Origin of the sequence: Paenibacillus sp. FSL R5-0928 (assembly GCF_037970385.1) — a bacterium.
Classification (GTDB): Bacteria; Bacillota; Bacilli; order Paenibacillales; family Paenibacillaceae; genus Paenibacillus_AQ; species Paenibacillus_AQ odorifer.
In genome coordinates, this window is sequence record NZ_CP150225.1 from 6,338,823 (window position 1) to 6,396,493 (window position 57,671).

General features: G+C 41.6%; 51 protein-coding genes and 1 riboswitch (2 of these 52 cut by a window edge). Of the genes, 6 read left to right on the forward strand and 45 right to left on the reverse strand.

Annotated elements, in window-relative coordinates:
* On the forward strand, positions 1-1,055 hold the 3' portion of the coding sequence (locus tag MKZ16_RS28620) for an oxalate decarboxylase family bicupin (RefSeq protein ID WP_076104176.1). Its footprint begins 130 nt before the window's first position; the window shows 1,055 of its 1,185 coding nt (coding positions 131-1,185); the start codon falls outside the window, past its left edge; its stop codon occupies positions 1,053-1,055.
* 18 nt (positions 1,056-1,073) lie between these two features.
* On the opposite strand, the gene arsC is transcribed toward MKZ16_RS28620, so the two are convergent.
* The 9 genes from arsC to MKZ16_RS28665 all read right to left on the reverse strand — a co-directional run bounded on the left by arsC (position 1,074) and on the right by MKZ16_RS28665 (position 8,811).
* Positions 1,074-1,493 (reverse strand): arsenate reductase (thioredoxin), encoded by a 420-nt coding sequence (gene arsC / locus MKZ16_RS28625; protein WP_076104175.1) that lies wholly within the window; start codon positions 1,491-1,493, stop codon positions 1,074-1,076.
* A 21-nt stretch (positions 1,494-1,514) separates the two neighbouring features.
* Positions 1,515-2,804 carry an arsenic transporter gene (locus MKZ16_RS28630; protein WP_036680316.1) on the reverse strand — a complete coding sequence of 430 codons (1,290 nt, stop codon included), beginning with the start codon at positions 2,802-2,804 and terminating at the stop codon, positions 1,515-1,517.
* Between the two features lie 128 nt (positions 2,805-2,932).
* Positions 2,933-3,259, reverse strand: a complete 327-nt coding sequence (locus MKZ16_RS28635) for a metalloregulator ArsR/SmtB family transcription factor (RefSeq protein WP_076099962.1) — start codon at positions 3,257-3,259, stop codon at positions 2,933-2,935.
* Positions 3,260-3,340: 81 nt separating this feature from the next.
* Entirely contained in the window at positions 3,341-3,886 is a 546-nt protein-coding gene (locus MKZ16_RS28640) for a GNAT family protein (protein WP_305953525.1), read from the reverse strand.
* A 36-nt stretch (positions 3,887-3,922) separates the two neighbouring features.
* Positions 3,923-5,266 carry a HAMP domain-containing sensor histidine kinase gene (locus MKZ16_RS28645; RefSeq protein WP_081393342.1) on the reverse strand — a complete coding sequence of 448 codons (1,344 nt, stop codon included), beginning with the start codon at positions 5,264-5,266 and terminating at the stop codon, positions 3,923-3,925.
* Positions 5,267-5,935, reverse strand: coding sequence for a response regulator transcription factor (locus MKZ16_RS28650; RefSeq protein ID WP_038573388.1), 669 nt, complete (start codon positions 5,933-5,935; stop codon positions 5,267-5,269).
* A gap of 28 nt (positions 5,936-5,963) precedes the next feature.
* Complete coding sequence (locus MKZ16_RS28655) at positions 5,964-7,925, reverse strand: ABC transporter ATP-binding protein/permease (RefSeq protein WP_076104174.1); 1,962 nt, start codon at positions 7,923-7,925, stop codon at positions 5,964-5,966.
* Between the two features lie 207 nt (positions 7,926-8,132).
* Complete coding sequence (locus MKZ16_RS28660) at positions 8,133-8,276, reverse strand: hypothetical protein (RefSeq protein WP_162636847.1); 144 nt, start codon at positions 8,274-8,276, stop codon at positions 8,133-8,135.
* 16 nt (positions 8,277-8,292) lie between these two features.
* Positions 8,293-8,811 (reverse strand): DinB family protein, encoded by a 519-nt coding sequence (locus tag MKZ16_RS28665; RefSeq protein WP_038574881.1) that lies wholly within the window; start codon positions 8,809-8,811, stop codon positions 8,293-8,295.
* A 122-nt stretch (positions 8,812-8,933) separates the two neighbouring features.
* On the opposite strand from MKZ16_RS28665, the gene MKZ16_RS28670 reads away from it, so the two are divergent.
* Entirely contained in the window at positions 8,934-9,299 is a 366-nt protein-coding gene (locus MKZ16_RS28670) for a hypothetical protein (RefSeq protein WP_076099965.1), read from the forward strand.
* Here the strand turns inward: MKZ16_RS28670 and MKZ16_RS28675 are convergent.
* The 3 genes from MKZ16_RS28675 to MKZ16_RS28685 form a co-directional block, all read right to left on the reverse strand.
* Entirely contained in the window at positions 9,280-9,936 is a 657-nt protein-coding gene (locus tag MKZ16_RS28675) for a response regulator transcription factor (protein ID WP_038573390.1), read from the reverse strand. The two genes, MKZ16_RS28670 and MKZ16_RS28675, sit on opposite strands and share 20 nt — an antisense overlap.
* Positions 9,914-12,295 (reverse strand): ATP-binding protein, encoded by a 2,382-nt coding sequence (locus MKZ16_RS28680; protein WP_076099967.1) that lies wholly within the window; start codon positions 12,293-12,295, stop codon positions 9,914-9,916. The genes MKZ16_RS28675 and MKZ16_RS28680 overlap by 23 nt, the downstream gene beginning before the upstream one ends.
* 137 nt (positions 12,296-12,432) lie before the next feature.
* Complete coding sequence (locus MKZ16_RS28685; RefSeq protein ID WP_051491120.1) at positions 12,433-13,233, reverse strand: CPBP family intramembrane glutamic endopeptidase; 801 nt, start codon at positions 13,231-13,233, stop codon at positions 12,433-12,435.
* 477 nt (positions 13,234-13,710) lie between these two features.
* On the opposite strand from MKZ16_RS28685, the gene MKZ16_RS28690 reads away from it, so the two are divergent.
* Complete coding sequence (locus tag MKZ16_RS28690) at positions 13,711-13,923, forward strand: hypothetical protein (RefSeq protein ID WP_249267771.1); 213 nt, start codon at positions 13,711-13,713, stop codon at positions 13,921-13,923.
* An 80-nt stretch (positions 13,924-14,003) separates the two neighbouring features.
* Here MKZ16_RS28690 and MKZ16_RS28695 read toward each other — a convergent pair whose 3' ends face one another.
* The 3 genes from MKZ16_RS28695 to MKZ16_RS28705 all read right to left on the reverse strand — a co-directional run bounded on the left by MKZ16_RS28695 (position 14,004) and on the right by MKZ16_RS28705 (position 16,346).
* A complete protein-coding gene (locus tag MKZ16_RS28695) occupies positions 14,004-15,236 on the reverse strand; it encodes a glycosyl hydrolase family 8 (RefSeq protein ID WP_256715445.1) in 1,233 nt (410 codons plus the stop codon).
* Positions 15,237-15,469: 233 nt separating this feature from the next.
* Positions 15,470-16,006, reverse strand: a complete 537-nt coding sequence (locus MKZ16_RS28700) for a DUF2812 domain-containing protein (protein WP_036681393.1) — start codon at positions 16,004-16,006, stop codon at positions 15,470-15,472.
* Positions 16,007-16,022: 16 nt separating this feature from the next.
* Positions 16,023-16,346, reverse strand: a complete 324-nt coding sequence (locus MKZ16_RS28705; protein WP_036681391.1) for a PadR family transcriptional regulator — start codon at positions 16,344-16,346, stop codon at positions 16,023-16,025.
* A 137-nt stretch (positions 16,347-16,483) separates the two neighbouring features.
* On the opposite strand from MKZ16_RS28705, the gene MKZ16_RS28710 reads away from it, so the two are divergent.
* The gene (locus MKZ16_RS28710) at positions 16,484-16,654 is read left to right on the forward strand and encodes a hypothetical protein (RefSeq protein ID WP_155288200.1); all 171 of its coding nucleotides are present in this window, start codon (positions 16,484-16,486) and stop codon (positions 16,652-16,654) included.
* 85 nt (positions 16,655-16,739) lie between these two features.
* On the opposite strand, the gene MKZ16_RS28715 is transcribed toward MKZ16_RS28710, so the two are convergent.
* The 14 genes from MKZ16_RS28715 to MKZ16_RS28780 all read right to left on the reverse strand — a co-directional run bounded on the left by MKZ16_RS28715 (position 16,740) and on the right by MKZ16_RS28780 (position 41,353).
* A complete protein-coding gene (locus MKZ16_RS28715; RefSeq protein ID WP_305953526.1) occupies positions 16,740-17,783 on the reverse strand; it encodes a globin-coupled sensor protein in 1,044 nt (347 codons plus the stop codon).
* A gap of 175 nt (positions 17,784-17,958) precedes the next feature.
* Positions 17,959-18,288 carry a four-helix bundle copper-binding protein gene (locus tag MKZ16_RS28720; protein WP_076099969.1) on the reverse strand — a complete coding sequence of 110 codons (330 nt, stop codon included), beginning with the start codon at positions 18,286-18,288 and terminating at the stop codon, positions 17,959-17,961.
* A 106-nt stretch (positions 18,289-18,394) separates the two neighbouring features.
* Positions 18,395-18,715, reverse strand: a complete 321-nt coding sequence (locus tag MKZ16_RS28725) for a metal-sensitive transcriptional regulator (protein WP_036681383.1) — start codon at positions 18,713-18,715, stop codon at positions 18,395-18,397.
* Between the two features lie 74 nt (positions 18,716-18,789).
* Positions 18,790-19,821, reverse strand: a complete 1,032-nt coding sequence (locus tag MKZ16_RS28730) for a cation diffusion facilitator family transporter (RefSeq protein ID WP_305953527.1) — start codon at positions 19,819-19,821, stop codon at positions 18,790-18,792.
* Between the two features lie 230 nt (positions 19,822-20,051).
* Positions 20,052-26,864 carry an S-layer homology domain-containing protein gene (locus tag MKZ16_RS28735; RefSeq protein WP_339815055.1) on the reverse strand — a complete coding sequence of 2,271 codons (6,813 nt, stop codon included), beginning with the start codon at positions 26,862-26,864 and terminating at the stop codon, positions 20,052-20,054.
* Between the two features lie 301 nt (positions 26,865-27,165).
* Positions 27,166-27,882: a purine-nucleoside phosphorylase gene (gene deoD, locus MKZ16_RS28740; protein ID WP_036681380.1), complete on the reverse strand. Its 717-nt coding sequence runs from the start codon at positions 27,880-27,882 to the stop codon at positions 27,166-27,168.
* Positions 27,883-27,998: 116 nt separating this feature from the next.
* Positions 27,999-28,820 carry a methyl-accepting chemotaxis protein gene (locus MKZ16_RS28745; RefSeq protein WP_076099899.1) on the reverse strand — a complete coding sequence of 274 codons (822 nt, stop codon included), beginning with the start codon at positions 28,818-28,820 and terminating at the stop codon, positions 27,999-28,001.
* 267 nt (positions 28,821-29,087) lie between these two features.
* The gene (ahpF, locus tag MKZ16_RS28750; protein ID WP_036681374.1) at positions 29,088-30,617 is read right to left on the reverse strand and encodes an alkyl hydroperoxide reductase subunit F; all 1,530 of its coding nucleotides are present in this window, start codon (positions 30,615-30,617) and stop codon (positions 29,088-29,090) included.
* Between the two features lie 14 nt (positions 30,618-30,631).
* Positions 30,632-31,195 (reverse strand): alkyl hydroperoxide reductase subunit C, encoded by a 564-nt coding sequence (gene ahpC, locus MKZ16_RS28755; protein ID WP_036681373.1) that lies wholly within the window; start codon positions 31,193-31,195, stop codon positions 30,632-30,634.
* A 249-nt stretch (positions 31,196-31,444) separates the two neighbouring features.
* Complete coding sequence (locus MKZ16_RS28760; RefSeq protein WP_076099897.1) at positions 31,445-32,323, reverse strand: aminoglycoside phosphotransferase family protein; 879 nt, start codon at positions 32,321-32,323, stop codon at positions 31,445-31,447.
* A 93-nt stretch (positions 32,324-32,416) separates the two neighbouring features.
* Positions 32,417-35,950, reverse strand: coding sequence for an alpha-amylase family glycosyl hydrolase (locus MKZ16_RS28765; protein ID WP_094902388.1), 3,534 nt, complete (start codon positions 35,948-35,950; stop codon positions 32,417-32,419).
* Between the two features lie 253 nt (positions 35,951-36,203).
* Complete coding sequence (locus MKZ16_RS28770) at positions 36,204-37,190, reverse strand: phosphotransferase (RefSeq protein WP_076105567.1); 987 nt, start codon at positions 37,188-37,190, stop codon at positions 36,204-36,206.
* Positions 37,191-37,275: 85 nt separating this feature from the next.
* Positions 37,276-39,018, reverse strand: coding sequence for a phosphomethylpyrimidine synthase ThiC (gene thiC / locus MKZ16_RS28775; RefSeq protein WP_076105566.1), 1,743 nt, complete (start codon positions 39,016-39,018; stop codon positions 37,276-37,278).
* Between the two features lie 102 nt (positions 39,019-39,120).
* A riboswitch (TPP riboswitch) is annotated at positions 39,121-39,230 on the reverse strand.
* Between the two features lie 71 nt (positions 39,231-39,301).
* The gene (locus MKZ16_RS28780) at positions 39,302-41,353 is read right to left on the reverse strand and encodes a beta-galactosidase (RefSeq protein ID WP_076105565.1); all 2,052 of its coding nucleotides are present in this window, start codon (positions 41,351-41,353) and stop codon (positions 39,302-39,304) included.
* A 170-nt stretch (positions 41,354-41,523) separates the two neighbouring features.
* On the opposite strand from MKZ16_RS28780, the gene MKZ16_RS28785 reads away from it, so the two are divergent.
* Positions 41,524-42,357, forward strand: coding sequence for an AraC family transcriptional regulator (locus MKZ16_RS28785; protein WP_052097339.1), 834 nt, complete (start codon positions 41,524-41,526; stop codon positions 42,355-42,357).
* A gap of 55 nt (positions 42,358-42,412) precedes the next feature.
* On the opposite strand, the gene MKZ16_RS28790 is transcribed toward MKZ16_RS28785, so the two are convergent.
* From MKZ16_RS28790 to MKZ16_RS28845, 12 genes are all read right to left on the reverse strand, one after another.
* Positions 42,413-42,937, reverse strand: a complete 525-nt coding sequence (locus tag MKZ16_RS28790) for a hypothetical protein (protein WP_038573400.1) — start codon at positions 42,935-42,937, stop codon at positions 42,413-42,415.
* A 30-nt stretch (positions 42,938-42,967) separates the two neighbouring features.
* Positions 42,968-43,468 (reverse strand): hypothetical protein, encoded by a 501-nt coding sequence (locus MKZ16_RS28795; RefSeq protein ID WP_052097341.1) that lies wholly within the window; start codon positions 43,466-43,468, stop codon positions 42,968-42,970.
* A 40-nt stretch (positions 43,469-43,508) separates the two neighbouring features.
* Positions 43,509-44,372 (reverse strand): hypothetical protein, encoded by an 864-nt coding sequence (locus MKZ16_RS28800; protein ID WP_076105564.1) that lies wholly within the window; start codon positions 44,370-44,372, stop codon positions 43,509-43,511.
* Between the two features lie 24 nt (positions 44,373-44,396).
* Positions 44,397-44,960: an AAA family ATPase gene (locus MKZ16_RS28805; RefSeq protein ID WP_256715511.1), complete on the reverse strand. Its 564-nt coding sequence runs from the start codon at positions 44,958-44,960 to the stop codon at positions 44,397-44,399.
* A 60-nt stretch (positions 44,961-45,020) separates the two neighbouring features.
* On the reverse strand, positions 45,021-45,473 hold the full coding sequence (locus MKZ16_RS28810) for a hypothetical protein (RefSeq protein WP_038573403.1): 453 nt from the start codon (positions 45,471-45,473) through the stop codon (positions 45,021-45,023).
* Complete coding sequence (locus tag MKZ16_RS28815) at positions 45,445-46,425, reverse strand: phosphotransferase (RefSeq protein WP_036681357.1); 981 nt, start codon at positions 46,423-46,425, stop codon at positions 45,445-45,447. The genes MKZ16_RS28810 and MKZ16_RS28815 overlap by 29 nt, the downstream gene beginning before the upstream one ends.
* A gap of 249 nt (positions 46,426-46,674) precedes the next feature.
* Positions 46,675-47,046: an iron chaperone gene (locus MKZ16_RS28820; RefSeq protein ID WP_036681355.1), complete on the reverse strand. Its 372-nt coding sequence runs from the start codon at positions 47,044-47,046 to the stop codon at positions 46,675-46,677.
* 58 nt (positions 47,047-47,104) lie between these two features.
* Positions 47,105-47,539 carry a hypothetical protein gene (locus MKZ16_RS28825; RefSeq protein WP_076105562.1) on the reverse strand — a complete coding sequence of 145 codons (435 nt, stop codon included), beginning with the start codon at positions 47,537-47,539 and terminating at the stop codon, positions 47,105-47,107.
* Positions 47,523-47,741, reverse strand: coding sequence for a helix-turn-helix transcriptional regulator (locus tag MKZ16_RS28830; RefSeq protein ID WP_038573407.1), 219 nt, complete (start codon positions 47,739-47,741; stop codon positions 47,523-47,525). Before MKZ16_RS28830 ends, MKZ16_RS28825 begins: the two co-directional genes overlap by 17 nt.
* Before the next feature lie 574 nt (positions 47,742-48,315).
* Positions 48,316-48,804, reverse strand: a complete 489-nt coding sequence (locus MKZ16_RS28835; RefSeq protein WP_038573408.1) for a DUF2199 domain-containing protein — start codon at positions 48,802-48,804, stop codon at positions 48,316-48,318.
* A gap of 192 nt (positions 48,805-48,996) precedes the next feature.
* Positions 48,997-49,374: a GNAT family N-acetyltransferase gene (locus MKZ16_RS28840; protein WP_076099892.1), complete on the reverse strand. Its 378-nt coding sequence runs from the start codon at positions 49,372-49,374 to the stop codon at positions 48,997-48,999.
* A 458-nt stretch (positions 49,375-49,832) separates the two neighbouring features.
* Positions 49,833-50,627, reverse strand: a complete 795-nt coding sequence (locus MKZ16_RS28845; protein WP_076099891.1) for a MerR family transcriptional regulator — start codon at positions 50,625-50,627, stop codon at positions 49,833-49,835.
* A gap of 256 nt (positions 50,628-50,883) precedes the next feature.
* Here MKZ16_RS28845 and MKZ16_RS28850 point away from each other — a divergent pair, with 256 nt between their 5' ends.
* Positions 50,884-51,558 (forward strand): DUF4097 family beta strand repeat-containing protein, encoded by a 675-nt coding sequence (locus tag MKZ16_RS28850; RefSeq protein ID WP_038573411.1) that lies wholly within the window; start codon positions 50,884-50,886, stop codon positions 51,556-51,558.
* Positions 51,559-52,036: 478 nt separating this feature from the next.
* Here the strand turns inward: MKZ16_RS28850 and glmS are convergent, their stop codons facing one another.
* From glmS to cdaA, 4 genes are all read right to left on the reverse strand, one after another.
* Entirely contained in the window at positions 52,037-53,869 is a 1,833-nt protein-coding gene (glmS, locus tag MKZ16_RS28855) for a glutamine--fructose-6-phosphate transaminase (isomerizing) (RefSeq protein ID WP_036681297.1), read from the reverse strand.
* 640 nt (positions 53,870-54,509) lie between these two features.
* Positions 54,510-55,850, reverse strand: coding sequence for a phosphoglucosamine mutase (gene glmM / locus MKZ16_RS28860; RefSeq protein ID WP_036681292.1), 1,341 nt, complete (start codon positions 55,848-55,850; stop codon positions 54,510-54,512).
* Positions 55,851-55,938: 88 nt separating this feature from the next.
* Complete coding sequence (locus MKZ16_RS28865; RefSeq protein WP_081393430.1) at positions 55,939-57,399, reverse strand: CdaR family protein; 1,461 nt, start codon at positions 57,397-57,399, stop codon at positions 55,939-55,941.
* On the reverse strand, positions 57,392-57,671 hold the end of the coding sequence (gene cdaA, locus MKZ16_RS28870; RefSeq protein ID WP_036681290.1) for a diadenylate cyclase CdaA. Its footprint extends 551 nt past the window's final position; 280 of the gene's 831 nt are visible here — the last part of the coding sequence; its start codon lies off the right edge, out of view — the gene reads right to left on this strand; the stop codon is at positions 57,392-57,394. Before cdaA ends, MKZ16_RS28865 begins: the two co-directional genes overlap by 8 nt.

Below are 57,671 nucleotides of genomic sequence, written 5' to 3' on the forward strand. Positions count from 1 at the left end.
TTCCTCCGGTGACTGATGCGGGCCTGGTTCCCAATTTGAAATTTTCTTTCTCCGATGCGCATATGCAGCTTAATCATGGTGGCTGGTCCAGAGAAGTAACCGTCAGAGAACTCCCTATCGCAACTACACTGGCAGGTGTGAATATGAGCCTGACCCCCGGTGGAGTACGAGAGCTTCACTGGCATCAGCAAGCGGAATGGTCTTATATGCTGTTAGGCCGCGCTCGGATTACTGCTGTGGACCAGAATGGGCGGAACTTTATAGCAGATGTAGGACCTGGTGATCTATGGTATTTTCCGCCGGGTATTCCTCACTCTATACAAGGTCTTGAAGAAGGCTGTGAATTTCTCCTTGTCTTCGACGACGGAAGCTTCTCTGATCTGAATACCTTGTCTATTTCCGATTGGTTCGCCCATACGCCCAAAGAGGTTCTTTCAGCTAACTTTGGAATACCTGCCGAGACCTTTGACTCCATCCCCACTGAACAGGTTTACATTTATCAGGATCAAGTTCCCGGCTCATTACAAAGACAAAAGGTGCAGTCGCCTTACGGAGAAATTCCACAGAGTTTCAAACATTCGCTATTGGCACAGCCTCCATTGAAGACTCCTGGCGGGAGCGTCAGAATCGTTGATTCCAGCAACTTTCCGATCTCCAAGACCGTGGCTGCTGCACTGGTAGAGATTGAACCTGGAGGAATGAGAGAACTCCACTGGCACCCCAACAACGATGAGTGGCAATATTATCTTACCGGAAAAGGACGGATGACTGTGTTTGCCGGAAACGGTGCGGCACGTACCTTTAATTACAGGGCTGGCGATGTTGGGTATGTTCCTTTTGCATTTGGACATTATATTCAGAACACAGGAGAAGAATCGTTGTGGTTCCTCGAAATGTTCAAAAGTGATCGTTTTGCCGACGTCTCTCTGAACCAATGGATGGCTCTCACTCCCCATGAATTGGTTCAAAGTAATTTGAACGTTGGACCCGAAGTGACCGATGCCTTACGGAAAGTGAAATGGCCAGTGGTGAAATACCCTAAGTTAAAAGAATAGGTTACTTCCTCCCTTTGCTTATTCACCAGTCTCCGCAAAATGTTTGATTCTATCTCCAATCTGGTCACGCACACGCTGGAACACTGCCCACTTCTCTTCATCCGTCCCTTGCGCTTTTGCCGGATCATCGAAGCCCCAGTGTTCCCGTTTGACCTTCGGAGGGGTCATTGGACATTTATCCGCAGCATCTCCACATAAGGTAATGACCAGATCCGCGTTGTTCAGCAGATTAGCATCAATAATATCCGAGGTCTGGCCCGTGATATCTATACCTACTTCGCTCATGGCTTGTACAGCTTTTGGATTTAGACCGTGAGCTTCAATACCGGCACTGTACACGCTCCATCCTTCTCCTAGATATTGCTTAGCCCAGCCTTCAGCCATCTGACTTCTGCAGGAATTCCCTGTACATAAAAAATAAATCGTTCTCTTGTTCATCTTGATCTTCCCCTATTCAAATTAGTTAATTAACAACCACATATAAAGACCTAAAAGCGTAATAAATAACGTTGGAATGGTTAAAATAATACCTGTCTTAAAATACGTTCCCCAAGAAATCTTCACGCCTTTAGCCGAAAGTACATGTAGCCACAGCAGTGTGGCGAGTGAGCCAATCGGAGTGATCTTCGGTCCTAAGTCCGAACCTATAACATTCGCATATATTAAAGCCTCTCTAATGATTCCAGTGGTATGCGTCGCATCAATGGCAAGCGCGTCAATCAGAACGGTAGGCAGATTATTCATCAGCGATGAGATCAATGCAGCTATGAAGCCCATACCCATCGTTGCGGCAAATAAGCCCTGATCAGCAATAGACCCAATCATCTTAGCAAGTAAATCCGTCAGCCCAACATTTCGAAGTCCATATACTACGACATACATTCCAATGGAAAAGAACACAATCGCCCAAGGCGCTCCTGTAATCACTTCTTTCACCTTGACGTAAGGGCTTCTTCTCGCGAGAAGCAGGAACAAAATAGCTATGATCCCCGCAACCACAGATACCGGAATACCCAAAAATTCGCTGACAAAATACCCTACCAAAAGAACAACCAATACAATCCATGACAGCTGGAACATTTTTTTGTCTTTAATCGCCTCATGCGGATCTTTTAGCTGTGAATCGTTAAAGTGCTTGGGAATACTTTTGCGAAAAAAGAAATAGAGCACCACGATGCTCGCCACAAGTGAAAACAGCGTAGGTATAATCATCTTGCCTGCATACTCCATAAACGTAATCCCGAAAAAATCCGCCGATACGATATTGACCAGATTGCTGACCACGAGCGGCAGTGAGGTGGTATCGGCAATAAAACCGCTGGCGATAATAAACGGAAATACTTTTTTCTCATCAAAATGCAGCGCCCTTACCATCGCAAGCACAATAGGCGTAAGAATCAGAGCCGCTCCATCATTCGCAAAAAATGCAGACACTAACGCGCCAAGAACAATGACATACACAAACATTCGTCTGCCATTCCCGCGGGCAGCCCGTGCCATATGTAAAGCAGCCCATTCAAAAAATCCGATTCGATCCAGAATTAAAGAAATCAGAATAATAGCCACAAACGCTAAAGTAGCATTCCACACGATCTGCGTTACATCCAGAACATCATTAAAGCTGACTACCCCAGCTAGCAAAGCTATGATCGCGCCACCGCAGGCTGACCATCCAATCGATAAATTCCGGGGCTGCCAGATTACAAGGATTAAAGTTACTAAAAATATAAGGATAGCTACAATAGCCAAAGTGCCATCCCCCTTTTACTGCCAATCCACATCTTTTTCAACACTCCTATATAAGCATGTGACTTCAATCCAACATCATTATATAACTATATGGTTATATTTAAATCAAAAAAATCCTTACCTGAAATTTAGTCGCAGCATGGCTCTTTAGCCTCTTTATTCAGTTCAGCCAATATCGATTTGGTACTAGGCATCTGTTGAAGAACAGCCTTAAGATGTGGTTTATCCTCGACATTTAACGAATAATGTACCCACTGTCCCCGCTTGCTTTCCCTAACGATTCCTCTACTTTTCAATTTCCGTAAATGCTGGCTAATCGCCGGCTGGGAAATGTCAAAGATATCAACGAATTCACACACGCACCATTCCCGCTCTTTCAGAAGAGAAAGCATTGCCAATCGGGTCTTATCTCCGAATAGCTTCAAGTCTTCAGCAATTTCCGTTATTGTCTGCATTCCTTCTCTCCTCCTTTCGAAAGTATATAAGCTAATACTTATATTCTAGTGAACTTACCAGTGGGAAGCAAGAGTTAATTTTTAGCGGGCTACCGTCCACTCATGCTCCAACATACTGAACATCAAAGAATCCCGCCACCCATCTTTAATAAGTAAAGCATCCCTTAATCTTCCTTCATAGGTCATACCTATCTTGGTGAGCACCTTGGATGATCCACTATTCCTAGGGTCACAGGTCGCGTATATTCGATGTAGTTGCAGTTCTTCAAAACCGAACTTTAACATCCGTTTGGCCGCTGCTGTAGCGACTCCCTGTCCCCAGGCATCAGGATGGACAATATAGCCGATTTCACCGCTTCTGTCCGTATGGCTTCTAATGTTTAATTCAATCATGCCGATCAAATGTTCAGTTCCTACTGCAACTATGGCTTGCGCGAACCGAGTTCTGGGAACTTTTTGAGAGTCTTCTAGTGCTTGGTTCACAAATGAATGAGTTTGATCAGCAGTATTTGGACCCCAAGCTTGAAAACGACACACCCGCTCCTGTGAACAATACGCATGGACATCATTCCAGTCCGTAAACTTCAATTCGCGTAAATAGATAGGACTTCGCTCTAGCATCATCATCCCCCTCAAAGTTTGCCTTAAGCTTCAGCTCATTAACTATTCATAGGGTTGAGAGATAGGGATCGAGACGATAAACTGGGTTCCTACCCCAACCCTGCTCTCCACTTCTATTTTACAATCATGCATTTTTAGAATTTTTAATACAATGGATAATCCAAGTCCATTCCCTTTATGAACGCTGCTCCGCGCTTTATCCACCATATAAAAACGATCAAAAATGCGGGGCAATGCTGCCTCTGGTATGCCTTGACCAGAATCTTTAATAGAAACCTTCACAAACGCTATAGAACGCTCGATTTCGACATGAATGATACCCTCTTGGCTTGTATATTTTATAGCATTATTGATTAGGTTTTGCCAGACTTGATCAAACAAATCTTTATCCACCGTAATTTCGCAGGGCAATAAATCTAATTCTATCTGAATGTTTTTCTGTGCCCATTGGGGTTCCGCCAGAACGATCGCTCTTCTTAACTGTTCATCCAGCTGAAAAGTGGTGAGATTAACCGGATGATGTTCTGAATCCAGCGAGGCTAATCTAAGCAGATTGTCACTTAGGCGGGATAAGCGCAGCGTTTCCTGATAAATAATATCCAGATGCTCTTTTTGCTCTTCTACTGGAACGACACCATCTTGCAGCGCTCTAGTAAACCCTCTAATCGACGTAAGTGGAGACTGCATTTCATGAGAGACATTGCTGACAAAATCATCACGAACTGAATCTATCTTTTGCAGCTCACTAGCCATATGATTAAAGCTTTCCATCAGTTCCCCGAACTCATCTTGATTTTTATGCGTCAATCGTACAGATAAATCGCCTGATGCCATTTTCTTAGCAGCTTCCGTCAGACGTTTGATAGGCTTCACAATGAAACCGGACATCAAGAGAATCAGTAAACTTCCGATGACTAAAACCGTTAGAAGTGTAAAAAATACGTTACGTCTGAATGTGATCAAGCTCGACGAAAAATCAATTTTAATGATGAGCGCAGCTTTCTCCTTATCTACGATGGGAATGCCAACAATAGCAACACCAGACTTATCACTAAGCATCACCGCGTCTGAGGAATCTGGCTTAAATAGAGCGGCAACCTTCTCCTTATCCACTGTAAAATCAGCATCACTCCACTCATTCACTCTCACTTTCGCAATATCGACACCATATTTATTGAGTAGTTTAGTAAATGCCTGTGCTTTTTCCGGATCATCGATTAGGTTAAGCACTTTTGCTACGTCTCCAGCTACTCTAATGAAGATATGGTTTGGGGTCACATTATTTTCGGAAAACCGTACATTTAGCAAAAAAGAGATCATTAAGCTGACGATCACAATCCCAATGAACGTAATGACAATACGCAGACGCAGGCTTTTTTTCAACATTTAGGCCAACTCCAGACGGTATCCAAGTCCTCTTACCGTAGAAATAATTAGCTCGGGAATCGATTCAAGTCTTTCTCTCAGACGTTTGATATGCACATCTACCGTACGCTCGTCGCCTTCATAATCGACACCCCAAATATTTTCTATGAGCTGAGAACGCGTGAATATTTGCCCTGGCGAACCCGCCAGAGCAAATAACAACTCACATTCCTTTTTCTTCAACTCCACCGTTCTCTGAGCCGCAACAACGGTCAAATTCCCCAGATCAATCATCACTGCGCCTAATTGAATCACACTCGAGGAGGTTAAATGATATCTTTTTAATAGTGATTTTACCCGCAGGACCAATTCTATGGGATCAAACGGTTTGACTAAATAATCATCTGATCCGGCATTAAATCCTCTGACTTTGTCCTTAGATTCTCCTCTAGCTGTAACCATCAGAATTGGAATATCGATATAAGATCGGATATCTTCGGTCAATTCAATACCATCTACATTCGGCATCATTACATCTACAATCGCCAAATCGATCTTTGTATGCGCTAGAATGTCTAATGCCTCTTGACCGTCTGCTGCTTCCACTACGGAAAATTGGTTTTTTTCAAGATATAATCGTATTAATCTACGGATATGAGAATCATCATCCGCCACTAGAATCGTGTTCATCTCTCAATTATCCTCTCCGCTAACCTATTTATTCATATCGTAGAGATTCCATTGGATCCAGTTTGGCAGCCTTAGAGGATGGCATCAAACCGGCGATAATACTAATCAGGGTACTCACAACGATCCCAAATAACACATAATAACCGGATAGATTAATAAGTTTCACTCCAAAAGCATTGTCCAAGAAAATATTTAACACATAACTAATGACAATGGCAAAGAGTACCGCAAAGATACCGCTGAATACACCTAATAAAGCTGATTCAGAAAAGAATATACGCTTAATATCTTTTTTCCTTGCGCCAATTGCCCGAAGAATCCCGATTTCCTTAGTCCGTTCCACTACACTGATATATAGCACAACCAATATCATGATCCCTGATACGAGAAGTGAAATCCCGGCAATACCAGAGAGAATTATAGTAGCCATATTCACATAAGTTGTGATTCGCTCCATGATTTTTGCCGATTGAGAACCTGAGAACCCAGCATCAACAGCGGCTGCATTAATATCATTCACATATTTCATATCGGTTGCAAAAGCATTAACTTGAATTGGACCTATTGTAATCCCCTTGTCAGCATACATTTGCTCCAAAGTCTGCGCTGGAAGATAACCCGTGGGTTGCATTTGCGCTCTTGGATCAGTGCTTTCATAAATACCAGAGATAGTCACTTCTTGTTCCAATGTGACCGGTTTATGCTTAGCATCCATTTCATTAATATATAGATGAATCGACTTCCCTACCAAAGACTCTGGACTGTCGTTTCCGCTTAATTTACTTGCCGTTTTCACGGGTAATAATATCTCTTTGTCCTCTGGAAAAGCCCCTGCGGTAATCGTCTCTTTATCAAAAGCATCCGTTAAGGTAGTTAATTGTGTAAGACTAACCGTCTGATCTGCATAAACCATAGTAGATTTGCCCGAAATGGAAGTGATGGTTTCTACATAATCAACATTTGGAATATTTCGAATGGTATCAATATCGGCAGCCGTAAACGTTTCGCCCGGCAACATCATTGCCTCTGGACCTTGCATGCCTTTAGCTTCTTCACTGGGTTTAGTTATATCCACGAGTAAAGGATCCATACTTGAATTAATTTCGTCATTCATATAGTTCGTAATTCCATTCCCTAAGGAAAGCATCAACAGTACGCTTAAAATACCAATAGACCCACCCAAAGCTACCAATACATTACGTTTGGCGTTGAGCTTCATATTCTGCAGAGCCATTTTAAAAGATGCAAATAAACTGAGATTTCGGGATGACCCCTCTCCTCCATCGTAACTAATCAAGGAGCGGTCCTTTAACTGAATATCATCTTTAATCCGTCCTTCTTCAACCTTTACGATACGGGTACCAGAGTCGGCTACTTTCTGTGAGTGGGTCACGGTAATGACCAATATCCCTCTTTTGGCTATGCTGTCCAATAAGGCTAAAATTTGATCGCCGGTATCCTTGTCCAAGGCCCCTGTAGGTTCATCTGCCAAAATAATATCAGGATTATTCGCTAGCGCGCGGGCAATGGACACTCTTTGCTTCTGTCCACCGGACAGCTGATTGGGACGTTTTTTCAGGTGCTCTTTCAAGCCTACCTCAGTCAAAATATCTATAGCACGTTTATTACGATCCTTCTCACTGGTATCCGTCATCTGCATCGCCACTGTAACATTCTCCAAAACTGACAGATGCGGGATCAGATTGAAATTTTGAAAAACGAAGCCAATATTGTTCTTGCGATAATCATCCATTTCCTTTTCGGTCATCGTACTTAAATTCTTTCCGCGAACAAGGACCTCGCCTTCATAATCGGAGTCCATTCCCCCAATGATGTTCATCAGTGTGGACTTTCCGCAGCCAGACTCACCTAGAATAGAGACGAATTCACCTGTATCAAAGCTTAGATTCACATCATGGAGTACTGGCACCTTTTCTTTACCGTACAAAGTATATGATTTCTTTACATGTTTAACTTCTAATATTTTCATTTGTTTCTCTTCCTCTCCTGGTCATGCTCTATATCTCTTTTGATGTTTCATATCCTAACAAATTTGTGTGAACTGATAATGAACTGGATAGCCACATGGAAGAGTCAGAGCTACAGCAGATATTTAGGTTAGGCAATATAAAAAGGCGAATTCACACTCAAAATGAGTGGAACTCGCCTTTTCTATTCGGCTTATTTTCAAAAGAAATTAGTGCATGAGGTAATAAGCTAATCCTCCAACTTGTTTGCCGGCGTAATAAACGATGTCTATAATCACCACTGTTAATACAAATTTCGAGAGCAGCGGATATTTCTTAAATAAAGGCTTTATATTTTTCTCTATGTACTCCATTCGCGCGCCTCCTTTCTTAAGCTAGTGCTCTTTTTCGGATCAGCCTAATCTGGCCTCTATGATTGATTTCATCCTCAAAAACGTGAAACCACATAAAATAGTAGTTCGCAGGTTTGTTATGCCAGAATTCCTCTTCAGTATATAACCAATTATCATCGACGGTTGCGAATAATTCATAAGTCTTTTGTCTAACTTCATTTAGGCGATCTAAATAATAGCTTAGGTCATTCCCCTTAATATTGGCTCGTCCTTCGTCGCCTAAATTTAATGCTGGTCCCCATCTTGTTAGCTCTTCTTCAGACAAATCTCTTTGCTCAAACGTTGCCACTTGATATGCATATTCTACAGCAGCGTAGTGCAATAATAACGCTCCAATAGAGTTACTCTGAGCATCCAATAAATAATCCAGTTGTTCCACAGTTAGACCCTTAACGGCTTCTAATGTTGTATATCTTGCATAGTTCATCATGGATAAAAGTCGGCTGATTTGCGGCGAGTAACCTGGGATATCTGTAATCAAAAATAGTTGGTTCATGTCAATCATATGGATGTTCCTCCTTGATTTTTTCAGAATAATACATCTAAATACCAGAATGGTTCAGAATTATGAATTACAGGTAATGACGATCAAGATGTCAAAGTGAGGTGCTTAACACCATGAATAAAACTAACAAAACTATGTATTGGGTTGTATGGGCCATTGCTCTAATAGGGATTAATTGTTATGCCCTTCCACTAGCGATGTGGTCCACATTTGCTGGAACAGAGGAAGCTAAATGGCTGTGGATAGCGATTGCCGTTGTTATTTATGTTCTATTAAATGTAGGGATCATTCAGATGTATGTTGCGATCAAGCAAGGAAAATACCGATTTTTTCAGATCGGATTGATCGTCGCCGTTATTCAATTTATTGCAATGATGATCTTAGGTGGCCAATTTGAAGGAGACATATTTCTTCTACTGGGAACCCTCGCTGTCTCCATCACTCTTATGATTGTTCAACTTAGAAAGTCTCCATCCTAACAAGACCTAGTCGTTTACCCTCAACAATAGCCTCGGATCTGGAATGTACACTAAGCTTCTCAAAGATTCTCGTCAGGTTATACTCCACAGTCCTTTGTGACATTAAAAGCTTGCTGGCTATGTCTTTATTGCTTTTTCCACTAGCTACTTCTTGGAGTATTTCCTGTTCTCTTTGATTAATGGACACTTCTTCAAGCAGCCGATTATCCCGGTGATTAGAAATCTTGATATCATTTCTTCGTAGCTGTTTAAGTAAAGACACCGGAATGACCGCCTCATTCCTCAGTGCACAACGAATGGTATTTAACAACTGTTCTCGGGAAGCTGTCTTAGAGATAAATCCTGTGACCCCTGACTCCATCAAAAGATTATAATGAGCACTGATCTCATATCCGGTATAAATCACCACTTTAGATTCAGGATCACGTTGAACGGCTCTTTTGGCGAATTCAAGTCCGCTGATCGTAGGCATGTTGAGATCGCATAAGATCACATCAAATTCTTGTTGCTCCAGCCTATCCAAAGCTTCCATCGCTGACAAAACAAAAGTAACCTCCATATCCGCGTCCTGCTCAATCATAGTTTTGGTTCCTTCTCCGACTGAAGGATGATCATCAACCAACAAGATACGTATCATCGTCATCGCCTCCTCTGTGCTTTTCTTCTACAAAAGCCATTGTCGGTAAATAAATAATAACCTCCAGTCCCTTCCCTTTCTCCGAGTTAAAAGTGCATTGCCCCTCTAAGCTCGCAACACGTTCTTTGATGCCGGACAGGCCCATATGCTGAAAAGATTCCCTGATATCAACTATATTCATGCCAATCCCATCATCCTTATATCGGAAATAGAGATGCTCTTGCTGGTCCAGCTCAATTTCAATCTGATTCGCCTTGGCATGTTTCCCGGCATTCCGCAGGAGCTCCTGTACTATTCGATACAACGCAATCACCAGATCATCACTTAGCTCACCAATCGGACTGGATGTAAAGGTGATCATGTAGTTAGACTGCAGCTGGGCATACTCAAACAATAGTTCCAGTGCCTTCACAATTCCGGTCTCTCTTAGCAGCGGCGGACGCAGTTCATTGCAGGTCTCCCTAATCTGATATATCACATCCAGAAGTCCCTCTTTAATCTGAAGCAGCTCTGGCAAAATATCCGCGTCAATATCATGATCGGAGATCAGTGTTTCCAGCCTGCGAAGCCAAATGAGCTGATCCTGAAGAGCAGAATCATGTAAATCCGCCGCCAGCTTTCTGCGTTCTTTCTCTGATAAGTTAAAGATCAGGCGTAGAACCCATGGTGCTGCATGCAGCTCTTTTTTCATCTCTGCTTCAAGGTCTTCAATCAAGCCTTCAATAAGATATAAATTCTCATAGACAATACTCGCATAATTTGCGAGGGTATTTAACCAGTTAAGCTCATCCGAATTAAGCTTTGTATGGTTCTTCTTATGATCAATCCAGAGGAGATGAAATTTTTTTTGGTGACGTCCGATTACGAGTAAGATCCCCTGTTTGAGTTGAACTACTTCTCCTACCTTAAAAACTGGAGATTTCGATACAAATTCTATGTTGATCTCTTGGCCCGAATTGTCGACTATTTGTTCGAGGTTACTCATATCCTCATCTCTCTCAAAAAAAGCAGACCGACTAACCGGTAAAATCTCATTGATTTCCTTGTAAATTGCAGCCTCCAAATCAGACCGCTTCATCACCTTGGAGATTTGCTTCGAGAATCGCTCCAGACTACCTTGATAATGATAAAGCTCACGGAACAGTTTAGGCCGGAAATAATAATCTATTTTCTCCTTAAAGAATAAAAAAATTGTAATAGATAAATATACAACCAAAAACATCTGAATCCATTTGATCCAATCATACTCTTGCCTGCTCTGAATGATCGCAAGTACGGCTACAATCATTAGCGCCGGAAAAAAAGCAATTAATAAATAATATTTAAACCGATTAAAAGCGAAATCAATATCAAATAGTTGCCTAGCCGTCAGCAGATAAAAATAAGTAACTGGCATCAAAAACAAAAAGATCGTAGTAATTTCGTAAGGAATCAAGTTGACCCCAACAGCAATGGGTGCAGCTGAGAAGAGAACAAAAGGTGTAAACGCAAGGATTTGTCCGGTAAGCATAATTTTAAACATCGATTTAAGCGCTGTGCTTCGATAAGTAATGTATAAATGTAGCAGCTTAAATATGCTGTAAAAAATCCCGAAAACAAAGAACCCAATAATAATTAACCTTATAAAGGAATACAAGGATCTATCCCATGAGTAAACCATTAGACTGGAGGTGGAAAATAGGCTTAATAAAATAACCAGGCCGTAGTATATTTTGATTACAGTAGTAGATAAAACTAACACACCAAATCGTTTCAGATATACTTGGAGAAAGTGAATAAAAACCAGTGGAATTAAAGGCAACACGCAACCCATCGCGATTCTACCTATAAGATCAGATCTACTTGAAGCATATCCCGCAAAGTAAGTTATTCCGACTAATAAAAAGAATGAAATCAGCAGCTCTGCTGAGCGCTCCCCGCTTCTCCTGCGGTATAATAGAAGGCTTAACACTGCCAAAAAAACAAATGTCGCTCCAGGGACTACAAGCTGGGTAAACGTATGATATATGGAGGATTTATTCTCAATATCATAATGCAAAGCAAGTGGAGCACCCCCCTTGGAGTTACGAAGAAGGTCAACGGATTGAACCTGAGTTAAGCTTCCATATCTAACAGCTTCGTCCACTTTGTCAATCGGTTTCCCATTAACCCGTAATAAGATATCCCCTTCCCTTAAATTCTGTTTATACCCTTCGCTAAAAACGTCTGCCTCAGCAATATAATATTGCCCTCGTTCATTCTGCTCCAGACCAACGCCAAGCAAGATATTAGAGTGAATGACCCCCACAAAATGAATAATAAGAAAAGCAAAAATGCAAAGTAACCCTGATATGAATAACTGGCGGAGTTTTACTGTCATTTCAAATCCCCCGAACGAACAAAATTATACATATCTCTATTCTTAGTTGGTATTCCCCTACCATTTTATATGAATCACACAGGAAATTATATACTTTTATGCATGATATTCCTTCCCTTCTAAATGTCCGCATTGAATTATAGCTCTATTCTGGCTTTTTGCTGTTTCACTCTGTGGTTTCGATTCAGAATCCATATAGCTGCGCACCCATATAAAATCATTGGAACCCAACCGCTCTCCCCGGCCACATACTCCAACATAGGTGAAGAACTGACAGTAATATTGTGCAAAACACTATCTACAGCATTATTAGTTCCGTGTAAAAGCACTGCCGGCCAAATACTACCGGAGGACAGACGCAGTTCATTTATAATGATGCCCGCAAACATAACAGATAAGGTAAAGAGCACCACCACGAGCCAGCGGCTTCCAGAGGAATGATAAGCACGCGGCCCAAGAATCCCCGGATAATGCCATATAGCCCAGATTAAGCCCATTGTTACACTAGAACTTACTCTTCCCATCCATTGAAAACGCGGGAGCAGCCAGCCCCTCCAACCGATCTCTTCCCCCAAAGCAGATAACGAACCAAGGACAATGTAAACGAGCAAATATATAACAATCTCGATCCATGAATCTGGAGGAATTAAGCTTGAAGTCCATTCCATCCAATAGACAGCATAACCCGCTCCCAGTGAACCTAAGGGAATAACTAAAGCCAATATGTATTCTTTGCCTCCCCTAAATTTGAAGCCCAACCTTCTCCATCCCTCAGCACTGTATCCATCTCTCACAATCAGAAACATCATGATACATACTGCGAAAAAAGGAGTAAACCCATACAGACCCTGTGCCGATTCCGGAAGCAGTAACATCCCTAACGCCATTGCCCATACGATAATAATAAATAGTAGAGATTGTTTCTTGTCTGAGAGCAATATTATCACCTGCCTTTTTTAGATATAAGGAACTACATTTTCCTATTTAATCCAATTGTATATAAACTGGCAGGACGTTTCACCGAAAACAACGTTCGCTAAAACCACAATTCTTTTGCGGTACTGCTTATCTGTATGCCGCAAAGTCTTCAGAAAGGTTGTCCCAAAAATAGGGAAATGGTGTGCGATGTGCAGCGTAAGTGTAAACTAATTAGGGAAATACTCCCTGAAAATAGCCGATATTCGCTCTAAAAGGACAAAATCAGGGAATTCCTCCCTAATAATCAGGGAGATTTCTTTATTAGTTACTGAATCGGCCAAAATTTAGGGAAGTTTTCCCTAATTATATGTCTTATGAACAGAAATCTCTGAATTTCAGGGAGAAATTCCCTAATTGCTGTATAAGTGCTTCGCTTATTGCATCATTTGGAGCATCACTAGGTACGCCCCTTGATTCAATTGGTTATCAAATAAAGGATGCTCCGCCGTACGCCGAATGATGAAACCGCAAAGTGTATTTGGATAACCGAAGAACAAACGAAGATTGCGGGGATCTCGGGGATTCCAGTGATTTCTGCTTTGCGGCACAAAAAAGTGACGTTAGAGATCGGGTGGCTTTCACTTGCCCATAATCTACTGAAGCAAGCTGCAGTTGACCAAAAATGCAGAACAGCGATTCTCCAATATTAGGAGAATCGCTGTTCTGTTTGGCTTTTATGGTTTTGGGCATGAACGTTTTGGGGGCAGCCTTTTTCTACCTAAATATTCTCTTAATAGGTCCACCAGTTGCCAGACATAACGATCATCGAAAACAGCTTGATGCTGTCTTCATAGTAATCTTCTGCAGCACTGCTTGCTGTGTGGCTCCAGAGAGAATTCAACCAGCTTTGGTAAGTTGATGAGGTCATCGCACTGACCCCAAATGGAGCATAGAAGGCACCGCTGTTGTAACTTCCAAATACGGTTCCGTTTAGCTTGTACCCATCTTTTATACTACCAGGTGTACTGCTTACTTTAGTCTTAATCCAGCTATTCATCTTATTAAGCTGCGTAAGCGCCCTGCTGTCTCCAGTAATCAAATAATCTGTTGCGATCCGCCATGGGGTACGACAAGAATTGTAATTGTAATTCCCGTCATTGGCATCTTCAAGGAAATTCGCCGCAGCAGGTTTATACACACCCCCAGAGTAAACTACGAAATCAGGCAAGAGTCCAGTGCTAGAGCTATAACCCGTATAAAGGCTATTTATAATCGTGTACGTTTTATCGATAACATTCGTCCAGCGGGTATCTCCTGTAGCCTGTTGGAATGCTTTTAAATGATTTAGCATGAAATCCGAAGGTCTAGTTGCTGTATTATACGAGCCACTATTCGCCCAGTCACCTAGACGGATCGTCCACTGTGTCTGGTTAATCTCATTGTCCATAATCGCATTGATGATATCTTTTGCAGCTTGTAAATAATTGATCGTACCACTACTTCCCCACTGCTTGTCCGCAAGCAGCAATGAGAAAGCTATATCCATATCTCCATCTGTAGCCGAATCCTCTCCTTCAATGTTTTGAAAGCTGCTATTTTGCTTCCAGGACATCAAATAAGGGTTAATTGTACTTGGATGAGCCTTGTAATAATTATATAAGCCGTCAAAATAAGTCTGAGCATTACTGTCATAACCAGCCATCAAAACTGTGAACAACATCCCGTAACCATGTGCTTCAGATACCGTTTCTCCATCTGAATTATACTTAACGTAATATTTGCCAGTGCCAGCTGGTTTGAGATAGGCCGTTTTCCACGCATCCCATTTGGTCTTCACTGAATTATCCATACTGGTCTGGGTTACATTGTTCGGCTTGATAGATCCACTCGTGTAGGTGGTGTGTTGCGGAAAAGGTTTGTTCACTGCTGCAAACGCGGAACCGGCAGGAAGAATACTAATTATCAAACATACGACAATAAGGCTTCTCCAACTCAACCTAAGCTTTGCATTCTTCTTCATCATTCATTGCCTCCTCTTCAATTGTGGTAATTTGAAAGAAAACAGCAAGCTAATTCGTATTCGTCATCATTGTAATACATAATATGGAATTAATATATAATAAATCCCATTAATAGATCATTAGTACTATATATCTGAGACTTAGATTTGTTCTCACTCCTCAACTAAAAAAGGATGATCCCACAACCAACTTCATTCATGGCTGTGCAAACATCCTTTAGATAAAAATTCATTCGCTATTCTCGTAATTTATTTAATTTAAGTCGATACGCAATGTATGGAAGACCCGGAAAGACCAACATACAAAGTGTGACCACTACTAACACTAGGCTGATATTCCTCACCATCTCAGGTAACCATCCATTAACGCCCAAGATCGCTAGGAAGATAAAAACAATCAAAGCTATAAGCAATGGCAAGGCTGCTTTGCTCATCGTTTTCTTTTCACGTTCATATTTGTCAATGAGGGTCCCAGTGTCTGAGTAGATAGGCGCCGTACCTGCAGCTGCCCGAAAGATATGAAACCCATTTCCGGCAGAACAGACATAGGTCCATCCGGCATCTTCAAAAATCAAATAATACTCCTCATCCACATTCGTGTGATAATCTACACTGTACTCAAAAGTCTGGGGATCTCCCTTTCTTAACTTATAACCAAATGGTGCAAAGCTTTCCAGGAGCCAGCCCCTTTTGGCATACTTACTCAATTTCTGCATATCACCTTTTTCAGTAAAAGCTAAGCCCCCGCTGGTCACATATTTTGTATTCTTCATGCCTATTCCCCACCTTTTATTTGAGAATTTGTTCTGCATGTCTAATCATTTCTTTTCGGCGCTCTACTTCTTTTCTTAGCAATCCAATCCCTTTTTCTGTTGCAATATACGTTTTTCGTTTGTCATCCTCTTCTTCTTTATACAGCTCAATAAATTCAGCCGCTAACAGCTTCTTAATGGTTGTATACATGGAAGCAGGCCCAATTGAAAATTGATTGTTCGTCATCGTTTCGATCGATTTCATAATTAGATATCCGTGTTTGGCTTCGACTAAAGATAAGAGAATATAAAATGCAGTGTCTGTGAGCTCTCCCATTTCCAATGAGTCCGTTCTTGACACTTAATCACCTCCTCATATGTATCATCAAAAGATATATCATTAAATGAACTATATCTTTTAATGATACACTTGTCAACTGCTGGCATAAAATTCAAACTACCTTCTCATACTAGGTGAAGAATATGGAGGTGAATGTCATGCCCAAAAATAGTGCCAATCCCAAAGAAGCTCCAGGTAAACATCAACCAAGTAAGAAAAACAATGCGGAGAATAACAACAATTTCAATGAAGCCGCTCAGATGGTGAACATCGATAAGGCTGCTGATTATGTGCCCAGCTTAAACGGTGTCTCCAAAACTGATGTCTAAGCTAGACCGCTAATAACTTCTTATATTTCAAACAAAAAAACACTCCTCAGAATTTTCTGAAGGAGTGTTTCAATCCGTGGCAGCTTCATTTCAAGCTCTCTAACTCAGCAGTCACTTTTTCAATTAAGTTCACGAAGGAAGCCAGCTCTTGAGAGCTTTTGACTTGATCCTTGGAATACATTGAGTTATGTTCCGATTCTTTTTTCACCTTGGAAAGGGTGGCATTGATATTGTCTAGTTTCTGGTCAATGGTTACCAATGAATCCTTTGAGCGGCGGGCTAGCTTACGAACTTCATTAGCCACAACTTCAAACCCTCTTCCAAACTCCCCAGCTCTGGCGGCTTCGATAGCCGCATTTAAGCCTAAAAGATGCGTATGATCAGCCACTTCTCTAATCATCGTACCCACTTGATGAATAGACTCCACCTCTTTGTCTAAATATAATACCGTTTGATGCGTTTTCTCTTGATAATCAGCATTTTTACTAGCTAAACTTTCTATCGATTCACTGCTATCCTTTAATTGAACCATCAAAGATACCAGCTCCTGAACGGCTGAACTCACTCCTGTAAGCAGGTGATTTTGCTTCTCCAGCAAGTTTTCAATTTTTGCTTTTTCATCCACTTCATAGGCTTCAAGAACGAGCTGTGAATCGAGATTAAACATCTTGGTTAAGGCATGAATAACAGGCTTCCACTCGTTTGGTAATATCCGTTCAAAATAAGCAGTAGCCAGATCCAGATATAATATGTACGTCCCCAAATACCAATTCGTTGTTAATCCAATACGAGAATGGATTTTCCCGATAAGCAAACGTCTTTCAATAAATGCTTCATCGATCACACCAGAGGCCATGGATAAAAAATACCACTGCTGTGTTTCTTTTAATCGATCCAGTGTACTGTGCTGCTCAATGATGTGGAGCAATTCTGGCTCCATCGTCATCTGTTTATACAGTTCCTCAACCAATGAGCTAACGATTAATTTGAATTCTTTCTCCTTGCTTTTTAATAATTCTAAATCAGCTTCAGTAATCCCTATGTAGCTAACTTGCTGGAGTCGTTCTGGACTAAGATTGATCATAACGTTGTTAACATCCCCCTCATTCTGTTTATTTTTCTCAGCCATCCCCTATGGCATCTATATCTCTTGATTATAAAGGTATTATTTCAATAAATTTTAACACTATATTTACCTATATTGCTTAATAATTTTACAAAACCTCACTAGTTGCCCTTAGATTTGGCTTCCTATTCATGAATAAAGGACTGCCGCGGCAGCCCTTTCAGTTTCAAGCTTTAATTTATGCCGCCATTTCACGGCAAACTCTTGCACAAGCAAAACAAGCTTCTGCACATTGCTGGCAATGTTCATGATCATGCTTTTGGCATTCGTTGCCGCAGGCTTCACAAGCTTCTGCACAAGCCAGACAAATTTCTTTTGCATATTTACTGTTCATCGACATCGCATGAGCTGCGAACTCGCATATATCAGCACATTCACGATCCAGGCGAATGCACTCCTTCATCATCCCCACATGATCCTCATCCAAACAAGCTGAGTAACAGTGATTACAAGCTACCATACATTTCAAACACTCTTCAATACACACTTTGTAGTTTTGATGTGCCATAACACATACTCCTCTCGAAATCATAAATTAGGATAGTCCCCTACTCTATATATACCCAATTTGAGCAAATAAAAAAGGATTCCAAGGAATCCTTCCGATTGATCAATTATCTAATTAATTTATTGATGGTAACTAATAGCTCATCCAGTACCTCGTTCTCACCATCCTGGATACGTTCCACTACACAACTTTTCATATGATGCTCCAGCAAAAGCTTGCCCACGCCGTTCAATGCAGATTGGACCGAGGAGATTTGATGCAGCACATCATCACAATAGGTGTCTTTTTCAATTAACCCTTTTAGCCCTCTAACTTGACCTTCAATTCTATTGAGCCGGCTAATCAAATTCTTTTTAGTTTTATCTGAGTGATGACTTTTCCGCTCATCCGTACTGCATGATTCATGCTCGTGAGTCAGATTATCCATGCACCGATCACCCCTTTCCTCGTATTTTTATTATACTATAGCCCCCCTATTCTATTCAAAAAATAAATCATTGATTAGATTTTCAATTCTTCATGAACTATAGCGGAAGTTTCAACCTGAATGGTTGTATGTTGAATTTTGAAATGATCGGCAATTAACCGAATCGCTTGCTGCAAAATGCGTTGGTCATCTGCTTCCTCTTCAATTAAGATATGACAGCTGAGTGAATCTAAGCCCGAAGTTATGGTCCAGATATGCAGGTCATGAATATTTCTAACCCCCTCAATGCTTTCGAGGATTTCCTTTACTTCAGCTGGATTAATTGTAATCGGTGTGCCTTCCATAAGGACATGAACGGTATGTTTGATAATTCCCCATGCCCCTCTAAGAATCAATAGAGCAACCAGAACGCTTATGATAGGATCTGCAACATACCAGCCAAAAATCATCATAATTAAACCGGCAATAATCGCCCCTACCGAACCTAAAGCATCACCAAGCACATGGAGATAAGCACTACGGAGATTAATATTATTTTTCACATCCCCTTTTCTCATAAGCGACCATGCACTAGCTACATTGGCTAAAAGACCAATACTTGCGATCAGCATCATAGAACCACTGGCAACCGTCGGCGGATCAAAAAATCGCCCATAAGCTTCTACAATGATAAATCCAGCAACTACAAATAAAGTAACTCCGTTTAAAAGTGCCGCTAAAATTTCAAATCGATGAAATCCGTACGTTTTGTTCGGAGAAGCAGGTTTGGTTGCGAACCAGACCGCTACTAGGCTTAATGCTAGAGAGCTTGCATCGTTTAGCATATGCCCACTGTCCGATAACAGGGCTAAGCTGTTGGTAATTAACCCTCCAAAAAACTCCAAAAACATAATTCCAACCGTAATGATTAACGCAATCATAAGCCCTTTTTTATTTCCACTTGGATCAAAATGATGATGCCCGTGAGCGCCATGCGAGTGATTGTGTCCTTCATGAGAGTGACTGTGTCCTTCATGAGCGTGGTCGTGGTTACTGTGATCGTGATTGGCCTGTTGCCTGTGTGCATTCTCGACCTGATGATTGTGTCTTTTCTTCTTGTTCATCATGCTTAACCTCCTATTACCTTCAGCTAGATAGTATTCGTAGCCCTGCGTAGTTACATTCAAAAGCTCCAGTTAATAATAACATATGAGCATGTGTTCATATGTTATTATTAACTGGATTTTTCTTCTTGTCAATAAAAAAGCAACAAATGATTGTCTCTGACCTAATAAAATAAAGAGGACCCTCCGCAGCTCTTCCTGCATGAAGGATCCTCTCGAATCAGTACCGTGTATTAAATCAAATCTGATTGTTGCAGCAATCTTTGGATGATAGCCGCAACTTCTGCTCTCGTAATGAAGGCTTGTGGGGCAAGTACATTTCCGCTTCTGCCCGTGATGATTCCTGCTTGCAGGCTGTCTGCAATGCCACTCTTCGCCCAGCCTGATGCTTCATTCGCATCCGTGTAAATGCTCAGCAGCTCGCTTGCTTCTTTGGCAGGAAGTTTTGTCTTCAAATCGGTAATCACCATAGCTTTAGCAATAATACTCATCGCCTGTTCCCGAGTAATCTTGTCTGTAGGATGGAACGCTCCATCCTCAAAACCGTTGATTAGCTTATAGGAGTAAGCTGTCTGCACCGCATCATTATACCAATCTGAGACCTTCACATCCGTAAAGGATGTTGTTCCGCTCTCCAATTTCAATCCCAATCCACGTACGATAATCGCCGCAAATTCTGCACGTGTAATCTCCTGATTAGGGTTAAACAAATCGTCACCGACTCCATTAATAACCTTACGGGAAGCCATCTCATTGACAATGTCCTTAGCCCAGTGGGTGACGACATCCTTGAAGTTCTGTGGATCTTGAACTACAAAATACGTACTGTTCGTTAAACTGTGTATTTTCGCAAAGTTTTTGCCATCAATGGCAACAATCTGTGTGGGTACATGGCGGATCGTCCCCCCTGCTTCAAGCACTAGCCCAGTCGTAATCTTCTTAAGGTCTACACCATCCGCAAGAGGAATAGTTCTTTCCACATAGGTATTAAACTTAGTGAGTTCAACAGTTTTCCCAGCGTAAGTAACTTTCACCGTGAAATCTAATGGCTGAGCTACCAGCGTTAGCTTTTCATTGGCTGCCAGCATTTCTATTCTTTTCAGTACATCCGCAGTCGGAACAGAAATTGAAATTTGCACCTTCACATCTTGTAGAGCAATGTCTGTGCCAAACTGTTTTGAAATTGCACTGATATCAATCTGTGCTGCTGATATTGTATAAGTACCCTTTGGAGTACGAATGATTAACAGCGCCTGCTTCTGCTCCATATCTTTGATGATTTGACCATTAAGCTCGCCAATAATCACATCTGAAGTCGCAGTCACAGGGATAGTTATAATTGCATTCTGGTCTTCCTTTTCGATGCGTTGCTCTATTTTTGCCTGATCTACAACAATCGTGGTAACCGTCTGCCCGTTATGCTCAGATATCGTTGCTGTTCCGGCATTTTCAACCTTACCGTTCACCAATACCTCAATCATGCTGCTAGATGGTGTAGCTGTAGCTGTAGCAGTGGATCCTGCTGTTGCAGGTGGTGCAGTTGTTGCAGGTGGTGCAGTCGGTGTTGATGTCGGTGATTCTGTTGGTGTTGGTGTTGGTGTTGGCGGTGTAGGTGTAACCTCAACCTCCGTTGATGACTTTGGTGTCACGGAGTTCGAAACTTCAGAAGCTACACTACTACCAGCGCTATTAATCGCTTTAGCTGTAAACGAATAAGTTGTTCCATTCGCTAGACCTGTTACCGTTATTGGACTTGTTGCCCCAACTGTTACGATATTACCCGGAGAAGCAGTAACCTCATAATTCGTAATTGGAGTTCCCCCGTTCGAATCAGGAACTGCAAATGTCACAGTCGCCTCGCCATCTCCCGCTACTGCTATTAAGCCCGTAGGTGCAGATGGTGATGTTCTTGGTTTCGTGCTGACTTCGTTAGAAGCTGCACTCTCCCCGCCCGGATTAGATGCCTTAACTACGAAATAATAAGATTGGCCATTAGTTAACCCTGTCACATCATAGTTGTAGACGGACTCGCTTACTGTAGCCACTTGTGTCTCATAGATTCCGGAAGTGATACCTTGATATATAGTGTATCCAATCGCACCCTTCACCGGATCCCATGTTAAGCCGATGATGCCATTACTTGCCACAGGTGAATGAAGTATTGGCGCGCCCGGCGCTGGAACCTGAGGCGTTCTAGTTACTTCATTGGAAGCCGCACTGATACCATCAGGATTAACAGCTTTAACAATAAAATAATAAGCAGTTCCATTAATTAATCCTACAGCATCGTAACTGTTCTCAGAGCCACTTATAGTAGCTACCTCAGCTCCATAAACACCTGAAGCTGTAGACTGATATACAGCGTAACTATCGGTACCATATACGGGACTCCAAGTAATTCGAATATGTCCGTTTCCTGCCGTTACAGACTCAATACTTGGCGCAGCAAGTTCAGGCCAGGTAAGGTCAATAACTGCACTAGTGATCTCTGCAAGACCTGTCGCATCAAATGCCAGTTGGGCTCCTGTGATTCCAGCTGCATTCGTAGCTCCCAGATCCGTAAAGGTAATGACACCCGCTACTGCCGTCAACGTCACATTCCCCGTCAACGTCCAGCTTCCTGCATCCTTCTTCGACACAGTAACAACCGTACTGTTGTCGCCAATGTTTACATTCCCAAACTGATCCAGCAAAGTAATTACTGGCTGCTGCGCGAAGCTACCGCCATTGGCTTGCGGAGCACTTACGCCCGTGGTCAGCTTCATTGTCGCTGTGCTACCTGCGACAGGTGCAATGTTCAGCGCCGTTGCCGCTGGCGATGCTACACCTACTTGGCTGAACATAACCGCTTGCGCGCCAGCTTTGTTCAGCTTCAGGTTCACCTGTGCTACACCCTCAACGAAATCAACGTTGATCTTGCTCGGTGAAGCTGCCAAAGCGGTACTTCCTAAGCTGCCGTACGTTCCGTCCGGCGCAACATCATAACCCGTTACCGTCACTTCTTTTGTTCCGGTAAACAGAGTGTCCGTGTCGCCCAGCGAATTCTTCACGGTCAGCGTAATGCCATTATCTACACCTACGACAGGTGTCAACGTCGCCGCTGAGGCAGTGATGCTTTGCGCTCCCTGTGGTTGTGGAAGATTCAACGCTACACTAGTGATCTGTGGAAGTCCTGTCGCATCAAATGCCAGTTGGGCTCCTGTGATTCCAGCTGCATTCGTAGCTCCCAGATCCGTAAAGGTAATGACACCCGCTACTGCCGTCAACGTCACATTCCCCGTCAACGTCCAGCTTCCTGCATCCTTCTTCGACACAGTAACAACCGTACTGCTGTCGCCAATGTTTACATTCCCAAACTGATCCAGCAAAGTAATTACTGGCTGCTGCGCGAAGCTACCGCCATTGGCTTGCGGAGCACTTACGCCTGTGGTCAGCTTCATTGTCGCTGTGCTGCCTGCGACAGGTGCAATGTTCAGCGCCATTGCCGCTGGCGAGGCTACGCCTGCTTGGCTGAACACAACAGCCTGTGCTCCCGCTTTGTTCAGCTTCAGATCCACCTGAGCTACACCCGCAACGAAATTAACGTTGATCTTGCTCGGTGAAGCTACCAAAGCGGTGCTTTCTAAGCTTCCGTACGTTCCGTCCGGCGCAACATCATAACCCGCTACCGTCACTTCTTTTGTTCCGGTAAACAGAGTGTCCGTGTCGCCCAGCGAATTCTTCACGGTCAGCGTAATCCCATTATCTACACCTACGACAGGTGTCAACGTCGCCGCTGAGGCGGTAATGCTTTGTGCTCCCTGTGGTTGTGGAAGATTCACGGTAGCGCTAGTGATCTGTGGAAGTCCTGTCGCATCAAATGCCAGTTGGGCTCCTGTGATTCCAGCTGCATTCGTGGCTCCCAGATCCGTAAAGGAAATGACGCCCGCTACTGCCGTCAATGTCGTATTTCCCGTCAACATCCAGCTTCCTGCATCCTTCTTCGACACAGTAACAACCGTACTGTTGTCGCCAATGTTTACATTCCCAAACTGATCCAGCAAAGTAATTACTGGCTGCTGCGCGAAGCTACCGCCATTGGCTTGCGGAGCACTTACGCCTGTGGTCAGCTTCATTGTCGCTGTGCTACCTGCGACAGGTGCAATGTTCAGCGCCATTGCCGCTGGCGAGGCTACACCTGCTTGGCTGAACATAACCGCTTGCGCGCCAGCTTTGTTCAGCTTCAGATCCACCTGAGCTACGCCCTCAACGAAATCAACGTTGATCTTGTTTGGTGAAGCTGCCAAAGCGGTACTTCCTAAGCTTCCGTACGTTCCGTCCGGCGCAACATCATAACCCGCTACCGTCACTTCTTTTGTTCCGGTAAACAGAGTGTCCGTGTCGCCCAGCGAATTCTTCACGGTCAGCGTAATGCCATTATCTACACCTACGACAGGTGTCAACGTCGCCGCTGAGGCAGTGATGCTTTGCGCTCCCTGTGGTTGTGGAAGATTCAACGCTACACTAGTGATCTGTGGAAGTCCTGTCGCATCAAATGCCAGTTGGGCTCCGGTGATTCCAGCTGCATTCGTGGCTCCCAGATCCGTAAAGGAAATGACGCCCGCTACTGCCGTCAATGTCGTATTTCCCGTCAATGTCCAGCTCCCTGCGTCCTTCTTCGAAACAGTAACAATCGTACTGTTGTCGCCAATGTTTACATTTCCAAACTGATCCAGCAGTGTTATCACTGGCTGCTGCGCAAAGCTGCCGCCATTGGCCTGCGGCGCACTTACGCCTGTGGTCAGTTTCATTGTCGCTGTACTACCTGCGACAGGTGCAATGTTCAGCGCCGTTGCCGCTGGCGTGGCTACGCCTGCTTGGCTGAACACAACAGCTTGTGCTCCCGCTTTGTTCAGCTTCAGGTTCACCTGTGCTACACCCGCAACGAAATCAACGTTGATCTTGCTCGGTGAAGCTGCCAAAGCGGTGCTTCCTAAGCTTCCGTACGTTCCGTCCGGTGCAACACCATAACCCGTTACCGTCACTTCTTTTGTTCCGGTAAACAGAGTGTCCGTATCGCCCAGCGAATTCTTCACGGTCAGCGTAATCCCATTATCTACACCTACGACAGGCGTCAAGGTCGCCGCTGAGGCGGTGATGTTATATGCAAGAGTAGGTCCTAGGTTCAAGGTCATTTTAGTGAAATAATCCCCCACGACCTTAAAGTTAGTACCATCGTAAATAATGCCATTAAGATTAGAAGTAAGATCTGATGTTTCCTGAGTCCACGTGGATCCGTCTGCCGAAGAGAATAACTCCCCCTTCAATCCAACAGCCAGAAAACTTCCATTACCAAAGCTGATATTATTTAGTGCGCTAGCTGATATTGTAACCTTCGTAAAAGTTACCAAATCCTCAGTGGTTAGAATTACTGCCTGCTGGCTAATTGTATCTTCTCCAACCAGAATATAAGCTCTGCCATCATAGGCAATTCCCTTTAAAGAAGTATTGGGGAACCCAATCTCTAGGGGCACATTCCACTGTATTCCATCCGATGATTTTGCGATAACAACGCTCTCTTGCTCATAAGTAGTACTATTGTATTTCATCCCAAGAGCTACAAATTGATTATTCAAGTAAGCTACTGTATTAAATGCAAAATCCCCATTTTTAAATCTCTCTGTCCATGAGGTTCCGTTAACTGAAGAATAAATTCCGCCATAATCGGAAACTGCAATATACTGATTTGTGCCAAAAGCAATACCTGTCAGATTGTCCTGCACTCCGGTATCTGTCGTAGTCCAAGTGTCACCGTTGGTCGAGGTCACCACTTTGGCGTTAAGATTGTAGTTTTCTTTATCTGTAACTGCAATAAACTTCCCTGCTCCATAAGTGACCGCATTCATTCCCGGCAGCTTAGAGGGTGTGACATCGTTCCATACTGCGGAGCTAGTAGATTTGTAAATAGAGCCATATTCCCCGGATGAGACGGCAACATAATTGCCATTACCATCCTTAGCAATACTTTTCAGATTACCGCTGACATTACTCCACGCCGAGAGGTCAGAAGAAACCAGCAAGCCGCTGCCCCCTGAGGCAACATATTTGCCATTTCCGTAAACCATATTGTTCACCATCATTGTTGTATGGGTATCCGAAGATGTCCACTGGCTGCTGTCCAGCGGAGCCGCAGGAGATTTATAAATTACGCCCTGCCCAAACAACAAATAGCTCCCATTTAAAGAACCTCCCCCATAAAATTGCTTATTATCCCATGAGGCATCAACGGTCCAGTTAACACCGTCTGTAGAGGTGAATACTTTTTTAGCATAAGGAGTCACGATATAACTAAAGAAACGATTATTTAAATAGATTACATTCGTAACATAAGGCCAGCTAGAATTATAGTGGTTGATCACAAGATCGGTTAAGGTAACCGTTGTCCAATTGATCAGATTCGTTGAGGTATAATAGACAGCATTGTTAGCAGAGACCACATATTTGTTGTCGCCATAAGCAATATCCGTTAAGCTTTGCATTCCGAATATTGCATTGGTAGAAGTGATTCCTGTGTCTGTCCAGTTAATGCCATCCGAGGATTGTAGAAGAGTTACATTATAAGAAGGTGGATTGGTGCCAGGTATATATACTGACTGCCATACAAAAAACTTTCCATTGACCGCTTTCAACCTTTCCGGAGTGATAGCTAACGTTTTTTTTGTCCAATTTTCACCATCGAGTGAATTGTATACTGCCTTTTCGCTACCATCAATAGCTAAGAACAGCCCATTAGCGAACACACTAGAAGTTAGTTTGGGGTTCCCCGCCTTATTGGAGATAGACCAATCTACGCCATTTGATGATGTAGATATCCCTCCTTGGCCCACCGCTACAAAAACATTGTTACCAAATGCAACACTGCTCAAATTTCCAGCTGATGTGGAGCTTTGATCTATGATATTGCTATTGCTGGGTGCTGCATAAATTACTGCAGGCATAAACAGAGAACTGACGATAGAGAATACTAAACTTATTGCTAATAAAAGATTGCCACTCCGCTTAATCACAATTTTCCCCCTTTGGCATTACACCAAAATATAAATACTTCCACCATATGGAGATTAGATGTCTTTTCTAAGATTTGTAGCCATTTGGTTTGATTTTTATATCGGTATAATCCGAGAGAAATATTACGAATTTAACATTAAATTTTGATTAAAAACAACAATAATTTACACGCTTCACCTATCCATTTCCACAACCTTACAAATGAGAAAAAAACCTATTAAATATCAGGACTTAATCCTGAATTTAATAGGCTCTCAAGCTTTTGCTCGTAGAACTTTTTAAGCTACTTAATCTTTTTTATTAAATAGAAATCGCTGCTTCTAAAGCTACTTCCATCATGCCGTTGAAAGAATTTTGTCTTTCTTCTGCCGTGGTTACAGCATGAGTAACTAACGAATCAGAAATGGTAAGAATACATGCAGCTTGTTTACCTAACACTTTCGCATTATGGAACAACGCATAACTCTCCATTTCTACACAAACACAGCCATGTTCATTGTAAAATTCATTAACTCCAGGCACATTGTCTTCATGATAGAATACATCGCTGGAATGAATTCTCGCCGTCAGAACTGGCTTGTTAATACGTGTAGCCGCTGCTTCAATGACTTCGTTCAATTCTTTACTTGGCAGCTGGATATCTCCTTCTACACCGCTTTGCACATAGGCATATGTAGATTCACTCCACGCGCTATCCGCCAACACCACGTCAAATAAATTCAATTTATCTGTGTATGCTCCAGCACTACCGATACGAATGATGTTTTCCACACCATAGTTTTTGTATAGTTCATAAGAATAAATACCGATACTTGGCATTCCCATTCCCGAACCCATTACAGAAACCTCTTTGCCTTTATAAGTTCCTGTATATCCAAACATATTACGTACCGTATTAAATTGGGTTGGGTTCTCCAAATAGGTTTCTGCAATATACTTCGCTCTCAAAGGATCTCCTGGCATTAATACTGTTTTGGCGATTTCACCATTTTGTGCTGCATTGTGCGGCGTTGACATAATTTATTCCTCCTATGTTGATTACTCATTACTATCTTACTATACCATTCATCATTTTAAATATACGTTTAAAATTTTCTTTTATTGCGACAAAAATACTGCTACTGAATCTCTTTTTATAATTTATTAGCAAACTCGTTAAGTTTTTGGGACATTATCTTTATTTCCTCAATAAATGTAGAAGTATGCTGAACAGACGCCGCCTGTTCTTGGCCGATAGCTGCTATCTTCTCTATCGAATTAGCCATTTGATTCGTAATTCCCTTGATCTGTAACATGGTTTTATTTATGTTTTGCGTTGAGGCAACGGTTTCCCTTGAAAATTTCCGGATTTCCTTGGCTACGACTTCAAAACTTCTACCTTTCTCACCTGCATGCGCTGCTTCTATTGCAGCATTCAGCCCAAGTAAATTCGTTTGATCAGCAACCCTGTTAATAATGGATAGGACTTCTGTTGTATTCTCTACATCTTTTCCAGCCTGCTGAGATTGAATGAGTAGTTCCTGAGAGTGATCCGAAAGTGAACTTACGCCATAGGAAATATTATTAATTTGCTCATTGGCTTGGGATAATGATTCCGAGATTTGTTCTACAATGGCTTTTAATTCACTTTGTCTTCGAATCTGAACTGCAATCCCGCCAATGACTTGTCCCGTTTGATCGTGAAGAGGTGTTGCTGTACCTGTAAACTCAAATCCATAAAAGTGGGCTGGAACATCGGACTTCAAGGTACGATTCTCTTGTATCGCTAAGTAAAGCGGTTCTTCTTTGTTTAAAGATTGTCCTTCGTTAATGTTTAAATTTATGGTGTCGCCAGGAAAATAAGCAACGAACCGTTCCAAATCACATATCGCTATTGATAAATCAGCCGGGATCGATAATTTTATAATAGGTATAAGTGAGATAAATTTGTCTAAAGATTCAATGTTGTTAATCACAGAAATATAGTCTCCATTCCAGCAAAACGTTATTTATAGCGCACCAAGTCTAAGCAGATCATGCCTTACATACATGCATTTAATCTAAATATTTAATTTTGCTTAATTCATATTTTAGATATGTATTCGCGAAAATCTTCATAAAATCCTCCAAAAAAGTTTACAAACACCCATTTCTCTCTCACAAAAGACGGATAACATAAAAAAAAGCCCCCACTTTGTGAAAAGTGAGGGCTTTCGTTCTCTTGCTGTTACTAATAATATCGATTAGTTACGGATCAGATAATCAAATGCTCCTAGCGCTGCAGTTGCACCGGATCCCATCGAGATAATGATTTGTTTATAAGCACTATTAGTGCAGTCACCAGCAGCAAATACTCCTGGTAAGCTAGTAGCACCATGGCTATCTACAACAATCTCACCTACGCGAGTACGTTCAACTGTGTCACCTAGCCATTCTGTATTTGGAACCAGACCGATCTGTACAAATACACCCTGCAATTCAACATGGTGAGTCTCTTCTGTCGCACGATCAACATAAGAAATACCATTTACCTTATCAGTTCCGGTAATTTCTTTAGTTTGCACGTTTTTAAGAACAGTAACGTTAGGAAGGCTGTAAAGACGATCTTGCAGTACAGCATCAGCTTTGAGCTCTGGAGCAAATTCCAGAACCGTTACATGCTTCACTATACCTGCAAGGTCAATAGCTGCCTCAATACCTGAGTTACCGCCGCCAACAACTGCAACATCTTTGCCTGCAAACAAAGGACCATCACAGTGTGGGCAGTAGGCTACACCTTTGTTCTTGAATTCAGCTTCACCAGGCACGCCCATATTCCGCCAGCGAGCACCTGTAGACAGAATGACCGTCTTACTCTTTAGAACAGCGCCGTTCTCGAGTTCAACTTCAATTAAGTCATTTTTGTCTAGACGTCTGACACGCTGCAATTTCATCACATCAATGCCATACTCTTTTACCTGCTCTTCAAGTTTAGCTACGAGTTGAGGACCTTCAGTGTACTTCACACTAATAAAGTTCTCGATACCAAGCGTGTCGTTAACCTGTCCGCCAAAGCGTTCAGCAACAATACCTGTACGAATACCTTTACGTGCCGCGTAAATGGCTGCACTTGCACCAGCTGGGCCGCTGCCGACAACAAGCACATCATATGGAGCTTTATTGTCAAACTCTGATGCGTCCACACTGCTGCCCATTTTAGCTAAAATTTCTTCAACCGTCATACGACCACTTTCGAAAAATTCACCATTAAGGTAGACGCTTGGAACAGACATAATTTCTTTGCTTTCTACCTCTTCTTTGAATACTCCACCGTCAATCATCGTATGGGTAATGCCCGGATTAAAGATACTCATAAGATTCAGTGCTTGTACAACATCAGGACAATTATGACAGCTCAGGCTAACATAAGTTTCAAACTTATATTCACCACTAATGCCTTTGATCTGATCAATTACACTTTGCTCAACCTTAGGAGCTCTTCCGCTAACTTGCAACAGAGCCAATACTAATGAAGTAAATTCGTGTCCAAGCGGAGTTCCGGCAAAGGTTACACCCGTATCTTCACCCACACGATTTACACTAAAGCTTGGGGTTCTAGATAGTTCGGTTCTTTCCACCGTAATCCTAGCTGACATTTTGGCAATTTCATCAACTAGTTCAGTCATCTCTTGTGATGCCTCGTCAGCGCCTGCACTGAGTTTCAGTACTACATCGCCTTCCAAGAGTTCTAGGTATTGCGCTAGTTGAGCTTTTATTTCTTGATCTAGTTTCATTTAGCTTTCGCTCCTTAAATCTTACCTACAAGATCGAGACTTGGTTTAAGAGTTTCTGCACCTTCCGACCATTTCGCTGGGCAAACTTCACCTGGATGATTGCGTACATATTGCGCTGCTTTAATTTTGTTAACAAGAGCGCTAGCATCACGGCCGATACCACCAGCATTAATCTCAACAGTTTGAATAACACCGTCTGGATCAATGATGAATGTACCACGATCAGCAAGACCGTCAGCTTCGATCAATACATCAAAGTTGCGGGAAACCACATGGGAAGGATCGCCGATCATAATGTACTTCACCTTGCCAATTGCTGCGGAGCTTTCATGCCATGCTTTATGTGTAAAGTGTGTGTCAGTAGAAACGGAATATACTTCAACACCTAGTTGTTTGAGGGTTTCATATTGGTTCTGCAAATCTTCTAGTTCAGTTGGGCATACGAATGTGAAGTCAGCTGGGTAAAAGCAAACTACACTCCATTTACCTTTGAAGTTTTCTTCTGTAACATCGATAAATTTCCCATCTTGAAATGCGCTTGCTTTGAATGGTAGTACTTCTGTTCCGATTAATGACATATTGTTTAATCTCCTTTGGGTTTAATTTATGAATAGAGTGGATACTATTTATAATTATTATAATTAACCAAATTAAGGCCTGTCAAGTTATTTATAATAATTCTAATATGATAATCGTTGTCAGTCGCTAAATGTTCATACAAATTCCTTTCTTTCGGATTTAAATACAACACTTTATCATCTGACTGATGCTCATTCGTACTTATTGACTATTATGGTTTAGTTTACATGTTTTATGTAGTTCAATTTCTACAATTCGATGTCTTCTACTATTAAATTGATAATATTCAAGGATTCTTCCGCTACTGTTGGGTTAGAATATCGATTTCCATTATAGGTGATCAGTGCTTTCCATAAAGCCCACCCTCTTGCTCTATTCCACGTTTGTGCATCCATGTTTAATACCTTTTTAAAGATTCTTCTACTAGCCTCATCAAAAAAAGTCCACGCCATTGCAGCATCACAAGCAGGATCACCCACCCCTAATATGCCAAAATCAATGACTGCACAAAGCTGTCCGTCTTTGACTAATATATTTCCAGGTGCGATATCACCATGAACCCAAACTGGTTCTGACTCCCATTCAGAGTCTAATGCCAGTTCCCAGATCTTTTTCAATAGACCTTCATTAAAAATATCTTTATTATGCTCAATCGCATTTCTAGATTCCTCATCATATACAGCTAAGGACCCACCTCTATAAAAATTATGCTCTCCGGCTAAAGGTCCCCCACTAGCATCAATAGACTGTAATTCAATTAAAAAGCTTCCCAAGTCTCTCGCAAATTGATTGAGATCATTAATGTTCTCATGGGATAAAGTCTCTCCCTCTAGCCAATTATTAATAGACCAAGGCCAAGGATATTCTTTGGTAGGTGTCCCTTTTGCTAATGGTGTTGAAATAGGTAACGTCAGTCCTTTCTTTAAAAAAGGTAACCATAGTTGTTCTTTCTCCACTTGAGGAACATAAGCGGCTGCACTTGGTAATCTCACACTCATCTGTTCACCTAAATGAAAAGTCCGATTATCATGCCCACTGAATTTTACAGACCTGATCTCTAAATCGGACCATTCAGGAAATTGTTCATTTATTAATCTTGCTACTAAATCGACGTCTATAGTATGCATAATATCTCTCCACATATATGAAATTGAAGCAACACCAGTTGCGGAATCCGGGCTGATGTTGCTTCTTTTTAACTATGAAATGGATACAAGGGTCTACTTCAGATAGGTTCCTGACTCTCCGATTCCACCACTACCGTTCAATACATATACACGCGCATTTCCTTTACCGGAGCAGTTGATTGTGATCACACCGTTGGTAACGGTTTTCGTATCACCAGTGACCGCATCCACATAAGTTCCGTTAGGAATTCCGGTGAATGTTGCATTTCCTGAGATCGTAACCAAAGCAAAGCTATCGATTCCTTTGCTACTATCAGTGTATCTTCTTTTAAATGCCAAATCACCTGATACATTTTCTGTAGAATATTGGCCTTTTTGCAAAGCAGGAACAGCTCTTCTGATTAAATTAAGTTGTCTGATATGTTTCGCCAGAGGATAATTTAACGAGTCTGCAAGTGTGCCAGTAGCATTGGTATATTTACCGTAATCTTGAACAGTAACACTACCCTCAATATGATCGCCAAAGTAAGCACGGCCTGTTGTACTTAACGGTGCATTTGGACCTACATCTATGACTGATCCTTTTTTAAACTCAATTTCAGAACCATAATAGATCGCAGGTATTCCTCGGAAGGTGAACATCAGAGCGAGATTCTCAGCCCAAGTGTCCTGTGTGCCGGCAAATCTTTGATTTTCTGGTGCCTGGTCAGGTGCATAGTCATGAGAGTCAATATAAGTTACATTCCAGGTAGCATCATTATAGAATTGATCACCGCTTCTCATACTGAATGCTTCCTGAGCAGTCTTGAAGGCCCAGTGCATTGGAAAATCAATAACATCCATACCCGATTTCATCGAATAGTCAGGCGTATGATAAGTATTTCCTGTTAAAAAAGCATTGTTCGAGGTAGGCTGTCCTGCTGTAGTAGAGTTATCTGCCCACTCTTGTTCCACCGATAGCTTGTTGGAAGCGTAATCATTTTGACCGTCACCCGGATAGGATTTTGAGCTTTTCCAAGTATAAAATGGTGTTGATATCGCCGGGATTCCACTGTTCCACACATCTCTGTACCGAGTAGCCACTTCCCCAAAGACAAAGAAGTCTGAGCCCCCTCTTGTTTTCCATGCCGGCACAAAATATTTGTTAAAAATATACCGGCTTACATGCTTTACAGTATCGACCCGGAAAGCATCCACACCCATATCAATATATTGATTATAGCTGTCGATTAGATACTGATTCACTAGAGGATTTTCTGTGTTTAAGTCCACACAGTCTCCCGCAATCTGTCCTGTCTGGACGGTATAAGACTCCCAAGAAAGACTTTTTTCCGTATGGTAAATGTTATTGTTAGTCTCCGCAGTCTTCATTAAGGCAAGTCTTGCCTGATATTGCTGATCAGGGGTCATGGAATCATAGTTAGCTGGCAGCTTATCCGTAATTTTGAGCATGTTACTCACGGTGTCCGCCGCCGCCGGATCTTTTTTGAACATCGGGAACAGATTTTCTTCTCCAAAATTACCGGTATGATTGACGACAATATCTTGAATAACCTTTATCCCTCTAGCGTGCGCCGCATTGATCAAATCCTGATAAGAAGCCCCTGCGGATTCATATCTTGGATCTATTTTTGCAAAATTAATTGCATGGTACCCATGATAATCATAACCGCTGGCATTCTGCACCACAGGTGTAATCCAGATGGCACTGAAGCCTAGGGCTTTAATGTAATCGAGCTTTTGAATCAGTCCTTTGAAATCCCCTCTCCAAGCTGGATCAGAGTCCGGATTTCCTGCCTTGGCATCCTCCCATGCATGCTCGTTGTTACTGGAATCACCGTCATAGAACCGGGAAGTGATTACAAAATAAATCGTATCTTCACGAAAATCGCCCTTATTACCAATGTTATAAACAAAACTCTGTTTGGTTTCATTTCCGGCACCATCGATCACAAGAAATTTTAAGGTTGTCGTCTTGTTAATTAAGATAGACGGTCCTGCAAGAGATGTCAGTGCATTGCCTGAGATATAGACTTTTGAACTCGTTGTTGGTTCCGTACCATTATCTGTGTAATATGCTGTAGTTGTTGCCGCCTTGTTGTCTTTTATATTAAAAGATACGGAAACCGCTGAGCTCGAATTCCCAACAGGCAGATTCGCAGTGATAATCGGAGCTTGCAAATCGGCATTCAGATCAATCACATAAGCAAAAGAGCCTACATTACCCGCTTGCCCTATAGAGTTAACGCCGAATGCTTTGATAGTCAAAGATGAAGGTACTTGGATTGGAGTCGTATACAACGTTGAGGTTGTCGTAGGTGTCGAGCCATTGGTCGTATAATAAATTTTATCGCCGCTATTTGTACTGGATAGTGTCACCGTTTGGGCAGAATCATAGGTTTTGGGCACAGGAGAGACGGTTATCACCGGAACCTTAGGAACGTCTGGATTGGCGTCATACCATACATTATCTGAGTTATACCAGCCCTCTTTTATGCTGCGAGATAAGTCAGCCGTCTGTTTGCCATTGCCGTCATTAAAGATCAGGCTTGCACCTGTAGCATTTGGAACAGTATAGCTATACCAATCGTTTCCGTCCGATTTCATCAGTATTCCCGGCCATGCTCCACTAGTCGGAACGGTTGCCGGATTCAGATTCCAGTAATGGATGCGGATCGCTGCATTCCAGCTTGCTGGTTTCTTAAAGTGAACGGTTAGCCCCGCTGAAGTTGGTGTAGGAGTTACGGTAGGTGTTGGTGTTGGCGTTGGTGTAGGAGTTACGGTAGGTGTTGGCGTCACCGTTGGTGTAGGAGCTACCGTAGGTGTTGGTGTCACCGTTGGTGTAGGAGTTACCGTAGGTGTTGGCGTCACTGTTGGGGTAGGAGTTATCGTTGGTGTTGGGGTAGCTCCGGCCGAAAGGGTCACATAGTCGATATTAATATTCCCGCTATCATCCGAGTCATATTTATAAGCAAGCGTGTTATTTCCTGCCTGTAAGGAGAGTATTTCTATTTGGTCTGCCCATGTATCCCAGTTGGCCAGGTTTGCTAATGTTGTCTGTGTAACCTTTATTCCATTGACATAAATGGACACCTTTTTTGCACTGCCAGATGCATTAGCATAGTGAAGTGTGGCATTATAGGACCCTGCTGCGGAAGACTGGACGTTAAAAGTGGTGGCTGCTCCTGTAGTTGTATATCCATCAACAAAACCAGTGCCCGAATATCCGATGTGATTCGTATTTACTTTTGCACCACCAGACAGGGATGCACTCTCTGCTTCGTATTTCCCGGCAACCGGAATAACCACCGTCCAGTTCTTCCCGCCGTTATTGTCCCAACTATCCGTTGGAGCCGTGATGTGATAACAATAAATAAGGGTGGCACCTTCCTGAACATTGAGGTTGGCGGTGAACGTGGTTCCATTTTTGGTCATCACCGTGTCCGTAGTATTAGCCCAGTTATTCGTAGTCCAATGTAAGGTCACAGCTGTCGCTGTAGGATTGGTATAGGTGACTGTATGATCCGTATTGCTGGCCGATGCTCCACCCGATAAACCAAATAAACTAAAAATGAGCGAAAAAATAATTAACCACGAAATATAACGCCTGGATTGTTTGGATACCAAGTAAATAACCTCCTCATAATTTTTAGTGCAGCTACGATTTTTATGCTTATCGTGTGGTGCAAACGTTTGCAAAAATGAGAAAAAAAGAAATACTTGATAGTTTTGATCTCCTCCTTCCATGATAAATAAGGAAAAAGCTCATTGAATGCGTTTACAAATAGCTCTATATGTGGTGGATTTTCCTTGTTAAGATTATAGGCGCCAAACTTTGGCTGGTCAATGCATCTTTTAGGCTATAATTCAATCGTTTTCACTATAAGTTCCCTAAGATAGCAGGTAAATTGTTCAGGTTCTTAGCCAGCCAATTCATTTCTTTTGCAAAACGTTTTGGAGGTACACTATGTTTGTCCATCGCGGCATTAATCCACCACGGGCTTTCCATATACCACAACAACTGCAATGATTTTGTTAAATCCCCCTGCTCCACCGTTCGTTCCTCACGATATCCGTCAATAAATGCTGAGGCTAGTGCTCCATCTAAATCTTCATCTAGAGCACATGACATCACTGCTCGCGCTACATCTAGCTGCGGATAATCATATTTGAACCGATCAAAATCTAGAATTGCAGACAATTGGCTATCTTGAAATAAAAGATTATCAACCCATAAATCACGATGTGCCCATCCAGCTTCAAGTCCTTCGAATATTTCCGGATCTATTTCTTCAGTCGCTCTTAGTTGTATCTCTAGGTCAGTGATAAGTGAGGTTTTACCCATTTCCTTTGATTGTTGTAGGAGTACATTCCAATGTTCTAAACGTTCCTCAGGGCTTTGTGGAATAAATTGTGGGGTTCTTTTCAAACTAATGGTCCCATCATTTAATAAACGATGCATTTTACCTGTGGCACGACCCAAATCAAACATTTGATGGATATTAATCTTACCCGGCTCTATGACACGGCCTTCACAATATTCCATTGCCATAAACGTTTCTCCCTGATCTGATTCCAGTAAAACATTATTGTTATAAGCCAACAATCCGGGACATGGGAGCCCCTGTAGATACAATCTTTTCTGTTGAGAAAAGGCAAAGTTCAGCTCTTCTGGGTTATACAATTTATATCTTTTTTTGTTGTATTGTTTAAGTAGAAATTGCCCTGAATCCGTTGTGATTTTCCATTTAAGATTTAACCAGCCACGTTTTATTGGGGTAGCATGAAGGACTTTCAATCCAAAAAAATGATAGAAACTATTACTTAAATCCTCTAAAATGACTTCCTCTGAACGAATCGCTTCCATTTCATCAACTCCTATCTATTCAAAGTATAAAAGAAGAAGCCGCCAATGACGACTTCTTTTAGGTATTTCTTTTTAGCAGAAAAAGTTATCTATAAATGAGGCTCCCGCCTTGGAGAAATTCTTGTGCCTTCTCTTGCATTCCTGATTCAATTCTCGTCGTATTCCGGATATTATGAGAGATCTTCATACTGCAAAATTTCGGCCCGCACATGGAACAGAAATGAGCTGTTTTAGCGCCTTCCGCAGGCAATGTCTCATCATGATATTCGAGCGCTCGCTCAGGATCTAACGATAAATGAAATTGATCACGCCAACGAAATTCAAAACGGGCTTTCGAAAGAGCATTATCCCGGTCTTGTGCTCCTTTATGCCCTTTCGCCAAATCTGCGGCATGTGCCGCTATTTTATAAGTAATGACCCCTACACGTACATCTTCCTTATTAGGCAGGCCAAGATGCTCCTTCGGAGTTACGTAACATAACATTGCTGTACCGAACCAACCAATCATCGCTGCGCCTATAGCAGAGGTAATATGATCATACCCCGGAGCAATATCTGTAGTCAGTGGACCTAACGTATAAAAAGGGGCTTCGTTGCAAGTTTCAAGTTGCTTATCCATATTCTCTTTAATCAAGTGCATCGGCACATGTCCTGGACCCTCTACCATCACCTGTACATCATGACTCCAAGCCATAGCTGTTAATTCACCTAACGTCTCTAACTCGGCAAATTGTGCTTCATCATTCGCATCAGCAATCGAACCCGGACGTAATCCATCGCCTAGGGAAAAAGAAACATCGTACAGCTTCATGATTTCACATATCTCTTCAAAATGTGTATATAAAAAGTTCTCTTGATGATGCGCAAGACACCATGCCGCCATAATGGAGCCACCTCTTGAAACAATACCTGTCATACGTTGTGCCGTCAACGGGATATAACGAAGCAGAACTCCCGCATGAATGGTAAAATAATCAACCCCTTGCTCCGCTTGCTCAATGAGCGTATCACGGTATACTTCCCACGTTAAATCTTCCGCTTTCCCATTCACTTTTTCCAAAGCTTGATAAATAGGCACCGTTCCAATAGGAACAGGAGAATTACGGATGATCCACTCGCGTGTCGTATGGATGTTTTTACCTGTGGAGAGATCCATTATATTGTCTGCACCCCAGCGGGTAGCCCATCTCATTTTCTCCACCTCTTCCTCTATGGATGAGGATACTGCGGAGTTTCCAATATTGGCATTGATCTTTACCAAAAAATTACGCCCAATAATCATTGGTTCACTCTCTGGATGATTGATATTCGCTGGAATGATGGCGCGGCCGCGGGCTACTTCATCTCTTACAAATTCCGGTGTCACATTCTCACGAATCGCAACGTATTCCATTTCCGAAGTAATAATCCCTTTGCGTGCATAATGCATTTGAGAGACATTACGCCCCTTTTTCGCTCGCAAAGGTTTTCTATGGAGCGCTGGAAACACTTCCGCCACAGCTTTTCCCGTTGCATTCCCGTTATCTTCAGGCTTCACGGTTCTTCCTTCGTACGCTTCCACATCCCCTCGTTCCTCAATCCAGCTTAGACGATTGGGCTCTAACCCCTGACGAATATCAGTATGAATATTAGCATCCGTGTAAGCCCCACTTGTGTCATAGACATGAATTGGGGAATTCTCCTCTTCGCCGTCTATGCCCGCAGTTGGACTAAGTGAGATCTCCCGCATAGGCACCTGAATATCAGGCCGTGAACCCTTTACATACACTTTTTGACTTGCTGGAAAAGCTGATAAATTGATTGGATCGTTGTTCAATTCGCTTGTCATCTCAATTCCTCCTATAAGGTGATTTGATCAAGCGGAGACGGTCTACTCCCCACACATAGAAAAGGCCACATCTGTATAAGATGAGGCCTTAGAGTAGACAAATAGAAATAGAGCTCCATTTCCTCCGCTGGCATTATCCAGATCAGGTTTGACGGTCGATAGTTATAACTATCCTCTCAGCCTGGTCCCACCAAGCTCCCGTAACTATATAATTGCTACTTCAAAGTATAACCGAAAAGAGAGAATTATCCAAATCTACTCAAATGTGAGATCAATGTGTACGTTAGTATAACACCAATACCCCAAATCCTTCCAGAAGCACCTCGCCCGACAATGTTGTGCCGCTCAGTAAATCTGTTTTGGTCTCATGAAGATGGATCGTGACAGGAGTCTCACTATAATTAAGCAAAAAAGCATAACTGGAAGAAGCTCCGGTACGGACTTGCAGCTCTACCTCTTCTGGGAGCTTCAGCCAATTTGCTGGCGATTGTAGATCCATTAAATTTATGATCTCAGCCGCTGCCTGTTCGTTAAATACGGCTCCGTAATACCAAACCTCACCCTTGCCGCGACGATTTCTAGTTACCGCCGGTTTTCCCGCATAATAATCAGAGGCGTAAACCGCCATCACTTCAACCGAAGCTTCCTCTATTTTGAGAATATCATTAAAGTCATCTGCTCCTGTAACGACTTCGGTCGCGCCCGACCAGCTAATTGTTGTTGGCTGACGACTGCCCTTAACCATTGTGAATTCTTCAACTGTGATCCCGCATTGATCCTTAGCAGTACCTGGGAAAGGACGCATATAACATTGACCGCGCTCATCCTTATAGCCAGTTCTACAGCCGAAGATCAGTTTGCCGCCTTGTTGAACATATTCATCCAGCAGAGACGCTGTCTCATCTGTCATAATCGCTGGGTGAGGATAGATAAGCACGTCGTACCTTGCAAGCTCCTCCAGCGTTGTTTTTTTGCGCAAATAGAGCACGTCATTCGGGATATGCTTCCGCTGAAGAGCCTTGTACCACTCCTTATTGCTCTTCCACATAAACGGGCCATGCCAAACATCGTATTCTCCATCCCACTCATTGTCATAATCACGAACAATAGCAACGTTAGCCTGATTATGAGTACCGATAAACGCTTGACCTGCTGCTGCCAGCTCCTGACCGATCTGCCCCGCTTCCCGCACTCTCCGGTTAGGCTGATTATGATAGTCATTGATTCCATGCCAATAAATTTCATTGCCCATCGTAGCTGTCCGCCAGCGGAAATATAACACCATATCTGCCCCATGAGCGATCGACTGATAAGTCCATAACCGCATCTGCCCGGGCTTTGGAGAAGGCATATCCATCCGGTTCACCCAGCCACCCGGGCCCGACTGCTGCTCCATAATGCAGAAATTCGGGGATATCGAACGAACAACAGATAACGACAGTCCCCAGCCTCTATCATTCAGCGGATTCCGCTCATTCGGGTCATAAAAAATAGTAGAGAACTGAGGATAGGAATCATAGCTGAAGAAATCCAGCAGTTCATCCGTCATTTCATGGCTATCGAGATGACCGAACAGACCGTTCGTGGTTACCCATTGCTTAGGGGCAAGTTTACGAATGATATCCGCTTGGTTTTTGGCAAAAGAAATTGTATTGTCCGAAATAAACCGTTTTTCATCCAATGCCTGATGAGGATTGGGTTGCTTCGGTACTGGAGTCGGACGTGGAAGATAGACCTGAGACCAGTCACTATAGCTTTGATTCCAAAAAACAGCTCCCCATGCCTCGTTCAAATGCTCAAGCGTAACATATTTCTGCTGTAGCCATTCCCGGAAGGCCTTATGGTCACTCTCCGAATAAAATTCACTGATCTCACAGTTGAGCTCATTATCAATTTGCCAGCCAACTACACCCGGATGATTGCCGTAATGTTCAGCCATTTGTTCTGCAATACGTGCACACAGTTCCCGGTATTTAGGACTGCTGTAATTATAATGGCGGCGCATGCCATGCTGAAGTGTAACACCTTCGTAGGTTACATTTAATACTTCTGGATATTTATCAGTCAACCAAGCTGGAGGCGTTGCCGTCGGAGTACCAAGTACAACCTGAAGACCATATTTATGTGCTAGATCAATCGCCCGATCAAAGAGCCCGAACTGAAACTCCCCTTCTGTGGGTTCAAAAATAGACCAAGCAAACTCCCCCATCCGAATGATCGTAAAGCCGAGTTCACGCATCCGGCGATAATCGTCCTCCCACATGTTTTCTGGCCAGTGCTCCGGATAATAACAAACGCCAAGCTCGAATTTTTCAGTTGCGACAGGTTTCTTCATCATTACCTCCAAAGTATTAAAAATATGCTTTCAATATTTTATAATTCTATTGTAGTATCAATGATAAGAGGTCTTATATAACAAAATATTGCTATCATATAACAATCTTGCGTTTATTGCCTTAATCCAACTTGCGCTCTGTTGCGCTACAGAAATGGGTGCTGCCAAACATGAAGAAACAATGGTATTTGCCGACACCGGCTTTTTCAAAATATGTCTGTTATCCTGAATTTTTGGGACATTACACTCACTTTCCACAACATACAGAGAGAAGAAGCGAAGGGTTTCTGGGGAGTTATAACCTGCATTTGATCTTTGGTGGGGAGGGTTATGTATTCCATGAGGGCGAACGTATTCCGATGAGTAGAGGACGAGGTTTTCTGTACCCAAAAGGGGCTTATCAGCAATACGGCTCTGACCCAGGCGAGCCTTGGGATGTCCGATGGGTTCATTTTAATATTGAAATCGTCCTCCCCTTATTAGAGGAAGTGGACCAGTCCCGTGCATACCTGTTCACTTTTGATTTGGATGCTAAGCTGGACGAGCTATTCGAGGAAATGTACCTACTGAGCGCTTCCTACGTGACCCGTAGCGAGCCAAGACTATCTGCTCTGCTGTATGAGCTTCTAGTTAAATTGCTGCAGAACTCCGAGCCGCTTCACGGCTCAGTACCGCACGAGGTTAGACAGTCCATCCGGAGTGCTGCAGATATCATTCATGTCGAATGTGCCAGCCCTTGGTCTCTGGAATCGATGGCAAGATTGACCGGGTACAGCAGCTATCATTTTCTAAGGCTGTTCCGGGTGGTTATGGGCAAAACTCCAAACCGTTATTTAACCGATTGTCGGCTGGCTAAAGCCAAGCTTTTACTGGTTTCCACAGGACTCTCCATTGCTCAGGTTGCGACTCAGTCCGGTTTTGCCCAATCCAGCTATTTTATTAAAGTGTTCAGAAGGTTTGAAGGCATGTCTCCTGTGAAATACCGGCAGGCTTTTGGGGCGTAGACGATCTTCCTTCAGTCCGTAGAGATTCAATCTTAGTCTCTTGGACTTATCACCCTTAAAGATCATCCTTAAGAGAAATTTCACTCTCAATATCTAAACTTATTGTTTCGGAATGAATCTCCCCTTCATTATCATTCCATGTAATAGATAAAGTGGTGTTTTCATAATTTTGTCTATTTTTATTTAATTCGTCATACGAATACGGACCTGTTATAGACCCGATATCAGTGTTACTTAATATTGAAACGGGTCCATCCGTTGACCTAGCTTCATTTACAAGAACTGTTTCATCCTTATTATTAGTGTTTTTTTCATTGACTTCATACTTATAATAGCTACTATTCACTAAAGCGCTTGGGTCTCCCTTGAACACTAACTTCCCATGTCCCCGTAAAATTTTGCTAGATGAAATTATTATTTTGTAATCTAAAACATCCCATGTATCCCCTGTACCCTTAAGCGTATATACTTGAACACCAGTGTTTAAATTTGTTTCGACCTCTTTATTGAAATATAAATAACTCCATATCGCATTCGAAATAATAACCACAGCTACAAGTACTAGGATTAGTTTTTTCATATCTGCTCCTTTATAAATACTCCCAAACCTTTATTTATATCTTAAATTCCACTCCTTAGACCATTTCGGGAAAGCTTCTCCGGTCAATTCTTCGAGTGTTTTTCCATCAATGGTGTAAACCCAACCCATATGTAATTCATCGAAATCAGGAAAACTATAGCCTCCTATCACTTCATCGTCTGCTTCTAGCAGAAAAATCAGGGTTTGTTTTTTTGTATTATCCTTCTCATTATCTAAGGGGTGGTTTTTAACGATTAACTTACTTGTAGTTATTTCCTTACCTATATAATCGATTGGATCAACACTTTGAACACTCCAATATTGTATGTATGGCATTTCCGTCAGCAGTTTTTTATCTAATAAATATTCAGAAACAATTCCTTCATTACTAATGATCAGATAGCCCATATCGGTAATAAATTGTTCAGCTTTGCTATATTCTTTTTTTGAATTATCGCTAATTTCCTCATCACTACATCCCAATAAAAAGATTAAGAATAACGGAATTATGATTCTCCTTAATTTTTTCATAGGTTCTCTCCTTGCATTGTTTATTATCTCCGCGCTCAATTTATAGATTAATCTTATTGTATGAATTTAGTATCATCAAACTCTTTAGCGTCTTATAGGCTCTCCATTCCAACCTCGCTGTTTCACCGGGAGGCTCCCATTTTATCTGCCATCCTCCATCATCCTCCTGTTGGTATTCTAATACTTTTAAATGATCAAGAATGGTTTCATCAGAAAATATGCTGCTACAGTAAGAAGTTGGTGATGGCGAAAATTCTAGAGGAGAGAGTCCATAACTGTGGGATGCGGCATCCAAGCAAAAAAAGTTGGCAGTAATAAGCTCCTTAGATAATTTTTGAAATAATCCTTTGATAAAATCCGATTGAGGTAAGCTTTCCAATAAATAAAATGCAGTTAAAATTGTATGCGCATCATCATAGGCTTGTGAGTGAATATCTTCCAAACAAATTTCTGTCGCTTTATCAAGCCAGGAATGTTCTATCCCTTGCCATTTAAGAAGCCCGACAAGACCAGTAAGTCTGCTAAATGATGGCTCTGGAGAAAGAGGGTTATTCCAATGTTCTGCTCTTGGATAGTTCGATGATGAAGGAAATATTGTTGGAATCCCTTTTTTTAAGTCAGCATGCTTTGAAATATAATCACATGCTTTTTGAGAGAGTTCTTCGTCTTTTATGTTACAGTCATATAAGAAACGTAGTGCAAATTCCATGAAAAGTGGCTGACTACCGGGTGCCCGTAAATCTGGCTCTATTGCATTTCCAAACCCACCATCTTCGTTCTGGTAGGCTATTAGAGAAGTCACAACATTGCTTATTGATCCACCGTGGAAAATATATTCAAAAACCCTTCTTTCTAATAATCTGCCATGTGTCCAAATGAAATGGGCTGCTTTTTCAAAATCCATCTGTTCCCCTCCTCAAAATTTACGCTAAGCATTTAAGTATTCAATGACACTTTTAATATAGGATTCAATCGGTTCCTTTGTATTAACAATATGTATTCTGACATTAGAGGGCTTTTTAGCATTTTCAATAGTTTTAAGTAATGTCTCTTCAGAAGGCACTCTTTCAATCTGGCTAATCATTCTTTTTCTATTTCGCAGTCTATTATTGAGCTCGTCATAGTCATTTAATAAACATTCTACATATTTATATTCCGCATTATATTTCTGGGTCAGATTCAATCCTCTCTCTATCATCTCAGAGTATAAACAAGGGCTATCGAGTATAACATTATGACCTTGAGATAAGTGAAAATCTATCAAGGCCCATTCAATGTCATACGAAATTTTTCCAACTTCCTTGAACCCAGTGTTTGCTCCAAGTGATTCCATAAGAGAAGACTTTACAATGTCGTGATCAAGAATAACAGCAGAAGTATGCTGCGCTATTACTCTGGCTAATGAAGACTTTCCTGATCCGGGGTATCCAGACATCTGAAGAAAAAACAACGAGGGCCACTTCCTTTCAGCATAGTCTTGGGTCTTCCACAGACATAAATGAGCTCATAGCGTGAATTCTATGTTAGCTGATATGTATTCTTCTTCGAAAATCTATTCGAGTATTATCTCTTCTGCTTTATTGTTCCATGTTAGCATTAACTTTATTGTCTGTTTATTTAAATCCAATTCATTTGAAAATTCAGTCATTTTCATTTTCAAACCACCCTCTGTCTTACTCTTACCGAAACCTCCCTTAGTATTAAAATACTCACTTGAATACTCAAATATAAAAATCTTTATGGTAGGTTCAGTCCCTATATAATTGATTTCGTAATTTATCTCACCTGTTGATTCATTATGCTCAATAATTGTTTCCCAATAATCACCTTTTCCGTACTTCTGAACCCAATGGCTATTGCACCCGGTGACTAAAGTTATACACAGAACGAATAGAATAACTAAAGATATCTTTGTATGTTTTATTATATTCACCTCTATTCTAACAACAGAATTCCAACTATCTTTTAAGTTCAGGCTATATTTCGACGAGATTCTTATAAGCATTTATCGACTTCCATATAAGCTCCTCATCCTTAATTCCTTCATGGACAAATAACTTTATTGGAAAAAAGATTCCTTCCATAATCGATAATCTAACGTCCTCCACAAATTGTGTGTACGTGTATGCGTTCCTGATTTTATTGTTAATTGAATGAAAATACAGATCAAAAATACGTGTAGTCTCGGCACTGCCATGAAACAAATCGTGGATAAATAACATAACGAGATCCTCCGTACAAAGCCCAACCTTCACTGCTTCAAGATCAATGATGCACGGCCTTGAACTGCTGAACTTCGGATATAATAAATTGCCAACATTTAGATCACCATGGATGCATGTTGTATTTTGATATCTGGATATACGACTAATATGTTTCTGGGCATTTTCACGCAAGCTAAGTAAACTCTTCTCGTAAATACTAAACTGTTCTTCCCCAAGGTTATAAGTCTGTTGCTTTCTAAAAGCCAGATAGTCTCTCTCCAAATACGAAATATGCTTTAAATAATGCTCTATACTTTTCAAATGCTCGGGATGAGCTAACTCGCTTGTCCCCCAAGAAGCAGAATGAAACTGTACGATCACATCAATAATGTTTGCTAATTTATCAGAATCAATAGGTACTTCCCAGTCAGCTAAATTGGTATGTGTCGGGGTCAGATCTTCCATCAACAATATCCCCTCTTGTCCGACTGTATCATATTTATTAAAAAAGACTCTCGGAATAGATACATCCTTGGTATAGTAATGATTATAAATCATATTTTCATATGGAATATGATCTGACTTTGTGATTTTCTCTAATAACGACAAAACCTTATTGTCTTTCGTATACACTTCTATTTTATTGAGTGCTGCTCGATTGCGTATTTCTTGTTTTGTTCTTTTAATCTCAAGAATCTCAGGAACACCCTGACCTCTTAATAGCTCTAATAGTTGATCATCGTTTAGTAGCATTTTCATCCTCCAATCTGAATTGGCTCTCGCCTACAGTAGCCATTTGTCTCACTTCCATTTTTCAGCATTCATCAGGTTGAACTAACGTGTATAAATTCGCTTTCAACATTCCATCCACCTTCCAAAATATTGAATATTTCACGCTGAGAATTTAAATAAAAAAGACAAATCACGTATTAAAGTGACTTGTCCTCCGGTGCTTCCACATATAAATTTGCTTAAAATGAATTGAACGCTAAATAATACGTTTTATTTCCGCCAAAAAGTTGAACAGTCTGCCTTATCCAAAATATTAAACTCGATCATTTTTTCAAGTAATGAGAAATCAACTGGACTTTCCCATCGGATGCGTAATAACTGCTTGGTATGATCATAACCTGCCTGCACAATTTCATCAGAAAAACGATTAATTCCTGCAATTTCAGGGGCAACCGCCAAATGATGTTTGGATACACTGAAGCCAATAATAAAAGTCTCGTGATCGGTAAACATAGGCTGATTCCACGCAACTTTTGGCTTTAAATCAGTAAATTTTCCAGCTACCCAAGCCAAAACTTCTTCCATTCTTTCCCGATGTTGCGGGTTATCAATCTGCGCTAAATATTCTGCAAATACTTCCATGTCATTCTCTCCTAAAAAAATATTTTCGAATAGTCTATTTGATGTTACGTCATATCAACTACATTCTCTTAGCATAATAATTAAACAGGAAGATTCCTAAGGAGATTTGAAAAATAAAAACACCACATAACACAGTGACTACAGTTTGATCTACTCCCATTAAACTAAATACAACAGTTAGAGCCATTAGGATGTAAAAGTTAACAATATTAGTTTTCCAACCGGCTTTTTCTCTTATTCTTATTTTCCGTTCGTCATTAGCCTCAATTTTACTCATTCTAACTTTCTCATCATTCTTTACTTTGTTCTGAGGCTTATTAAGCCATAACGAATACCCCATATTTCCTACTCCAAGCACTGCAAGGACTGAACCCACACCAATGAGCAAACCGGAAATTCCTTTTAGCTTCTCGTCGATTAAAATAAATCCACCCATATAAACCATAGTAGCACCTGCAATTGTTAAGAACACCCATTTACTCGCCGTTTTCATTACCCAGCTCCTCCTCGTAAATGAAAATATCTTCAATACTCATTTCAAAAAATCGCGCAATCTTAAATGCAAGAATGATGGATGGGTTATACCGGCCATTTTCAAGTGAACCAATCGTTTGCCTGGATACTTCCAATTTATCCGCTAGTTCTTCTTGTTTAATACCTTTTTCTTTTCTAATCTCTTCAAGCCTGTTTTTCAATATCTTACCTCCTGAAGCAATTATGGAAAGTTAACTTTCCGTAAGAATAACACATTGAAGTGTGTATGTAAAGCTAACTTTCCATCAGCTGAAATTGATTGCAATTTAACCCGTGATCTTTATAGGTGTAATGATTTAGGGCACGCCTTGTTGATACTACATCTGTAGAATTGGGCATGAAAAAACGCCACCCGCTAACTCCCTAATAGGAGTACGGGGTGACGTTGAGTGTTTTACGGGCGAAAACTTATGAAAGAAAAGTTCAGTTAGCTTAGCCTGCCTCAAGAATATACCCTCCGAAAGTTTGCCTTTTTAATAAAAAAGTCCCGATGATTATTCACATCATCGGGACTAACGTGTCATTGTCAGCAGAAAATAAAATATTAGACTGTCTCTGTTTCATTGAACAAAAGTCTCCTGTTAGCTTAAACGACATTACGCACCGAGTTTAGCCTTGCAGGGTTGTCTGCTAATTACGGTTCACCGAAAATCCTTAGCAGACCAAGCAGAGCGGCGTAGATATGATTTAATAAGATGTCGGCAGCTTCTTCGACTATACTTTCAAATTCTTCTCTTACTGACTATGATTTATTAAATGAGCAATTTCTTTAACTCTCTCCATTGTAATTCCTTCTCTTTGTTCAACTGCAAGTTGATGATTCGTTTGTTCTAATTCTATTAACGGAACAGCACCAACCTCTTGTGTATGCACCATTGTCTTTAACGATAATGTAGTTATTGGATATATTGAAAGTTCAGTCGATAACCAACCAAAATAAGGTTCTTCCGTCTCCCTTCCTTCTACGTGCAATAATTCATTAGACTTCAGAAAGTTTTCTTCACTAAGAGAAACCCACACACTCCATATAAATTTCTCTTTGCTATCAATTATTGGTATTTCAATATGTCCTCTAATAAAGAAATGCTGTTCATCAATTACACAAAAATCTCTAATTAATTCTGTTCTTTTCTCTTCTGGTACAGTGTAAAAATAATATGGTGCTTCACTTCCGTAACATAAAGGAAGTTCACTTAATTCGTTGTTACAGTGAGGGCATTTCATGTTTTCTGCTCCTTATAGTTTCTCGCCGATTTCTTATAACGTCTTATTTGGGAACTTTGTGATAATTCCATCTGTTGAGTATTCGCGAAATTACTTAGTTATCCTGCCCTTTTAATTCAATAAAAACGGCAGCTGATCCTCTGATCGGCTGCCTTCTTGTTGCGATTAAACTATCGTGACCCATTAGTTTAATCATATCAACTCTGAGATAAACATTGGTGTAGCTCCATCCTCTGTATTAAAGCCAATTTTATTATAGAAATTCACTGCATGAGGATAAGAAATTAATACTTTTGTTTTACACCCTTTATATCTATCAAGCATTATATTCATCATTTCCTTACCTATACCAATACCTATACTCTGATAACTCGGATTAATAAGCATATAATGAAAATATACCGTTAAAACACCATCTGACAAAGCATTTATTAAACCGACAAGCTTTCCTCCTTCCCAAGCGGTAACAATTGAATGAGACCCTCCGATTGCTTGTAAAAGCTCGTTTGGATACTTGCCAGACTCCCATTCTACCGAAAGAAATAACTCTTGGAGTGCATCCTTAGTGATATCCTCTTAGCTTGGAGCGTAATAAATACTCACCCCTATACCTTCCTTTCATAAAACTAACTACGGCACAACATCTGTTTTAAACTCCCATATTTCGATGGTTTTGCAATCCTTACGAAGCCATAAAATAATACCAACAAAGAAATTTCGGATTTATCAAAGTGAATAATCACTTTATTTACCTCAATATACTATTAAAAATATGTATAGAAAATGGATTAACTGAAGTGGAATTTGTATTTATTCACATTAGAGAATTCATGATAATACTTTTTTCACTTAAGCATACAAATCCTAAGAGGCATATAGCGTTAATCTGCCAGTTAGCTAAATAGATAACATTGAACAATAGTTAAATATTTAGCTAATCGGCGAAGTATAACGTTCTTGTCCTCAGCCTGGGGCAAGAAACGTGATTGCTTAATCAAAAAAAAGCCGCTAAATTAGCGACTTTTAATCTAACATGTGCGTTTCTTAATGAACAGTTGTATCTGATAATCCCACTGCAATATTCCAGTCACAATAATGTTATGAAGAACAAAATCTGGACACACATCGTATTCCGTCTTTGCCCTTTCAAGTAAATTTTGTAATACAGCATTCTTATTCTCTTCGGCACAGTTTGCACACAGATAGTCCCCTTCTGGTAGCACAGTTAACCCCTCTAAAGACGGATATTTCAAGCAAACAGCAAATAACCGTGTTATTCCTTCAGTCGTAAACATTCCCGCCATATCTTCAAACAGAAATTGTGAATGCAGAGAAGTCTCAATTTGTTGATAGAAATGTCTGTGATAGTCCCATAAATTCTTAAGTGTGGGGCTTTCCATTTTATTCGAAAACATAATTACCCTTTCCTCTATGTGTCTGACAAAGTAATTTTCACTTTGACTATAATCGTTGTGGAACTTATTTTCATAATGTAGATAGGCACGTTTAATTTTCGATTTTGCATACTGCAGACGAGCAATTTTATCGTCTGCTCTTTTTTCTGCCTGTTTTAGAAAATCAATTACTTTAGAGAGATCATTCTGCTGCAATATATCTTTAATATCCATTAAAGTAAGATCCATTGCTTTGAGCAGTTCAATGGTTTGCAGCTTTACGAGCTCCTGCTCGGAATAGTATCGATATCCCGACAATTCATCTTTATGGCATGGCTTGACTAACCCAATACGATCATAGTGCCGCAAGGTCTCACTGGTCATCTCTACGATTTCTGCTGCTTGCTTAATTGTAAAATAGTTGTTCATATCTACCCTCTTGACCTTTTTGTAACACAAAAGTTTATGATGATTAAAACATATGCGACTGATAAACGCAACGAAATACAAAAATGATCCGATCCAACTCTTGCAACATATTTGGGTAGACTTTTTCAAGATCATTATGTTTAGCTCTAATGCTTAGTTGCATATCGCAATTTTTTTTGCAGAGCAGCTTAGGATTGGTATTCGTAGGACTGGCTATATTAAAAAGAAAAATGATTTAACAAAGGAGCATTTTATAATGAAAAGTACTGCAAAAAAATTACTAACTACTATAGGCATATTGGTGACACTATTGATATCATTGGCAGGATGCTCCTCCCACTCCACTTCCATGGAGGAAAAAAATTACATCATCCCTGCCCAAAAGATTGATACCTTAACAATTGATGTAAAGGACAAAAAAATAACTATCCTCCAATCTAAAGATGAACAAATTCATATTGTTTACTATGAAAGTGAGAAAGATTTTTACAAGATTGATCTATCTGATGATAAAGAACTATCAATGGTAAGTGACAGTAATAAGGAATGGAATGACTATATCGGAGGAAAAGGCTCGCAAGTAACCAGAACTATTCAGGTATGGATACCTGATGCAACTTTAAAAAATTTGACTTTAAAAACATCAAATGAAAGTATTGTATTACCAACAATCGCGTTTTTGGGGACAGTGGAAGTAAACATAAATAACGGAAATATCCAACTGGACAAATTGAATGCAGGGACGGCTATAACCCTTGAAACAAAAAACGGAAATATTAGCGGTTCAATTCTAGGGTCATATGATGATTTCGCGATCTTAAGCAAGGTAAAGAAAGGAGATAGCAATTTGCCTGCCAATAAAGAAAATGGTTCAAAAAAATTATCTGCTTATACAAATAACGGCGATATTACCTTACAATTTTCTGAGTAGCCAGCAGTTAAATATTAGCTCGTATGAAGTCAGATACAATATTGAAAGGGATAACCCCTGTTTCACTTTTGAAACTTCTGGTCGTACCTCTTCGACTATTCCACCGGCCTATGACCGATACAATATCCCTCCCTCTTGTAATGGAAAATCACCTTGATAAAGTTGTTAATCCGACCCGTAAATCGATTATCTTATGATGTACCCGAGGGCCAAAATTAAGCTTGATCGTGAATTCCATCAAAATAAGGTATAAGCCGCATTACAGCGGCTTATACCTTCTCATGATTTTGTTTGACTGTTTTGAACCATCCTTTGGAAATGAATGTATCCGATGCATATAAAAAACACTACTAACGATATAATTTAAATAATACCGTATATTGGATATTTAAACTATCCTGCCAGTTAGCTTAATGAAGCATCTCAGTCTAATACTTTATTTTTTTTTGACAACAACTATACTTTTATATCACCAAACCTACTCCACAGTAACACTCTTCGCCAAGTTACGTGGTTTATCCACATCATGACCCAGCGCAAGAGAAGCATAATAAGACAATAATTGCAGAGGCACTACGGACAAAGCTGCTGTCAGCATTGGAAGTGTCTTTGGAATCACGAACACTTGATCAACTGATCTAAGCAGGTCAGTCAAATGCTCTTGGTGAGTGATTGCCAGCACGTCTGCGCCACGAGCTTTCACTTCTTTGATGTTGCTGACGGTCTTCTCAAGTACAGCTTCCTGAGTTGCCAGGGCAATAACTGGAACACCTTCTTCGATCAGAGCCAATGTACCGTGTTTCAATTCACCTGCAGCATAAGCTTCGGAGTGAATATAAGAGATTTCTTTCAGCTTCAAAGATCCTTCTTGAGCAACAGCGTAGTCTACGCCGCGGCCGATGAAGAACAAGTTTTTGTGCTCAGAAATTTGTTCAGCATAACCTTTGATCGCTTCTTTTTGAGCTAGGATCTCTTCCACTTGCTCTGGCAGAGATTGCATAGCTGCAAGAATCTTAGTAACTTGTGCTTCGGTTTGTGTTCCACGAACTTCAGCCAAGTAAAGAGCAAACAATCCAAATGCGATCAATTGTGAAGTGTAAGCTTTGGTCGAAGCTACTGCAATTTCCGGACCCGCCAAGGTTACCAACACATCATTTGCTTCGCGAGCGATAGAACTGCCCACAACGTTAGTGATCGCCAATACGTGTGCCCCGTTAGCTTGCGCTTCACGCAGAGCTGCCAAAGTATCTGCAGTCTCACCGGATTGGCTGACTACGATAACCAAAGTTTCTGGAGTCACGATTGGGGAACGGTAACGATATTCCGAAGCGATATCATTCTCAACCGGAATACGAACCAAAGATTCGATCATAGTACGTCCTACCACACCTGCGTTGTATGCTGTTCCGCAAGCAACGACTTGAATGTTACGGATGTTCTTGATTTGTTCTTCAGTCATGTTCAATTCAGGCAATACAACCTTGTTGCCTTCCGCATTGATGCGACCACGCATGGTGTCGCGGTAAGCCTTAGGTTGCTCGTGTATTTCTTTCAACATGAAATGCTCGTAGCCGCCTTTTTCTGCGGTAACTGCATCCCAATCGACAGTAATCATTTCCCGAGAAATAAAATTGCCTTCAATCGTCATCAATTCGACAGCATCTCTTGTCAGCACAGCCATTTCGCCGTCATTCAAAATATATACGTTACGGGTATATTCAAGCAGTGCAGGAATATCTGACCCGATAAAGTTTTCTCCTTCGCCAAGACCGATAATGAGCGGGCTAGCTTGACGAACAGCCACCAGTTTATCTGGTTCATATTCAGTCAGGACGCCTAATGCAAACGCACCGCGCATAAACGTAATCGCTTTTTGTACAGCCTTCACGATATCCCCGTCATATTCGCGAGCAATCAGATGTGAAATAACTTCTGTATCTGTTTCAGAGACAAAGTGGCATCCGCCAGCGATCAGCTCTTCTTTCAGATCCAGATAGTTTTCGACAATACCGTTGTGAACTACCGAGAACTTCATGCTGTTATCCGTATGTGGATGTGAGTTCTCATCGGATGGTTTACCGTGAGTTGCCCAGCGTGTGTGTCCGATACCTGCGCTACCTGCCAGCGGGCTGTCTTGGAGCTTCGACTGCAGATTCGCCAAACGGCCTTGAGCTTTCACTACTTGCAGTCCTTCTTGGGTAAATACAGCAATACCAGCGGAATCATATCCACGATATTCCAATTTCTTCAAGCCCTCAACCAAGATCCCCTGCGAATTCTGATTACCAATATATCCTACAATACCACACATTATAATTTCCCCCGTCCGAGTTATCGTAATGTGGCGGCATAAGGAAAGAAACGTGCCGTGCGGCATGTTTTTGAGAAAAAGCAAATATTCTGTTGTATTTTAGGATCAACAAAATAAACTGTCACTTACATTCTAATGTTCATGAAATGCACAGCCTTCTCCTCTGCCGTGGCAGAAATAACGTGTTTCCTTCTGATGCGCGCACACATGAATAATATAATTTGTTGCACCCATGAAAACGTTGTGTGAAAGGTCGCCCTTTCATTTTCCGTATCCATTTACGGCTCTGGTGCATCACCGGGAGGTCCCCGCCGAACATTTCGAACACCTCCACCTCGTCAGCTTACGTCTGCCGTGATCCGTTCAAGCCATAGCCTACATAACAAGTAAGCAGCTTTCCCTTCTCCCCCGCGCTAGACCAAGCTCTGGCGCTTGCTATTGCTAACCTCACAATCCCCGCTTTCCTTCTAGAATGACACTTAATCTATTATATGCACCTTGTAGTACTTTGGCAATGGCGCACCAACCTAAATTTTACAAAACCAGTTCAAACGATCCAATCCTAAAATAAAATAACACTGGTGCAACGAATCCGAATCGCTCTCGCTCACTGCACCAGCCTTATAGTTAAGGTAATGGATTATACCAATTCGCGTTGAACTACTTCCACAATTTGATTCACATAAAGATCCAGATCTGCCTTATCCGGTCCCTCTGCCATAACGCGGATTAGAGATTCCGTACCTGACGGACGTACAAGCACACGGCCATTGTCGCCTAGCTTGCCTTCTACTTCAGCGATAGCCGCTTCTATAGCTACGTTATTAGGGTAATTAGTCTTATCCTGTACACGAACATTGACCAGCACCTGCGGGTATTTAGTCATCATACTCTTAACTTCGCTAAGCTGTTTGCCTGTAGCCTTAAGTGTGTCTACCAGCTGAATAGCTGTAAGAATACCATCACCAGTAGTATTGTAATCCAGGAAAATAACATGTCCAGACTGTTCTCCACCTAGATTAAAGCCTCCACGACGCATTTCTTCCATAACATAACGATCCCCTACAGCTGTCTTAGCGGTATTCAGGGATAATTTCTCGGTAGCTTTATAAAATCCGATGTTACTCATAACGGTTGATACAATCGTGCTATCCTTCAGCTTACCTGCACGGTTCATCGCATCGCCACAAATACAAAGGATAAAGTCACCATCGACTTCATCACCATTATTATCAATAGCGATCAAGCGGTCTGCATCTCCGTCAAAAGCAAGTCCCAAATCAGCTCCATGACGTAAGACTTCTTCACGCAAAGTCTCTGGATGTGTCGAACCAAATCCATCATTAATATTCAATCCATCTGGCTCAGCCCCGATAGAGATCACCTCAGCGCCAAGCTCTCTGAACAGTCTTGGAGCAAGCTCATACGCTGCGCCATGCGCACAGTCCAGTACAACCTTGATTCCCTTAAAGTCCTGAGAAATGGTAGTTTTCAAATACTCCAGATAAAGATACTTAGCGTCATTATCTACGGTAACCATACCTAAACCTGAACCGATAGGACGAGGCAATTCATCTACCTCCGCATCCATAAGCTCTTCAATTTGCAGTTCGGTTTCATCTGTTAGCTTGAAGCCATCCCCACCAAAGAACTTAATGCCGTTATCCTCTACCGGATTGTGAGAAGCTGAGATCATGACGCCTGCGTCTGCTTTTAACAATCTCGTAATATAGGCAACAGCAGGTGTACTAACTACGCCTATACGGATTACATCAGCTCCAATAGACAATAAGCCCGCAATCAGCGCGGATTCCAATAAAGGACCGGAAATACGTGTATCCATTCCGATAACAACCTTCGGTTTATCCAAGTTACCCGCTAGTACATAACCTCCACAACGGCCAATGCTATAAGCCATTTCTGCAGTCAATTCACGGTTTGCTACTCCCCGCACACCGTCTGTTCCAAAATACTTCCCCATTATTTTTCTCCTTTGAATACGCTACGTTAGCTTAATGTACTATCATATGATTTGCATACTATTTTGGTGTACCACTGGGCTCAAAAGATTACGTCCCACCCGTACCTACAGGATTTTCGGAATTCGTACTTGTGTTAGCTGTGCCGTTATTCTCCGGATTGGTATCCGTTGGTACAGGCGTTGGTGTTGCTCCAGCCTCTCCGCTATGAGTGGGCTTCTCCGTAGGTTCCTCATCACCTATAACAGGTTCAGAACTTGGCTCAGGAGTAGTAGTTACCCCCCCCGTATCTGGATGAGGTGTAGGAACTGGCGCTGCAGGTGATAACAGCTGCACGGTCACAGTAAGTGGCACCCCTGCATTGGCTAGTGCGATAAACTGGGGCAGCGATACCCGCAAAGAAACCTCGTGAGTTCCAGCCGAAAGACCGCTAACATCAGCCACAACCCCTATATCTTTCTTATCAAGTTGATCTAGTAAAGCAGGCGCACCCTTTAAGGTAAGCGCTATTTCCTTGCTTGAAGGATTAACAATACTTCCTTCCAGATCATCCCCCACACCCTGAAGCTTGACAGGTACCGCCTCAATCGTCCGCTCAGCAATTTCTGAGATGGTTAATGAAACATTCACAGCTTCGGGCATGACTTTCTCCGTTCCAGCCGGAGGCTTCAAATCGACCTTTACTTGTTTCGTTCCAGCAGAATCTATTGCACTAAGGTTAACAGTGGCTTCATAGGCTGATAAAGCTGCCAAAGCCTCTGCTTGTCCATACACTACGACTGCTTCCTGCTCAGGTGACAATTTGGATAATACGAGAGAATCCGGAAGTTGTCCAGTAAAGCCAATCTCCAGCGGCAAACTCTTAAACGGTAAGGTAATCGGCAATTCCACGGATACAGTAGAAGGCTCAATTACAGCATTTTTAATTTCATTTCCATCCTTATCATAAGCGTGTAGCTTCAATTTTTTCTCTTTAAATGTCTCATTCTCACCGTTAAGCTCAATGGTTCCTTGTATCTTAGCTACCTTGCTCAGTTCATTATCAGCAAGTGTGACTTCGACAGTATCTGTAGGCTGCAGGACCGGGGTGCCTATTTGGTAGCCCTCTGCAGGTTTCCCCTTCGTAACCAAGGATATGGGAAAAGACTTTGTATTCCGTGATTCTACATGTACGGTAACCTCTTTAGGATTCATTCTTACCAGGGATACACCTTTTGGCAGTTTATAATAAAGTGGCAACGTGGTATCTCCAGGTTCGACCTTAGTCAGATCAAGCATTACTTTATAGTCATCCGAGAACTGAAAGGAGATATCGGAATTTTTACCCGCTACCTCCAGACTCACACTGTCGACAGCCAAAGGTTCAAGGACATATTTATCCTCGTCAAGGCCGGTCACTTCAATCTTCACATTCTCAATAGTTTTTGTTTTAATATCCACTGTTGTCTGTCCAGAAGGCGCAGTATCGACATGAACCATCGTAAACAAAATGATCCCGAACACAAGGGCCAGAATCTTATTGAAATTGTTATTGTTCATCCACTTATCCATGATTCTTGTCCCCCTTCCGTTTCCAGAAAGTTGAACCCTTCTCCTTCAGCGATGAACTTACACTAAGCTCTTGATGGAGCTTCGATATCATGGATTCTTCCTTAATGTCTCTCACGATCTGGCCATTAATTGCAAGGGAAATCTGCCCTGTCTCCTCTGAGACAATGACAGACACTGAGTCCGCAACCTCACTTATTCCTATAGCAGCGCGATGACGGGTTCCCAGTTCTTTGCTGATAAAAGGATTCTCGGACAAAGGCAAGTAACAAGCA

Bases quoted from the DNA above. Each gene is read 5' to 3' on its own strand.
- glmS (WP_036681297.1), bottom strand. From the start codon at position 53,869: ATGTGTGGTATTGTAGGATATATTGGTAATCAGAATTCGCAGGGGATC.
- MKZ16_RS28710 (WP_155288200.1), top strand. From the start codon at position 16,484: ATGCCCAAAAATAGTGCCAATCCCAAAGAAGCTCCAGGTAAACATCAA.
- MKZ16_RS28780 (WP_076105565.1), bottom strand. From the start codon at position 41,353: ATGAAGAAACCTGTCGCAACTGAAAAATTCGAGCTTGGCGTTTGTTAT.
- MKZ16_RS28645 (WP_081393342.1), bottom strand. From the start codon at position 5,266: ATGTTGAAAAAAAGCCTGCGTCTGCGTATTGTCATTACGTTCATTGGG.
- MKZ16_RS28810 (WP_038573403.1), bottom strand. From the start codon at position 45,473: ATGCTTATAAGAATCTCGTCGAAATATAGCCTGAACTTAAAAGATAGT.
- MKZ16_RS28715 (WP_305953526.1), bottom strand. From the start codon at position 17,783: ATGGCTGAGAAAAATAAACAGAATGAGGGGGATGTTAACAACGTTATG.
- MKZ16_RS28720 (WP_076099969.1), bottom strand. From the start codon at position 18,288: ATGGCACATCAAAACTACAAAGTGTGTATTGAAGAGTGTTTGAAATGT.
- MKZ16_RS28700 (WP_036681393.1), bottom strand. From the start codon at position 16,006: ATGAAGAATACAAAATATGTGACCAGCGGGGGCTTAGCTTTTACTGAA.
- MKZ16_RS28795 (WP_052097341.1), bottom strand. From the start codon at position 43,468: ATGAAAAAATTAAGGAGAATCATAATTCCGTTATTCTTAATCTTTTTA.
- MKZ16_RS28695 (WP_256715445.1), bottom strand. From the start codon at position 15,236: ATGATGAAGAAGAATGCAAAGCTTAGGTTGAGTTGGAGAAGCCTTATT.
- MKZ16_RS28835 (WP_038573408.1), bottom strand. From the start codon at position 48,804: ATGAAATGCCCTCACTGTAACAACGAATTAAGTGAACTTCCTTTATGT.
- MKZ16_RS28820 (WP_036681355.1), bottom strand. From the start codon at position 47,046: ATGGAAGTATTTGCAGAATATTTAGCGCAGATTGATAACCCGCAACAT.
- MKZ16_RS28680 (WP_076099967.1), bottom strand. From the start codon at position 12,295: ATGACAGTAAAACTCCGCCAGTTATTCATATCAGGGTTACTTTGCATT.
- MKZ16_RS28790 (WP_038573400.1), bottom strand. From the start codon at position 42,937: ATGAAAAAACTAATCCTAGTACTTGTAGCTGTGGTTATTATTTCGAAT.
- MKZ16_RS28675 (WP_038573390.1), bottom strand. From the start codon at position 9,936: ATGATACGTATCTTGTTGGTTGATGATCATCCTTCAGTCGGAGAAGGA.
- MKZ16_RS28655 (WP_076104174.1), bottom strand. From the start codon at position 7,925: ATGAAAATATTAGAAGTTAAACATGTAAAGAAATCATATACTTTGTAC.
- deoD (WP_036681380.1), bottom strand. From the start codon at position 27,882: ATGTCAACGCCGCACAATGCAGCACAAAATGGTGAAATCGCCAAAACA.
- MKZ16_RS28670 (WP_076099965.1), top strand. From the start codon at position 8,934: ATGAATAAAACTAACAAAACTATGTATTGGGTTGTATGGGCCATTGCT.
- MKZ16_RS28635 (WP_076099962.1), bottom strand. From the start codon at position 3,259: ATGCAGACAATAACGGAAATTGCTGAAGACTTGAAGCTATTCGGAGAT.
- MKZ16_RS28640 (WP_305953525.1), bottom strand. From the start codon at position 3,886: ATGATGATGCTAGAGCGAAGTCCTATCTATTTACGCGAATTGAAGTTT.
- ahpC (WP_036681373.1), bottom strand. From the start codon at position 31,195: ATGTCATTAATCGGAACAGAAGTACTACCATTCAAAGCAAGCGCATTT.
- arsC (WP_076104175.1), bottom strand. From the start codon at position 1,493: ATGAACAAGAGAACGATTTATTTTTTATGTACAGGGAATTCCTGCAGA.
- MKZ16_RS28730 (WP_305953527.1), bottom strand. From the start codon at position 19,821: ATGATGAACAAGAAGAAAAGACACAATCATCAGGTCGAGAATGCACAC.
- glmM (WP_036681292.1), bottom strand. From the start codon at position 55,850: ATGGGGAAGTATTTTGGAACAGACGGTGTGCGGGGAGTAGCAAACCGT.
- MKZ16_RS28650 (WP_038573388.1), bottom strand. From the start codon at position 5,935: ATGAACACGATTCTAGTGGCGGATGATGATTCTCATATCCGTAGATTA.
- MKZ16_RS28825 (WP_076105562.1), bottom strand. From the start codon at position 47,539: ATGAAAACGGCGAGTAAATGGGTGTTCTTAACAATTGCAGGTGCTACT.
- MKZ16_RS28660 (WP_162636847.1), bottom strand. From the start codon at position 8,276: ATGGAGTACATAGAGAAAAATATAAAGCCTTTATTTAAGAAATATCCG.
- MKZ16_RS28865 (WP_081393430.1), bottom strand. From the start codon at position 57,399: ATGGATAAGTGGATGAACAATAACAATTTCAATAAGATTCTGGCCCTT.
- MKZ16_RS28785 (WP_052097339.1), top strand. From the start codon at position 41,524: ATGAAGAAACAATGGTATTTGCCGACACCGGCTTTTTCAAAATATGTC.
- MKZ16_RS28800 (WP_076105564.1), bottom strand. From the start codon at position 44,372: ATGGATTTTGAAAAAGCAGCCCATTTCATTTGGACACATGGCAGATTA.
- ahpF (WP_036681374.1), bottom strand. From the start codon at position 30,617: ATGAAACTAGATCAAGAAATAAAAGCTCAACTAGCGCAATACCTAGAA.
- MKZ16_RS28760 (WP_076099897.1), bottom strand. From the start codon at position 32,323: ATGCATACTATAGACGTCGATTTAGTAGCAAGATTAATAAATGAACAA.
- MKZ16_RS28690 (WP_249267771.1), top strand. From the start codon at position 13,711: ATGCTCCGCCGTACGCCGAATGATGAAACCGCAAAGTGTATTTGGATA.
- thiC (WP_076105566.1), bottom strand. From the start codon at position 39,018: ATGACAAGCGAATTGAACAACGATCCAATCAATTTATCAGCTTTTCCA.
- MKZ16_RS28665 (WP_038574881.1), bottom strand. From the start codon at position 8,811: ATGAACCAACTATTTTTGATTACAGATATCCCAGGTTACTCGCCGCAA.
- MKZ16_RS28845 (WP_076099891.1), bottom strand. From the start codon at position 50,627: ATGAACAACTATTTTACAATTAAGCAAGCAGCAGAAATCGTAGAGATG.
- MKZ16_RS28850 (WP_038573411.1), top strand. From the start codon at position 50,884: ATGAAAAGTACTGCAAAAAAATTACTAACTACTATAGGCATATTGGTG.
- MKZ16_RS28815 (WP_036681357.1), bottom strand. From the start codon at position 46,425: ATGCTACTAAACGATGATCAACTATTAGAGCTATTAAGAGGTCAGGGT.
- MKZ16_RS28770 (WP_076105567.1), bottom strand. From the start codon at position 37,190: ATGGAAGCGATTCGTTCAGAGGAAGTCATTTTAGAGGATTTAAGTAAT.
- MKZ16_RS28725 (WP_036681383.1), bottom strand. From the start codon at position 18,715: ATGGATAATCTGACTCACGAGCATGAATCATGCAGTACGGATGAGCGG.